Here is a 53,465-nt window from a genome sequence, read left to right on the forward strand (position 1 = left end):
CCCTGGCCCTGACCGCCGTGCGCGAGACCTTTGAGGAGACCGGCCTGATCCTGGGTCGCCCGGCCCCGCCCGCCTCCGTCGCCGGGCCGTGGCGCGAATACCGTCAGGCGGGCGCCCTGCCCGACCTGTCAGTCCTGTCCTACATCGCCCGCGCCATCACCCCGCCGGGCCGCACGCGGCGCTTCGACGCCCGCTTCTTCATGGCTCCGGTCGAGGGTCTGCGCGATCCCGACCGCATCGAGGGCTCAGGCGAACTGGACGAGATCGCCTGGCTGCCGCTGGACGAAGCCCGCGCGCTGGACCTGCCCGCCATCACCCGGTTCGTCCTGGGCGAGATGGCCGAGCGGCTGACCCACCCCAACCGTCCCCTGCCCTTCGTCCGCATGGTGCGCGGGCAGCATGTGGTCGAACACAGAGACTGACGCCTGCTTTCCCTTCTCCCCTCGGGGGAGAAGGCTCTCTCGTTCCTACTGGGCGACGGGCTTCTTCAGGTCGAACTCCACGCGGAAGTGGCGGTTCGGACGGCGCAGTTCATAAGCGAACATCTGCGCCGGATGGACTTCCATCGCCCAGGTGTTGGTGGTCGAGACCGAGGCCTTGTTGGCGTTGAACAGGTCGATGGATTCCTGGTCGACCGGGAACTCTTGCCGCTCGGCCGTGCCCGTCCCGGCCGTATCGCCGCCGTACCAGTGCAGGACGTCGGTCGTGCCGTCGTCGTGGCGGTGATCGTGCTTCAGCCTCAGGCCCGTCGCCGTGCGCGTCACAACCCAGGTGCGCGAGCGGTCGGCCCCGACCCAGAAGGGAATGCGAATCTCTTCGGCCGAACAATCGCGCACATGCATCAGCAGGCGCTGGGTGGCGAAGTCCGAATCGGCAGCGTCGGTCGTGACCACCTTCCCCTCAAACCTCTGGCCGCACAGGGCGCTCAGGTTCTTGAAGAAGGCGTCCTGAGCCGTCTCCGCGTGCGCGGCGGCGGGCAAGGCGGACAGGGACAGGGCGGCGGCCGCAAGGGCGATCGAGGTCATGGCTTTCATTCCGGCAGCCTAGCCGCTAGAAGCCAATCCTCAACGTGACATCGCGGGCGTTGACTTTGATCTCCGCCTGAGTATGTTCCGCGCCTCTCGTTTCATGCGGCTTTCGCCGTCGCAAAGGTAATTCCGATGGCCAAACCGGCTTCCATCAAGATCCGCCTGAACTCCACCGCTGACACCGGCTTCTTCTACGTCACCAAGAAGAACGCCCGTACGATGACCGAAAAGATGGTCGTCAAGAAGTACGACCCGGTCGTCCGCAAGCACGTCGAGTTCAAAGAAGGCAAGATCAAGTAAGGGCCTAACCGCCCGGAGCTGCAGCTCCCTTGATTGCAATATTCAAAACGCCCGGCTTTTCAGTCGGGCGTTTTTCGTTGTCGTATCAGCGGTTAAGCAGTTCAGGCCGCGCGGGCGACGACCTTGTTCCGGCCTGAAGCCTTGGCCTCATAGACCCCCTCGTCCGCCCGCTTCAGCAGGGCTTCGGGCGTATCCTCGACGCCGCTTGTCGCCGCCACGCCGACCGAAACGGTGATGTTCAGGTGAGCCTTTCCGTCCATGACGCGGAAGGGCGCGGCGCCGACATCGCGCCTGATCCGTTCAGCGATCCGCTGGGCGTCTTCCAGCGTCGTGCCCGGCATGACCACGACGAACTCTTCGCCGCCGAATCGGCACGGCAGATCCACGGCCCGCACATTGGTGGCCAGCCGCACCGAAAACTCGCGCAACACCTCGTCCCCGGCGTCATGGCCGAAGCCGTCGTTGACCGCCTTGAAGTGATCGATGTCCAGCACCAGCACCGCCACCGGCTCGCCGCCGCGATTGGTGCGCGCCACCAAGGCTTGCAGCTGATTGGTCATGTAGCGGCGATTGTGCAGCCCCGTCAGGGCGTCGGTGACGGCCATCTCCAGGCTGTGGTCCAGCTTTTCGCGCAGGAAGTCGCCATAGCGCTTGCGCCGCACCTGGGTCCGCACCCGCGCCGACAGCTCCTCGGGGTCCACCGGGCGGGTCAGAATGTCGCTGGCGCCCAGGTCCAGCGCCTTCAGCAGCCGGGGCCGGTCCTGCGAATCCACAAGCGCCAGAATCGGCAACCGCCGCGTCGGCTCCTTGGAGCGCGCCTGAGCGATCAGCCTCAGCCCGTCGAACCCTTCCGACGTCACATTGACGATCATCAGATCGACCGCCCCGCGCGCCACCTCCAGCGCCACGACGGGATCGGCCTCGACCAGGGGACGGTGCTCGACCGCCAGTTCCTGCGCCACCTTGGCCGCTTGCAGGGCGTTGTCGTCCACCACCAGAACGCGCCCGCCCGATCCCTTCAGCCGTGCCACACCGGCGGTGTCGACGCCGACGCGCCGCCCGCTTTCCTCGCGCTCGCGCAGCTCGTCCATGACCATCTTGAGCCGCGTCAGGCTCCTGACCCGCGCCATCAGGATCACGTCGTCCAGCGGCTTGGTCAGGAAGTCGTCGGCGCCCGCCTCAAGCCCCCGGATACGGTCATGCCGCCCGTCCAGCGCCGTCACCAGCACCACGGGGATATGCCGCGTCTTCGGCTCATCCTTGAGGCGGCGACAGGTCTCGAACCCGTCCATCCCGGGCATCATGACGTCCAGCAGAATCAGATCCGGCTGTTCCGCCATGGCCAGACTGATGGCCGTCAGCCCGTCGCCGCAGGTCAAGACGTCGTAATATTCAATCGTCAGCTTGGCTTCGAGCAGTCGGACATTGGTCTCGACGTCGTCAACGACCAGGATGCGCGCACTCATGCCGCTACCCCAGATGCTTGCGGATCGTCTCGAGGAAGGACACCACCGAGATCGGTTTGGAGATATAGGCCTCGCAGCCGCCCTGTCTGATCCGCTCTTCATCGCCCTTCATGGCGAAGGCGGTGACAGCGATGACCGGGATATGGCTAAGCTCTTCATCGTCCTTGAGCCACTTGGTCACTTCCAGGCCGGAAATCTCCGGCAGCTGAATGTCCATCAGGATCAGATCGGGACGGTGCTGGCGCGCGATCGCCAGGGCCTGCAGCCCTTCGCGGGTCTGCAAGGTCTCGTAGCCTTGAGAATCGAGCAGATCATGAAAAAGCTTCATGTTCAGCTCGTTATCCTCGACGATGAGGACTTTCTTGGACATCCGCCACCCGGCTGTTTCGCCAACAATTTGCGCACGTGCGCAGGGCTTTTCGCCTTCTTCGGATGCACTGTGGCGCGCGCAGTCTTAAGTTGAGATGAAGCTGAGGAACCGGAGTTCATTTTGAGCCTGAAGGCCGCCTGCCGCGACTGCCTGTGGACCGGCGACCGCAAGGTCGAGCGATGTCCTTCGTGCGCCTCGCGTCGGGTGATCGCCCACGATGAACTCGGCGATCTGACCATCGCCCATCTCGACTGCGACGCCTTCTACGCCTCGGTCGAGAAACGCGACCGACCGGAACTGCGCGACAAGCCGGTCATCATCGGCGGCGGCAAGCGCGGCGTGGTCTCGACCGCCTGCTACGTCGCCCGCCTGCACGGCGTCGGCTCGGCCATGCCCATGTACAAGGCGCTGAAGGCCTGTCCCGACGCGGTCGTCATCAAGCCCGACTTCCGCAAATACGTGGTCGAGAGCGAGCGCATCTTCGGCGCGGTCGGCAAGCTGACGCCCCTGGTCCAGACCCTGTCGCTGGACGAGGCCTGGATCGACCTGTCGGGCACGGAACGCCTCAACGGCGGCCCGCCCGCCTTCCAACTGATCCGGCTGCAGAAATGGATCGAGGAGGAGACCGGCCTGACCGTCTCCATCGGCCTGGCCCCCAACCGCTTCCTGGCCAAGATCGCGTCGGAACTGGACAAGCCGCGCGGCTTCTCGGTCATCGGCGCCGCAGAGGCCAAGTCCTTGCTGGCCTCGCGTCCGGTCAACATCCTCCCCGGCGTCGGCCCGGTCTTCAGCCGCACCCTGCGCTCGGACGGCTTTGCTGTCGTGGGCGATCTGGCCGCCGCCGACGTCAAGGATCTGATCCGGCGCTATGGCGAGACGGGTCTGCGTCTCTACGACCTCAGCCACGCCCGCGACGCCCGCCCGGTGCGGCCTGACCACGACCGGCGCGGCATGAGCGCCGAGACCACCTTCAACGACGATCTGACCAAGGCCGAGGATCTGGAGGCCGAGCTGTGGCCCCTGTGCGAGAAGCTGGCGTCCAAGGCGCGGCGCGACGGCGTGGCCAGCCGCGTGGTGGTGCTGAAGCTGCGCAAGGCCGACTTCAAAATCGTCACCCGCCGCATCACCCTGGCCGAGCCGGTGCAGACGGCGCGGGTGCTGTTCTCGGCGGGCCGAGACCTGCTGAAGCCCGAACTGGGCGAGCCCTATCGCCTGATCGGCATCGGCCTGGCCGAGATCGCCGAGGCGGGCGCTGCCCCCGCCGGCCTGTTCGCGACGCCTGAGACCCGCGCCCTGAAGACCGAGACCGCCATCGACGCCCTGCGCGAGAAATTCGGCGCCGCCGCCGTGGTCGCAGGCCGCGCCCTCAAGAAGCCCGGATGACGCCGCCCGTCTGGCGCGCTACACCCCGCTCAACCCTCTCAACGGAGTCTCCGACATGAGCATCCACGCCCGCATCGCCGAACTCGGCATCACCCTGCCCGAGCCCGCCAAGCCGGTCGCCAGCTACGTCTCCTACGTCCGCACCGGCAACCAGGTCCTGATCTCGGGCCAGCTGTCGAACGACGCCAATGGCGGCATCAAGGGCACCGTCGGCGTCGACGTGACCCCGGAGCAGGCCGCCGAGGCCGCCCGCCTGTGCGGCATCAACCTGCTGGCCCAGATCAACGCCGCCGTCGACGGCGACCTCGATCGCGTGGTCCGCATCGTCAAGCTGGGCGGCTTCGTCCAGGCCGGCCCGGACTTCATCGCCATCCCCGCCGTCATCAACGGCTGCTCGGACCTAATGGTCGAAGTCTTCGGCGACGCGGGCAAGCACGCCCGCTCGGCCGTCGGCGTCTACAAGCTGCCGCTCGGCTTCGCCGTGGAAATCGACGCCATCATCGAGGTGAAGTGAGTTTCACGCTTCAGGTTCACGACGGGATCGCCGACATAGGCCGGGACGCGTGGGACGCCTGCGCGACCCCGACCGGCGATCCCTTCGTCTCCTACGACTTCCTGCACGCCTGCGAGGCGTCCGGCAGCGCCGTCCCGTCCCAGGGCTGGGCGGCGCGCCACCTGTCCCTGCACGACGAAGACGGCGCCGTGATCGGCGTCATGCCCCTCTATCTGAAGGGCCACAGCCAGGGCGAATACGTCTTCGACCACAGCTGGGCCGACGCCTACCAACGCGCCGGCGGCCGCTACTATCCCAAGCTTCTGGGCGCCGTGCCTTTCACGCCCGCGACGGGGCCGCGTTTTCTGGTGAAACCCGTCACCCAGGAAAGCCTGCAAGGCTTATCCGGGGCCGCCCAAGACGCAAACGGCGGCGGCCTTGACGGTCCCGGCTCTGCGCTTCGCTCCGGCCGGGATGACGCCATCAGGGAGGCCCTACTGCAAGGCGCACTGACCCTCGTCGAGCGCCTCGGCGCCTCGTCCCTGCACGTCAACTTCCCGACCGAGCCGGAATGGCGCGCCATGACCGAGGCGGGCCTGCTGCCGCGCCGCGACATCCAGTTCATCTGGCGCAACGACGGCTATCAGACCTTTGACGACTTCCTCGCCGCCCTATCGTCCAATCGGCGCAAGACCATCCGGCGCGAACGGCGAGAGGCGCAAGCCGAGCTCGACATCCGCGTCCTGACCGGGGCCGACCTCACCGAGGCCCACTGGGACGCCTTCTTCGACTTCTACATGGACACCGGCGACCGCAAATGGGGCCGCCCCTACCTGACGCGCGACTTCTTCGCCCGCGTCGGCGCGACCATGGCCGACCGTATCGCCCTGGTCATGGCCTTCAGGGACGAGACGCCTATCGCTGGCGCCCTGAACTTCATCGGCCGCGACGCCCTCTATGGCCGTCAGTGGGGCGCGCTGGAGGAGGTGCCCTTCCTCCATTTCGAGCTCTGCTATTATCAGGCCATCGACTTCGCCATCGCGCGTGGCCTGTCGCGGGTCGAGGCGGGCGCCCAGGGCGAGCACAAGATCGCGCGCGGCTACCTGCCCTCTCCCGTCTATTCCGCCCACTGGATCGCCGACCCTGCCCTGCGCGATCCCGTCGCCCGCTACCTCGACAACGAGCGCCCGGCGGTCGAGGCTGAGATGGCGGCGATGACGGCGGACCTGTCGCCCTATCGCGCTCGCTGACAGGTCGTCGCATCGCGAAGTTCTACGGAACTTGCTGCGTCGCAATACGCTTCCCCTGTGAGTCTCCTCCTCACATCAGGAATCACCATGACCGATCAACGTATCGAAGGCGTCGCGACTGAACTTCAAGGCAAGGCCCAGAACGGCCTCGGCCGCCTGACCGGCGACAGCAAGCTGCAGGTCGAAGGCAAGCTGAACGAGGTCAAGGGCAAGGCGCTCGACGCCTATGGCCGCGTCATCGACGGCCTGGACGGCATGGTCGACAAGGCCCCTGTCGACCTGCGCGACCCGGCCCGCAAGGGTCTGGACTTCGCCCGCCGCAAACCCCTGCTGACCACCGGCATCATCGCCGGCGCGGCGATGCTCCTGGGTGCGCTGGGCCGTCGCCGCTAAAAGCCGCAGACAAAGCGAACAAAAAAGGCCCGGGCGTTATGCCCGGGCCTTCTCTTTTGGCCTGATCGAAATCAGGCCGTTTCTTCTTCCTCTTCCTTCACCGCCGCGCCCTTGGTCGGGGTGATGTCGAAGGCGATCTTGCCGTCCTTCAGCTCGACCTTGACGTGTCCGCCGCGCGTCAGGCGACCGAACAGGATGTCGTCGGCCAGCGGCTTCTTGATGTGTTCCTGAATGACGCGGGCCAGGGGCCGTGCGCCATACAGTTCGTCGAAGCCGTTCTTGGCCAGCCAGTCGGTGGCTTCGTCGGTCAGTTCGATGGTGATGTTGCGGTCCGCCAGTTGGGCGTCCAGCTGCATCATGAACTTGCCGACCACCGAACGGATCGTCTCGGCGCCCAACGGCTTGAAGGCCACGATGGCGTCCAGGCGGTTGCGGAACTCCGGCGCGAACAGGCGCTGGATGGCCTTGTCGTCCTCGCCCTCGACCTTGCCCCGGCCAAAGCCGATAGAGGCGCGGGCGTTGTCGGCGGCCCCGGCGTTGGTGGTCATGATCAGGATGACGTTCCTGAAATCGACCTTCTTGCCGATGGCGTCGGTCAGGACGCCATTGTCCATCACCTGCAACAGGATGTTGTAGACGTCGGGGTGGGCCTTCTCGATCTCGTCCAGCAACACCACCGAGTGCGGGTGCTGATCGACAGCGTCGGTCAGCAGGCCGCCCTGGTCGTGGCCGACATAGCCCGGAGGCGCGCCGATCAGGCGGCTGACCGTATGGCGCTCCATGTATTCCGACATGTCGAAGCGCTGCATCTCGATGCCAAGCGTGGCGGCAAGCTGCTTGGCCACCTCGGTCTTGCCGACGCCAGTGGGACCGCTGAACAGGAAGGCGCCGATGGGCTTGTTCGGATCACGCAGACCCGCCCGCGCCAGCTTCATCGCCGCCGACACCTGATCGATGGCCTGTTCCTGACCAAAGACCGCCCGCTTCAGATCGGTCTCCAGCTCGCGCAGGGATTCCGTGTCCGACTTCGAGACCGATTTCGGCGGGATACGGGCCATCTTGGCGATGACGGCCTCGACCTCCTTCTGGCCGATGACCTTCTTGCGCTTGGACTCGGGCAGCAGCATTTGCGACGCCCCCGCCTCGTCGATCACGTCGATGGCCTTGTCCGGCAGTTTGCGGTCGGTGATGTAGCGGGCCGACAGATCGACCGCCGTGCGGATGGCGGCGTCGGTGTAGCGCAGCTTGTGGTGGGTCTCGTAGGTCGTCTTCAGACCCTTGAGGATCTTCACCGTGTCCTCGATCGTCGGTTCGTTGACGTCGATCTTCTGGAAGCGACGCACCAAGGCGCGGTCCTTCTCGAAGTGCTGGCGGTACTCCTTGTAGGTGGTCGAACCCATGCAGCGCAGGCTGCCCGAGGCCAGAGCCGGCTTCAGCAGGTTGGAGGCGTCCATCGCCCCGCCCGACGTGGCGCCGGCGCCGATTACCGTATGGATCTCGTCGATGAACAAGACCGCATTTTCATGCGTCTCCAGTTCCTTGACGACCTGTTTCAGCCGCTCCTCGAAGTCGCCACGATAGCGGGTGCCGGCCAGCAGCGCCCCCATGTCGAGGCTGTAGATGGTGGCGTCCTTCAGAACGTCGGGCACCTCGCCATTGACGATCTTGCGGGCCAGGCCCTCGGCGATGGCCGTCTTGCCGACACCGGGGTCGCCGACCAGCAGAGGGTTGTTCTTGGTCCGGCGGCACAGGATCTGGATCGAGCGTTCGACCTCGGCATGACGGCCGATCAGGGGGTCGATCTTACCCTTGCGGGCCTTCTCGTTCAGGTCGACGCAATAGGCCTCCAGCGCTTCTCCGCCCGACTTCACGGCGGCGGCGTCCTCGGCCTCCTCGGGGGAGCCCTTGGCGGGTCGGGTCTCGGTCGCGCCCGGCTTCTTGGCGATGCCGTGGGCGATGAAGTTGACCGCGTCATAGCGCGTCATGTCCTGCTCTTGCAGGAAGTAGGCGGCGTGGCTTTCGCGCTCAGAGAAGATGGCGACCAGGACATTGGCCCCCGTCACTTCTTCGCGGCCCGACGACTGGACGTGGATGACCGCGCGCTGGATCACGCGCTGGAATCCCGCCGTCGGCTTGGCGTCGTCGCCGTCGGCCGTGGCCAAAGCGGCCAGGTCGTTGTCGACGTAGAGGGTCAGCGCGGTTTTCAGCGCCACGAGATCCACATTGCAGGCCGTCATGACCGCCGACGCATCCGTGTCGTCGATCAGGGCCAGCAGCAGGTGTTCCAGCGTGGCGTACTCGTGCCGACGCTCGTTCGCATAGCTGACCGCGCGGTGCAGGGTCTCTTCGAGAGGACGAGAAAAGGAGGGCATGGGAAGGATCCTCTCAGTCTTTTTCCATCGTGCATTGCAGAGGATGCTGGTGACGGCGCGCCGTCTCGACCACCTGGGCGACCTTGGTCTCGGCCACTTCGTAGGTGAAGACGCCGCAAACCCCGACGCCATGCTGATGCACATGCAGCATGATGCGGGTCGCGTCTTCGCGGCTCTTCTGGAAGAACCGCTCCAGCACATAGATGACGAACTCCATGGGGGTGTAGTCGTCATTCAGAATCAGCACCCGATAGAGCGAGGGCCGCTGAAGCTTCGGCTTTGTTTCGGTGACGACGGCGGCGCCTGCGCCTCCGCCTTGTTCACCTGGCCGTCTCGTAGGCATTCGTTGTCCGTACTTCGGGGAGAGTCGATGGTTCAGATAGGCAATGATGGCCTGATTTGTAGGGGCGTCCAGTCACAGGGTGCGTGAGCAGCCCAGCTAACCAAAGATTCACGGGACATCGACGGGCCGGGATCGCACCAATGGACCTCGAATTGGCCTCGATGGACGCCCCCATGACCCTGATCGCTGGACTTATCGCCGCACTGGCTCTGGCGCAGACCCCTACCGCTGCGCCCGTCATCCCGGACGAGGCGAAGCTGATGCCGATCATCGCCGAGCGCGACACAACTCTGTTCAGCACCATGTTCGACCGCTGCGATCCGGCGGCCCTGGCCGATCTGGTGACAGACGATCTGGAATTCTACCACGACCGAGGCGGGCTGACGGCGACACGGGCCGTCTTCGTCGCCGACTACGCCAAGGGTTGCGAAGCGCGAAAAGCCTCCGACGCCTGGCGCTCGCGCCGCGAACTCGTGCCCGGCTCGATGCGCGTCTTCGCCATCCCCGGCGTCGGCGCCGTCGAGGAGGCCAGTCATCTCTTCTATGAGCGTCAGGGCGACGGGCCGGAAAGCCTGGTCGGTCGCGCCCGCTTCTCGATGCTCTGGCGGCTGGAGGACGGCCACTGGCGTCTGGCCCGCGCCTTCAGCATCGACCACGCGCCAGCATCCGACGCTGCGCCCTGAGGATGCAAAAAGGCCCCGACGTTTCCGCCGGGGCCAGATTGTACGCTTACTGAGAGTCGTCAGGCTTAGCGGGCGGCCTGGAAGCTCTCGACGGTCGCGGTGACGCGCTCGTTGATCGGCTTGAAGCTGTCCTTCATCGAGGCGGTGAAGATCTCGGTCGCCTTGCCGAACTGGGCCAGATAGGCCTCGGCGGCCGACTTGGCCCACGAGGTCTGAAGTTCGACCAGTTCCTGCACCGAACGGGCCTGGCTCAGCGACTGGGCCGCGGCGACGCCGTCTTCCCAGCTCTTCTTCGAGAAGGCGAGCGTCTCTTGCGACAGGGCTTCGGCGCCCTTCTGGGCGGCGGCGGCCGACTCGACGACGGCTTCGAGGTTCTTCTTGCCGTGAGCGTTCAGCTCGGTCAGCGAGGCGACGGACTTGTCCACGCCTTCGCGGAAAGCCTTGGCGCCCGCAGCCTGGATGTTCTCTGCCTGGGCCTTGGCCTTGGCGGTGTTCTGTTCGACGGTCTTCTTAACAGTCTCGGCGGCGTCAGCCATTGGGACTCTCCTGAAGCGATAAAGGGTCTCGCAACGAACGGCGTTCATCGCGACAGGGGTCATATGGTGCATGTGCGAAGTGACTTCAAGTGAAAATTGTGCGACGCAACATATGAACGCTGATCACCCTTGACGGCCAAGCCGATCACAACTCCGTTGACGGCTTGTTTACCCTCTCGAAACCCGCAGAGCCGATGTTAGCCTTTGTAACGCGCGGTGATCAGGGTCGTCATCGCGCCACAGTGACGAGGCTAGTAGATTGACCATGAACGCCGTATTCCGCCGTCGCTTCCTAGCCGCCCTTGTGCTGGGCGGCGTGGTTCTCACGCCCGCTCTCGGCGCGCCGCCGCCGGTCGCCCAGTCCTCCGACAACTCGCGCTACGCCTCCATCGTGGTCGACGCCGCCTCGGGCGAGGTGCTGTTCTCGCGCTTCGCCGACGCCCGGCGCTACCCTGCCTCCATCACCAAGGTCATGACCCTGTACCTGGTCTTCGAGGCGCTTGAATCCGGCAAGGTCAAGCTGACCGACAATCTGACGGTTTCGCCTCGCGCCGCCTCGCAACCGCCGTCCAAGCTGGGCCTGGCCGCCGGTCAATCGATCAGCCTGGACGACGCCATGAAGGCCACGGCGGTCCGCAGCGCCAACGACATGGCCGTGGTCCTGGCCGAACACATCGGCGGCTCCGAGGCTCAGTTCACCGCCCGCATGACGGCCAAGGCCCGCGAACTGGGCATGGACCACACGCGCTTCACCACCGCCAACGGCCTGCCCGACACGCGTCAGGCGACCACGGCGCGCGACCTGTCGATCCTTAGCCGCGCGGTGATGCGCGACTACCCGCAGTACTATCGCTACCTCGGCCTGCACGACTGGTACTACAACGGTCGCGACTATCGGAACACCAACGGCCTGCTGGCCACGAACCGCGGCTACGACGGCATCAAGACCGGCTTCACCAACGCCTCGGGCTATAACCTCGCCGCCTCCTCGGTGCGCGACGGCAAACGGATCATCACCATCGTCATGGGCGGCCGCTCGACCGCCAGCCGCAACGCCCACGTCGCCGAACTGATGGACACCGGCTTCGAGGTCCAGCGCCGCCGCGGTCAGGGTGAACGCATCCAGGTGGCCCAGGCCTTCTTCGAGCAGCGCGGATACGGCATCAGCGCCGATCCCAACCCGCCGGTGGAATACGCCTCGGCCTCAAGCGAAGACGGCGAAGGCGTGGGCGCGACCGCTGTGGCCTATGTCGCCGGCCCGCCCCCCGCCAACCTGCCGACCCAGGTGACGCCGCCGCCCTCGGCCAGAGCCGCCGCAGCCCCCCGCGCCACGGCGCCGGCCCAGCGCGCGGAAGCCCCGCGCACGCCCGAAAATCTCACCGCCTCGCTCAATGGCGGTTCTTCATCGTCCACCCGCCGCACCTCTTCCGCCGCCACGCCCGCACGCACCCCGTCTCGCGAAGCCGCCCGCGCCCCCGCCGGTCGCTGGACGGTTCAGGTCGGCGCCTTCCGTGACGAGGCCGTAGCGCGCACCTGGCTGAACGATGTCAGCCGCCGCTTCCGCACCCAGTTCACAGAGGCGCAACGCGACGTTCAGAACGCCGACGGCTGGTACCGCTCGCGCTTCACCGGCATGACCCAGGCCGCCGCCGAAGCCGCCTGCGAGACCCTGGGCGAACGCCGCGTCACCTGCATGGTCATTCGCCCCAGCTAGACGCCCCTGCCCTGACCGTTGCGCCAGCTGCCCTCGGCCAGACGCCGGGCGTAGTCGGCCACATCGGCGGGCCAGGCCTCGATGGCGGCGTCAAACGCCGCCCAGTCGCCCGCGAACAGCATCCGCGTCGCCTCCTCATAGCCGGGCTGGTCGCCCGCCATGGCGGTCATGAAGCGATAGGCGGCCTCACGGCTGCGGCGCACGCGATCCGGCCCCTCGGCCTCGCGCAGGGCGCTCTCGACCAGCTTGCGTAGCGCCACAGACGCTCCGCCCGGCTGGGCCGCCAGCCATTCCCAGTGACGCGGCAGCAAGGTCACTTCGCGCGCCGTCACGCCCAGCTTGGGCCGCCCCGGTCCGCGCCTTTCGACAGGTTCGGTCGGCGCCAAACGTCCCAGAACCGTCTCCAGATCGCCGCGCAGATCGAATTCGACCGGCCGGGCGTCGACGTCATCGAACACCAGCACCGCCTCGCCCGCATCGTGCGCGGCCTTGACGGCAGCGGCGACCACGGACGGCGCACCCGAAGCGATCATGCGATCTCCGGCGAAAGCGGTGCAGGCAGCGGTGGTCATCGTCAGTTCCTTGAAGGCTGCGACGATTTATCCGGGCAAAAAATGCGCGTCAATATTACCCGGATTTATTTACCGCGAGCGTTCGCCGCTGCTGAACGCGCCGGCGACCCAGCTGACCAGTCCGGTGATGATGGCCGCGCCGATCCCGGCCCACAAGCCGTCGACCACGAACCCGCCCAGGAACCAGGCCGTCAGCCCGATCATCGCCGCGTTCACCACCAGCAGGAACAGGCCCAGCGTCACAATGGTCAGCGGCAGGGTCAGGATGACCATGATCGGCCGCACGATGGCGTTGACCAGACCCAGCAGAACCGCCGCCGCGACCAGGCTCCCGGTCGAGGTGAAGTCCACCCCCGGCACGATCTGGGCTGCCAGCCACAGGCCCAGGGCGGTGACGACGGCTTGAATGATGAAACGCAGCATGGAAGGCGATCTCCGTGAACCTTGACCATATAGTGCTTTAGACGGCGTTTCGCTCCCGTGCGAAATTCGCCCTGCCCTGCTAGCCTCGACGCGACACCTCTGACGGAGCCTCCCCATGAGCCTTCACGGCGCCTACGACCCCGACAACATCTTCGCCAAGATCCTGCGCGGCGAGATCCCCAGCGTGAGGGTGTGGGAAGACGACGACGTCCTGGCCTTCATGGATGTCTTTCCCCAGTCCGAAGGTCATGTCCTGGTGGTGTCCAAGACCTCGCAGGCGCGCAATCTGCTCGAGATCGAGCCCGAGGTTCTGACCAAGCTTACCGCCGCCGTCCAGCGCACCGCCCGTGCGGTGGAAAAGGCGCTGAAGCCAGACGGTCTCAGCCTGATGCAGTTCAACGGCGAAGCGGGCGGACAGACCGTCTTCCACCTGCATTTCCACATCATCCCGCGCTGGGCCGACCGCGCCATGAAGGGCCACGGCCACGCCCCCATGGCCGATGCCGAACAGCTCCAGGCCCTGGCCGCCCGGATCGCCGCCGAACTGGACTGACTACAGCGGGCCTTTGAAGATGAAGAAGGCCCCGCCCGCGATCAGCGAAAAGCCGACCAGATGGTTCAGGGTCAGCTTTTCGCCGAGGTAGAGCACCGAGAAGACGGCGAAGACCAGCAGGGTGATCACCTCCTGCATGGTCTTCAACTCGGCCGCCGAATAGACCTGATGGCCGATGCGGTTGGCAGGCACGGCCAGGCAGTATTCGAAGAAGGCGATACCCCAGCTCAGGATCACCACGATCCACAACGGCTTGGCCCCGAATTTCAAATGCCCGTACCAGGCGAAGGTCATGAAGACGTTGGACAGGGCCAGCAAAAGGATCGGCGTGAGATAGGGCGTCATCGGCATGCGCGGACTGTGCTTGCGTCCTGACGATTCCACCAGCATAAGGCGCCAACGGCCGGCTTAGCTCAGTTGGTAGAGCGCCAGTTTTGTAAACTGGATGTCGCGGGTTCGATTCCTGCAGCCGGCACCATCCTCTTCGGCCGCCTCCCTCCATGACCGAGACGACCAACAAGCTGGGCCACAAGATCGGGGCGCGCGGGGCGCGAACCCGTCGGGCCATCCTTGACGCGTTGCGTGGCCTTCTGAACCACAGGCATCTGGGCGAAATCCGCGCCGCCGACGTGGCCCTGGCGGCGAACGTTTCGGCCCCGACCTTCTACACCTACTTCAAGTCCGTCGAAGAAGGCCTGCTGATCCTCTGCGAAGAGGCCGGCGAGGACTTCCAGCGTCTGGCCAAGCATATTCACGCCGACTGGACCGGCGACCGCGCCTTCGAGGCGGTGCGCGCCTATGTGCTGGAAGTGCTGGCTCTGTGGGGCGACCACGGGCCGGTGCTGCGGGTCGAGCACATGCTGGCGGACAAGGGCGAGCCCGAATTCGCCGAAAGCCGCATCAGGCGGATGCGCCGACTGCACCTGGCGCTGGAACGCCGCATCGCCCAGGCCAAGGCCAACGGCATGCACCCCCAGGGCCTGAGCCCGCGCCTGACCTCCTACGAGACCGCCAATCTGGTGGAATCCGTCGCCGCCGGATTCGCCCTGATGCGTCGCGCCGACACCGCCGAGGCCATCGTCGACACGACGGCCCATATCGTGGTCAAGCTGACGACGGGACGCTGATCGAGACTTTCCTCCCCACTTCGTGGGGAGGGGGACCGCGAAGCGGTGGAGGGGGCGACACAGAGGGCTGACGTTGAGACGCCCCCTCCGTCACGCCGCTGCGCGTCGCGCCACCTCCCCACAAAGTGGGGAGGAAAGGGTTCTCCTTTAACCCCCGCCCAGCGCCACCGCCGTGTGATAGACGATGAAGGCGCCCAGGTAGGCCAGGCCGAACATGTAGCCGACCATGATCAGGGTCCACTTCATCGAGCCCGTTTCGCGACGTACGACGCCGATGGTCGGCAGACACTGGGGGGCGAAGACGTACCAGGCCAGGAAGGCCAGACCCGTGGCCAGCGACCAGTCCGCCGACAGGACCGAGGCCAGGGCGCCGACGTTCTCTTCAGCGCCGGCGACGGCGTAGACCGTGCCCAGGACCGCCACGGCGACTTCGCGCGCCGCCATGCCGGGCACCAGGGCCACCACCATCTGCCAGCTGAAGCCGATGGGGGCGAAGATGGGCTCCAGCGTCTTGCCGATCATGCCGGCGAAGGAATAGTCGATGGCCGGTCCCGTCGCGCCTTCCGGCGGATAGGGGAAGGTCGACAGGGCCCAGACGATGATCATCAAGGGCAGGATAATCTTGCCCGCGCGACGCATGAAGATCTTGGCGCGCAGCCACAGATTGAACAGCACGCTCTTGATGTCGGGGATCTTGTAGGCCGGCAGTTCCATCATGAAGGGCTCGACCGCGCCACGCCAGAAGACCTTGCGGATGACCACCGAGACCAGAAGCGCGCTGATGATGCCGGCGGCGTAGAGGCCGAACATGACCAGACCTTGCAGGCTGACGAAGCCCCAGACCGTCTCGTTCGGAATGAAGGCGGCGATGATCAGGACATAGACGGGAATCCGCGCCGAACAGGTCATCAGCGGCGCGATCAGGATGGTGGTCAGCCGGTCGCGTTTCGCCTCGATAACCCGCGTCGCCATGATGCCGGGAATAGCGCAAGCGAAGCTGGACAGCAGGGGAATGAAGGCGCGGCCATGCAGCCCTGCCCCGCCCATGATCTTGTCCATCAGGAAGGCCGCACGCGCCATGTAGCCGAAGTCTTCCAGCACGATGATGAACAGGAAGATGATCATAATCTGCGGCAGGAAGACCAGGACGCTGCCCACCCCGCCGATCAGGCCGTCGACGATCAGGCTTTGCAGCAGGCCGTCGGGCACGACCGCCGCGACCCAGCCGCCGACCAGGGCGAACAGGGCCTCGATGCCGTCCATCGCGGGCGTGGCCCAGGTGAAGACCGCCTGGAACATGACGAAAAGGACGCCCAGCAGGATCGCCAGACCCGCCACCGGGTGCAGCAGGACGCTGTCGATCTTGCCCGTCAGGGTGTCAGGCCGCTCGGGCGCGCGAACGCAGGCCTTCATGATGCGCTCGGCCTCGCGGTGGGCGGCGCGAATTTCTGTGGCGGACGGCGCATGCCATTCGCTGTGGGTCTCGCCCACGGCCAGATCAGCCTGTCCTTGCGCGGCGGCGACCAGTTCGGCGATGCCGCGCTTGCGCGTCGCCACGGTCGTGACCACCGGCGCGCCGATCTCGGCCGACAGCTTCTCGAGGTCGATACGCAGACCCTGACGCTGGGCGATGTCGTACATGTTCAGCGCCAGCACCATCGGCCGCCCGACCTGCTTCAGCTCCAGCGCCAGACGCAGGACCAGCCGCAGGTTGGTGGCGTCGGCGACGCAGACCACCACGTCCGGCGGCGTCTCGCCCGGCAGAGCGCCCAGAACGGCGTCGCGTGTGACTTCTTCGTCCAGGCTGCGCGCGCGCAGGGAATAGGTGCCGGGCAGGTCCAGCACCGACAGGGTGCGGCCGTCGGCGGCGTGGATGCGGCCTTCCTTACGCTCGACGGTCACGCCGGCGTAGTTGGCGACCTTCTGGTGGGCGCCGGTCAGGGCGTTGAACAGGGCGGTCTTGCCGCTGTTGGGATTGCCGACCAGGGCGATACGGGCGGTGCGAACGGCCATGTCCATCAGAGGCCTCCCTCTTCAAGACGAATGGTCAGACTGGCCGCCTCATGCCGACGCAGGGCCACACGCATATCGTCCACCTTGATGGCGATGGGGTCGCGACCAAACAGGCCTTCGTGCAGCAACTCGACGTGCGCGCCCTCGACAAAGCCCAGCTCCAGCAGGCGACGCTCCAGCTCGATCTCGTGATCCTGATGGTGGCAGTGCGTGCCGACCTGAACGATGACGCCGCGGTCGCCGCGGCGGGCCTGGCTGAGTTTGATGGTGTCGGTCATGGCGCTCATTACGACGGCGCCCCGCGCCGCTCACTGAATTTGACAGTGATTATCAGCTGCGAACGGTTCGCGTCCAGTAACGATAACCGGCGCCGTTGCGACTAAACGCCCATCGGCTATCAAGGACGTCTGGCCTATGGAGTCCGGCATGCGCACCACCCTGATCCTTTCCTCCGTCCTGACCGCCTCGCTGACCCTCGCCGCTTGCGGCGACAACTCGGCGCCCGCCGCCGATGCGACGCCCAAGGCCCCGCCGCCGCCCGCCTTGACCGAGGCTGAAAAGGTCGCCGTGCTGGCCGCCCTGCCCGCCCCCTACAACGCCGGCGACCTGGAGAACGGCCGTCGCGCCTTCGCCCGCTGCCGCTCCTGCCACACGATTACACCGGGCGGCCCGAACATGGCGGGCCCGAACCTCTACGGCGTCTTCGGACGGCAAGCCGGGGCTCTGGACAAGTACAGCTACTCGCACGCCCTGCGCACGGCCGGCTTCACCTGGGACGCCGAAAAGCTGGATCACTGGCTAGAGAACCCCAAGACCTTCCTGCCCGGCAACAAGATGACCTTCGCTGGCCTGCGCGACGCCACGGACCGCCGCGACGTCATCGCCTTCCTGAAGGTGGAAACTGGCTATGCCTCCGAAACGGCGAAGGCCGCCGCTGTCGCGACGGCCCCCGCTTCCTGATCGGTTAGCCTTAAGCGCCTTACCCCGGACTCATGTCCGGGGTCTTGCCCTCGGCGATTTCCTGGGCCTCCCATTCCTCGATCCTGCGCGCGGTATATTCCGGCGACCGGGTGAAGCGCGCCAGCACGCCATAGATGACCGGCACCACGAACAGGGTCAGCATGGTGGCAAACATGGCCCCGGAGAAGATGACCACGCCGATGGTCTGACGGCTGCCCGCGCCCGCGCCTTGCCACAGCACCAGCGGCAGTGCGCCGAAGGCGGTCGCGATCGAGGTCATGATGATCGGACGCAGACGCAGCGCCGACGACTCGATGATGGCCTCGCGAATCGACCGGCCCTGATCGCGCAGCTGGTTGGCGAACTCGACGATCAGGATGCCGTTCTTGGCCGCCACCCCGATCAGGATGATCAGGCCGATCTGGCTGTAGATGTTCAGGCTGGAGCCCGCCATCAACAGACCGAACAGCCCGCCCGCCGCCGCCAGCGGCACCGTCAGCATGATGACCGCCGGGGTGATCCAGCTCTCGAACTGGGCCGCCAGCACCAGGAAGACCAGCAGCAGGGCCAGGGCGAAGGCCCAGCCCACGGCGCTTCCCGCCTCCTGCTGATCGCGCGCCGCCCCGCCCCAACGGATCGTCGCCAGACCTTGCGGCTGCTTGGCGACCTCTGCGTTCAGGAAGGTGATGGCGTCGTCGATGGTCATGCCGGGATTGAGGTCGGCCTGCAACGAGATGGCCCGCTGGCGATCCAGACGACGGCGATCAGGCGTATCGCCCGAAGTCTGGGTCGTGACCACCGCCGACAACGGCACCAGTTGCCCGGCCCCGGTCGAGACATAGAGGGCCTCAAGGTCCGCAACCTCACGGCGGTTGTCGCGCTCAGTCTGCAGGATGACGTCGTATTCCTGACCGCCCTTGATGTAGGTGGTGGCGCGACGCGACCCGAACATGGTCTCCAGGGTCCGGCCGATCTGCTGCGACGACACGCCCAGAGCCGCCGCCTTCTGCGGATCGACATCGACCAGCAGACGCGGCGCGTTCGGCTCATAGTTCAGGCGCGGACGCGAGAAGCCGGGGTTCTCCTGCGCCGCCGCCAGGATCGGCTGCAGCCAGTCATAGATCGGACCATATTCGGAGCCCGTGACGATCATCTCGATCGAGTTCGAGTTGCCGCCGCCGCGCTGGAAGGCGCCGGGGGTCGAGGCGTTGACCTGAGCGTCAGTCTGACCGCGCAGCTTGCCGTTCAGTTCCTGTGCGATTTCATCAGCCGAACGCTTGCGCTCGGACCAGTCCTTCAGCGTCAGGCTGGCGTTGCCGGAGTTGTAGCTGCCGCCGCCGAATCCGGGCGCCGAAACCAGATAGGAATCGACCTCGCCGTTTTCCTTGTACTCGGCCAGGATCGGCTCCAGCCCCAGCATGATCTTGCGGGTGTAGTCATAGCCGGCGCCTTCCGGCCCCTGCACGCGGATGCCGACGCGGCCCCGGTCCTCGGGCGGCACAAGTTCATTGGGCAGGGTCAGGAAGATGCCCCCGGCGCCCGCCGCCACCAGAACGATCAGCCCGACCACGCCGCCCACGGCAGCACGACGCCCCAGCAGGGCGTTCAACGAGTTGGCGTAGGAGGTCTTCAGCGCGTCCATGGCCCGGTCGACCCGACGCGCCAGCCAGCCGCCGGTGTGTGCGGGCTTCAGGATCTTGGACGCCAGCATGGGCGACAGGCTCAGCGCCAGGAAGGCCGAGAAGGCCACGGCTGCGGCGATGGCCGCCGCCAGTTCGACGAACAGACGCCCCACATAGCCTGGCAGGAACAGCAGCGGCGCAAACACCGACAGCAGCACCACGGTCGTCGCCACGACGGCGAAGAAGACCTGACGCGCCCCGCGCTCGGCCGCGACCAGCGGCGGCTCGCCCAGGTCCAAGCGGCGCTGAATGTTCTCGACCACGACGATGGCGTCATCGACCACCAGGCCGATGGCCAGAACCAGGGCCAGCAGGGTCAGCAGGTTCAGAGAGAAACCGAGCGGCGCCAGAACGATGAAGGTCGCCAGCAGGCAGATGGGCGCCACCACCGACGGGATGATCGCCGCCCGCAGACTGCCCAGGAAGATGAAGTTGACCAGGGCCACCAGCGCCATCGAAATACCGATGGTGATCCAGACCTCGTCGATGGCGTGAGAGGTGAAGACCGAGTTATCCGAACCGATCTCCAGCGTCGTGCCGGGCGGCAGGGTCGGCTGCACCTGCGCCATCAGGGCGCGCACGCCATCGGAAATGGCCAGGTCGTTCGACTGGGCCTGACGCGTGACGGCCAGGCCGATCTGATCCAGACCATTGCCGCGGAACATGCGACGCGCCTCGGACGGCGCTTCCTCGACACGGGCGATGTCGCCCAGACGCGTGACATAGGCGGCGTTGCCCAACAGGGCGCCGGTGACGCCGTTGGTCATGGCGGTCGTCGCCCCGGCCAGGGTGCCGGAGGCCTGAGCCCCCGTGGCGGTCGAGGCCGAACCCCGCGTGCCGATGGGCAACTGGGCGAAGTCGGCGGGCCGCGCATAGGTGCGGGCGACACGGACGGTGTAGTCCTTCTGCGTCGATTCCAGCGAACCGGCCGGCAGCTCGACGTTCTGGTTGGTCAGGGCGGTTTCGACGTCGCTGACCGTCAGGCCGCGCGCGGCCATGGCGGCGGCGTCCAGCCAGATGCGCATGGCGTAGCGCTGCTCGCCATAGATCTGCACCTGGGCCACGCCCGGCACGGTGGCGAAGCGGTCCACCAGATAGCGGTCGGCGTAGTCGGTCAGCTCCAGACGGTTCATCGTCGTGGAGCGCAGGAACATGACCATGATCGGCTGGCTGTCCGAATCGGCCTTGGCCACTTCCGGCGGGTCTGCCTGGTCCGGCAGACGCCCGACCACGCGCGAGATGCGGTCGCGCACGTCGTTGGCGGCGTCGTCGATGTTGCGGTCCAGCGAGAACTCGATGTTCACATTGGAACGGCCGTCGCGGCTGGAGGAGTTGATGCGCTCGACGCCCTGGATGCCGGCGATCTGCTGCTCGATCGGCTCAGTGATCCGGCTCTCGATGACCTCGGCCGAGGCTCCGGCGTAGCTGGTGCTGACCGACACCACCGGCGGATCGACGTCCGGCAGTTCCCGAACCGGCAGGAAGAAGAAGGCCGCCAGCCCGATGACGCACAGGACGATGGCCGCCACCGCCGCAAAGACGGGGCGCCGAACCGAAAGATCAGACAGCATCATTTGCGGGCCGCCTCGGCGGTCGGCGTTCCGGCCTTCTGGCCGTTCTTGTCGCTGGCGGCGCCGACGCGGACGGGCGCGCCCGGCTGAATGCGGTTCAGGCCCGAGGCCACAACCCGATCATTGCTGTCCAGCCCCGACAGGATTTCAACATAGCCGCCCTCGACGGCGCCGGCCTGGATTTCAACGCGCTGGGCGGTCGTGCCGTTTTCGCCGCGTGCGATGCGATAGACGAAGGCGCCCTGGCCTTCATACTGAACGGCGGCCTCAGGCACCGCCAGGCTCTGGCGCCGGCCCTGCTGCACGGCGACGCGCATCATCATGCCGGGACGAATGCGACCGCCCGGATTGGCGAACTCGGCGCGCGCGATGACGGCGCGGGTCTGCTCGTTGATCCGTGTGTCCAGCAGGGCGATGCGGCCCGAGAAGCTCTCGCCCGCATAGGCGTCAGCCGAGGCGACCAGAGGCGTGCCGACCTGCAGCACGCCCAGGTAACGTTCCGGCATGGGGAAATCGACGCGAATGGCGCTGGTGTCGTCCAGGGTGGTGATGACCGACCCCGGCGAGATCAGCGTCCCCGGCGTCACCGTGGTCAGACCCAGAACCCCTGTGAAGGGCGCCCGGATGACGCGGTCGCCGCGACGGGCTTCCGCAGCAGCCACGGCGGCGCGGGCCGACTGCAAGGCCGTCTCGGCGGTCTCGGCCGTCACGCGCGGCGCGACGCCGCGTTCGGCCAGGATCTTGTAGCGATCATATTCGCGCTGCGCCTGCGTCAGCTGGGCCCGCGCCTGGATCAGGTCAGCGTCCTCTTCACGCGCCTGAAGCTCGACCAGGGGCGTCCCCGCCGCAACCCGCTGACCGTCCGTGAACATGACCCGCGTGATCAGTTGGGTCGTGTTCGAGGTGATGTTGACTGACTTGCGGCTGCGCGCCACGCCCAGGACCCGGATTTGATCGGCGAACTCGCGCGGGATCACGACCGCCTCAGCCACCACCTGACCACGTCCGCCGCCCGGACCGCCGCCGGGGCCGCCCCGACCGGGACCGCCTGCGCCGCCCTTGCTGTCGTCAGCGAGCGTGATCTTCAGAACCGCCGCCAGGACCATGAGTCCAACCAGACAGGCCGCAGCGATGATGAAAAAATGGCGTTTGAACACGCGACGCAGTCTCCCCGACGACAAGCGGTCCCGCTTAACGGGTCGCGGTCGTTACGCAAATAAAGTTCCTGTAACGTTGGCGCGTTCGGTTTCCGTCGCGGAAATCCGCGTCAAAAACGGCGCCAGACCCCGACGACGGGGCCGCCGGCCACGGGCGTTTCTCGGCCAGCGACCGCCTGACGCCATCCGGCCTGAAGGCTCCAGGGACCGAGATCCCGGACGACAGACAACTCGACTGACAGCCAGCGCGCGCCGTCCCCGTCCACCGCTCCGCCGAACCCTTGCGCCATCACCATCCAGTTCTCGCTGACGTGCGCGCCCGCCGTGACGTCCAGCCGCACCTCGTCCGGCAGGCCCTGACGCCAGCGCCGCGCGACCTGCGCCTCTACGAAACTGCGTTGCGGCATCCACTTTGCGCCCGAGCCGTCTATCGCACGTCCGGCCAGCAGCCGCGCCTCCCAGTCGCTATCGCCGGCCCCCGGCTGGGCATATCCCGCGTTGCGCCCCGCCCCGCCCTGGGCATAGCCCGCATAGACCGCCACGACATTTGCATCGTCCCGATATGCCTGCCACCGCGCGCCGATCTCGAGCGGCCCGCGCCCCTCGTAGTCGGCATAGTCGTCGCGCCCCGACTGCCAATCTCCCTTGAACTGCAGGGTCAGCCGGTCGCTCACGCCGTACTCGACAAACAGCGACGCCGCACGGTCCACGCGTTCCGCCGGCAGGTCCGTCCGACCGCCGGAGCCGAACTGTTGGTCGGCCCGCATGTCCTCGTATTTCACAATCGCCTGGCCCTGCCCCTTGGGCAGGTTCCACGCGCCGGCCCCAGCCTCAGATGCGACCGCAAGCCCCGCCAAACCGATCAGCAGCCCCCCGACTGCTCTCACACGTCGTAGCCCGGAGATTTTCGCTCCAGCTGACGCAGGGCGCCCGGCCAGGCCAGGGCCGAGATAAAGCCGATCCCTCGTCCCTGATCCCTTGTCTCGGCCTGGGCCGCGTCCGGCGCGATCAGCACCTGATCGCGTCCGCCCGACAGGGCCGCGACCTGCTGGGCGCAAGCCCGCTCCAGGAAGAAGATCCCCACCCAGGCCTGGGCCGCCGTCTCGCCCACCGCCATCGTGCCGTGGTTGCGCAGCAGCATCAGCGGCTTGTCGCCCAAGTCGGCCACCAGCCGCTCGCGCTCGTCGTGGTTCAGCGCCAGCCCTTCATAGCCGTGATAGGCGACCTGATGTTGCAACAGGCAGGCGTTCTGGCTGATCGGCAGCAGGCCGTCCTTCTGCGCCGCCACCCCCACCCCGTTCACCGTGTGCAGGTGAATGACAAACTTGGCGTCCTCGCGCGCGGCGTGGACCGCCGAATGGATGGTGAAGCCCGCCGGATTGATGAAACTGGTCGTGTCCTGAACAATGTTCCCGTCCAGATCGACCTTCACCAGAGAAGAGGCTGTAATTTCATCGAAATACCAGCCGTAGGGATTGATCAGAAAATGATGCTCCGGCCCTGGCACGCGGGCCGAGATATGGGTGAAGATCATGTCGTCCCAGCCATGCAAGGCCACCAGCCGATACAGGGCGGCCAGTTCGACCCGCGCCTGCCACTCAGCCTCTGACACCCGCGACTTCAGCGACGCCGCCGATCCGTCCGCCATGACGACCTCCCTTATCCTTGTTCGGTTGAGCCTCGCCCCGCGCCGTCGCGCCGTCAAGCGACCCGCGTTCGTCGCGGAAGGTTTTCGTTAACCCTGTTTTCACGTCATCAGGATGAGTATGCCGCGCGGCCAAGGCGGCCGTCTTTCGACACGCGGAGCCGCCAGTGTCCACAGTCGTTCCGCTAGACCCCGAAAAGCCCTCGCAGGCCGTGCCCCTGGCGGGCCTGAATCAGTTGTTGGATCTGGCCAAGACACGCTCCCCCGACGATCAGCATCGCCTGCTGATGGGGGTGGCGGGTCTCTACGAATCCGCCGCCGACCATGGCGGCGCCCCTGAAGCCCTGGCCGATATCTTCGTCGCCCTGACCCGCAGCGCCGAACGTGAAATCCGCCAGGTCCTGGCCCAGCGGCTGGCCAGGGTGGAATGGGCGCCCGTCGCCCTGGTGCGGATGCTGGCCGCCGACGAGATCCAGATCGCCCGCCCCGTGATCGCGGCCAGCCCCCTGCTGCTGGACGACGACCTGCTGCAAATTCTGACCGACTGTTCGATCGAGCATCAGATACAGATCGCCCTGCGCCCCGACCTCGGCGCCGCCGTGGCCCAGGCCATCATCGCGGGCGGCGATCCGGCGGTCATGACCGCCCTGGCCACCAACCGCAGCGCCCGGATCGAACCCGCCGCCTTCGCCGACCTGGTCGAGCGGTCGCGTCAGCTGGCGGCCCTGCGCGCGCCGCTGACCCGTCACCCGTCGCTGGACGAAGATCTGGCGCTGCGCCTGTATCAGTGGGTCGGCGAGGCCCTGCGCCAGGCCATCAGCGACCGTTTCACCATCGACCCCGCCCGTCTGGCTCAAGCCGTCCAGAGCGCGGCCCAGACCACCAGCCGCACCGCCGCCGAATGGGACCACGCCCCGCCCCCGACCGCCGACGATATCGACGCGCGACTGGTGGCCAAGCTGCACGCAGCGGGTCAGTTGCGCCCTGCCTACCTGATCCGCGCCCTGCGTGAGGAAAAGCTGGGCGTCTTCGCTCACGGCCTGGCGGTTCTGGGCCGGTTCGAGGTCTCACAGATCTATCGCGCCCTGGGCGGCGATACGGCCCGTCCTCTCTTCCTGGCCTGCATCGCCGTCGGGCTGGACCGCGCGGCCTTCCCGGCCCTGCTGACGGAAATCCGCAAGCTGAACAAAGGCTTCCCGCGGGACCCTGACAGCTCCGCCTGGCGTCTGGCCGAGCGTTCGGCGGATCAGGCCGCCTATGAGTTTCGGCTGCTGATGGCCGATATCGACGCCGCTTCCGTTTGACACAGCCCCTCGGCTCCGCTTGCCTAGCGCCGTGAACACGCCCGCCCCCCTTGCCCTGACCTTTGTCGCCAGCGACCGTCTCGAAGCCGAGGCGGCGCGCGTGCGCCTGACCGAACGCTACGGCTCCGTCCCGGTGGCCGAGGCCGACGTCATCGTGGCGCTGGGCGGCGACGGCTTCATGCTGGAGACGCTGCACAACAACCTGCAACTCCGCACGCCTGTTTACGGCATGAATCGGGGCTCGGTCGGCTTCCTGATGAACGACTATGAGGAAGACGACCTGCTGGAGCGCCTGGCCGAGGCCGACCGCACCGTCATCCATCCCCTGCAGATGGACGCCTGGGTCGAGAGCGGCGAGGTCCACAGCGGCCTGGCCATCAACGAAGTCTCCCTGCTGCGTCAGACGCGCCAGACAGCCAAGCTGCGCGTCAGCATCAACGACAAGGTGCGGCTGGAGGAACTCAGCTGCGACGGCTGCATGGTGGCCACGCCCGCCGGCTCGACCGCCTACAACCTGTCGGCGCACGGCCCCATCATTCCTCTGGACGCGCCCAGCCTGGCCCTGACGCCCATCAGCGCCTTCCGTCCCCGGCGCTGGCGCGGCGCCCTGCTGTCGCACACGGCGCGCGTCCGGTTCGAGGTTCTGGAGCCTGACAAGCGCCCCGTCAGCGCCACGGCGGACAATTTCGAAGTCCGCCGCGTCACCCGCGTCGAAGTGCGCGAACGCCGCGACATCAGCCTGACCATGTTGTTCGACGCCGGGCGCTCTTTCGAAGAACGCGTCATGGCCGAACAATTCACCAGCTGACCGTCACGGCTTTTTAAGGCTCGGCGGCGCAGACTGCGGATACGAGTTCAGGAGCCCGTCACGTGAGCAACCCTCCCCAGATCATTCGTCCCCCCAATGCGCTGCGCGCCAAGGTCGGCGGTTTCGGCGGCATCGACGCCAACGCCATCGCCAAGGCCGAGGCCGCGCTCAAGGCCATGTCGGCCCAGTTCGGCCAGTGGCTGAACGACGAGATCGTCAAGCTGGATCAGGCCCAGGCCGACATCCGCGCCAAGGGCTACACCCCCGAGACCGCCGAGGCGTTGTATTTCCGCGCCCATGACCTCAAGGGGCTGGGCGCCACCTATCAGTACCCGCTGGTAACCCGGATCGCCGGCTCCCTGTGCCGCCTGATGGACGATACCGACAAGCGGATGCAGGCGCCGCTCGCCATTCTGGACGCCCACGTCGACGCCATCCGCGCCGTGGTCCGCGACGAGATTCAGACCGACGAGCACCCGGTGGGCCGCGATCTGGCCGAAACCCTGGAAGCTCGGGTCGCCGAACATCTGGCCTGAAGGCCGCCCCATAAGAAAAGGCGCCGCCGTTGCCGGGGGCGCCTTTTTTGTTGGGTGAAAGCTGAGAATCAGGCGGCGCTGACCGCCGTTTCCTCGTCCTGGACAGAGGCCATGGGCCGGTCCAGCCGCTCCATCAGATAGGACAGGTCATCGCGCGAGGCATTGGGCCGCTGGCTGAGGAAACGTTCCAGCATCCTTTGTCTGAACGCCTCGCTGGCGACATCCCCGCCCTCGGCCTGAAGCGCCCGCCAGGTGTCGACGCCGGCGCGGAAGGCCTGGAACAGGCGCGGCGGCAGACCGGCCCGGTCATAGATGGCCTTAAGCCCCAGCGGCCCGGCGTCATGCACCATCAACCAGGCGCGATGATGCGGCGTGCCCGTCAGCTCGGCCAAGGCGTGTTCGAACAGGGCCATCTGCCCCCGCGCCAGCGCCCGCAGCAGCAGGGAGGCGTTCAGCACCTTGCGTGCGTTCAACCCGGCGACGAAGGCCGGCAGGTCGTTGCTGACCCGCGCCTGATCGACCAGATCGATCGTCACCCGTTCGCGCGTGAACTGGGCGAACTGGATGGCGGTCTCGGGGGCCACAGCGTGACGCGTCACCAGGTGCTCGCGCACCGCGTCGCTGGCCAGGGCCACCAGGCGCTCGGTCACAGAAAGCGGCAGAACCTGACGATAGGCGATGGCCGAGATGATCTCGGAGGCCTGGCCAAAGCGGTCGATGACCACGCCGAGCGCGTCTTCGGACAGATCGGCGTTGTCGTTGGCCGCCAGGGCGCGCACCGCCGAGCGGCAGCCCTCCGCCGCCAGCACCGTGGCCACGTCGCGCGGCACGCGGTCGCGCGAGGCCACCGCGTTCTGACGCACCGCCGATCCGGCGCGAACGATCTCGATCAGGTCGTCGTCGGTAAAGGCCGGTGAACAGGTGATGATCGGCAGGGCCACGCTGTCCACGTCGGCGACCAGACGACGCGCGACCTCGCGCGGCATCAGGTCCGAGGCCTTGAGCGTCACCGCCAGGGCCCGACGCACCAGTTCAGCGGCGTCATTGGCCAGAACACTGAGAATCTTTTGCGCCGCCGCGCGGTCGGCGTCGTCCAACGCCATCCGGTCAATGCTGCGACACAGCTTGTGCGCCGCCGCCGCACGCTCGTCTTCCGCATCCGACTTGATCAGACGCCTGATGTCGCTTTCCGTCAGTCGTGCGCGGTAGGCGGTCATGCGGGAGCTCGCGAGCTAGGCGGGGCGAAGAATCAATCGTCACGCTTAGCTTTACATAGTTAACGTCTCGTTAGGAGTGAGACGAAACCATGTTCTTCAGGCCGCCGTCTCAGAGGGCGGCGCGAAGGCTCCGCCAAAGCCGCTGCTCTTGCCGCCCTGACCGTCTTGGCCCAGCAGAAGAGCCAGCAGGCTCTGGTCCTGCTTCAGGCGATCCAGGCGCGCCGCCAGCATCCGGTCCTTGTCGCTCAGGTCCGGCGCGGCCTTGACCGCAGAGCCCACGCCCGCCGCCGGGGCGCCGTCGCCCGCCGTCCGTTGCAGGTTGGCATGCACCTCGGCCACCGTGGCGTGGCGGCCGTTGCGGTAGAAGATCGAGCGGTTCGCCGAGGCCGCGTCGGGGAACAGCGAGGCCGCGCTGGCGCCCGGCCGCGACTGCATGGCCTCCATCAGCTTGGCGGCGCCCGCCGGGCCGAGGAAGTGGGCGGCGTAAAGGTCGCCAGCACCCGGCTCCCGCCCCGTGCGGCCGCGCAGATAGGCGGCGTTCGACGCCGTCAGTTCCGCCGCCATGGTCGAGGCCGCCTGGGCGTCGAAGCGCAGGTCCAGCACCACGTTGCGAGCCGAGCCCTGCACGCGCCAGCGCCCGTCGTCGCCGCGATGAATCAGGTCGGCGTACTGGCCATAGCCATGCTTGGCGCCGTGCTGCTTCACTGTGGCCAGCCAGGTCTGCTCGATAAACTGGAACAGGCCTGAGGCCGAGGAGGTGCCGGCCCGCGCGGAAGGGTTCATCGCGCTCTCGCGACGCGCCGTCTTCATCAGGAAATCGAAGTCCACGCCGGTCGTGCTGGACGCACGCCGGATGGCCGCTTCAACCCCGCCAGATGATGGAATCGCTCCTACGCTCATATGGTTGACGGTCGCTAACCAAGGTTAACGAACCCCTAACGATCAAGCGCCGCAATATCGCCGCAAGCTTGGCGCGAACTTCGTTACGTGGGCGCTGGGGAGGGCCGACGACAGGAGGCGTTGAAGGCCATGATGATCAGAACCGCGGGCGGCCCCGGACTGGTGAGCCCGATAGACTTTTCCGAGCGTAAAAAGCCGATGCCGCGCTGGATGTGGGCGGCGATCGGGGTTTCGGCCCTGGTCCATGTCGGCGCCGGGGTGTGGCTGTACAATCAGCGGTTCGAGCTGGCGGATATTCCCGCCGTCGAGGACGGGCCGACCACCGTCATCGAGCTGTTTCCCATGCCCAAGCCGCCCGAGCCGACCGTCGCGCCCAAGGCCCCGCCCGCGCCGACGCCGCCTCTGCATCGCCCGGAGACGGTCATCGCGTCGCCCGTCGCACCGCTTGAGGTTCCGGTCGCGCCCGTCACCACGACGGACGCCGGCCCGGCCATCAACCTGACCGCTCCGGCCAGCGAGCCCTCGACCGGCACAACCGTCTCGGCTGAGCCCGCCCGCACGCCGCCGGTCATCACCAACCCTGACTGGGTGCGCAAGCCTTCGGGCGAGCAGATGATGCGCGCCTATCCGGCGGCGGCCGAATCGCGCGGGATCAGCGGCGTGGCCAACCTGTCTTGCCTGGTGAAGGTCGACGGGACCCTGACCGGCTGCTCGGTGTCGTCTGAAACGCCTGGCAATCAGGGCTTCGGTCGGGCCGCCATGGGCCTGACCCGCTACTTCCGCCTTAGCCCGCGCACGGTGGACGGTCAGGCCGTCGACGGCGCCCGCGTCAGCATGGCCATTCGCTTCACCCTGCCTCAGGATTGATCCTCAGGGCTAGATGAAGCGACGGGGGGCGAGGGTCGGTTCTTTCGAGGACCGGCCCTCGACTTCGTCCGCCACCACCCCCGCAACCAGCGGCCCCAGCAGCCAGCCGTTACGACGCGGCCCCAGGGCCAGGTGCAGCCCCTGCCCGACCGTCCCCGCCATCGGCAGACCGTCCGGCGTCGCCCCGCGCACGCCCGCGCGCCACTCGATCTGAAGCGGACGCTGCGTCTGGCCCAGCACGGCCCAGGCCGCCGCCAGCATCTGCGTGCAGCGATCAGGATCAGGCGTCAGCGACCGCTCCCCCGGCTCCATCGTCGCCCCGATCACGCAGCCCTCGCCCATCGGCGCAACATAGGCGCCGGGACCGCGCACGACGTGATCGGTCAGTCGCTCGTTCACCATGCCGATCTGGCCCCGGATCGGCGTGATCAGGGCCAGCAGGCGTGTCGCACCCTCGGGCAGCCCCGCCATCGCTTCTGAGGCTCCGGTCGCCAGCACGACCTGATCCGCCTCGACCGGACCCGCCGTGGTTTCAACGCGCCAGCCTCCGCCAGAGGACGACAGAGCCGTTGCGCGCGCTTCGAGGACGCGCACGTCGCGGCTCAGCGCCGCCAGCGCCTGTTCCGGCTCGACCTTCCAGTCTTCGTGCGTGGTCAGCCGCCCCGCCTCGCGGTCGAACCCATGCTCGAACCCCAGCGCCGCCAGTCGCGCCGCCAGCACCTCGACGACGCCTCCCCGCCATTCAGCCAGGTCGCGATCCAGCCTGACGCCGGTCGCCTCTGCAAAATCGGCCCACGCATCGCGAGCGCGCCGCAGCAGGGCGGCGTGCTCGGGGCTCAGGTCGTCGATGGCGCTTTCCATAGCCGGAGCGATCATGCCCGCCGCGACGCCTGAGGCGTTCAGACCGCCGGGATCGACCACGGTCACGCCATGGCCGCGCCGGGTCAGTTCCGCCGCCGTGCACAGGCCCAGAACGCCCGCGCCGATGACCAGGATGTCTTGAGAATTGAAAAGGGGCACGGTCAGTCCTTCGACCTCCCGCGCCCCGATTTCAACCCGGCTTTTGTCTTACTCGGCGGCGAGCTTGGCCGCGCGGGCCTCTTCCAGACGCTTGGCCAGGGCCGCGTGCTGGCCCCACAGGGCCTTGGGCAGGCGCTCACCGAACTTCTCGTAGAAGGCGGGGATCAGGGCCGCTTCCTCGGTCCAGACGTCGGCGTCGACGTCCAGCAGGATCTTCAGATCGGCGTCCGACATGCTCAGGCCCGACAGGTCGAGCGCATCCTTGGTCGGCACGCGACCGACCGGGGTGTCCACGGCCTCGGCCTTGCCGTCCAGACGCTCGACGATCCACTTCAACACGCGGGCGTTGTCGCCAAAGCCCGGCCAGACGAACTTGCCTTCGTCGTTCTTGCGGAACCAGTTGACGAAGAACAGGCGCGGCAGCTTCGACGCATCCGCCTTCTCGCCCAGCTTCAGCCAGTGCGCGAAATAGTCGCCCATGTTGTAGCCGCAGAAGGGCAGCATGGCGAAGGGGTCGCGGCGCAGCTCGCCGACCTTGTTCTCGGCGGCGGCGGTGCCTTCCGAGGCCACGGTCGAGCCCATGAAGACGCCGTGCTCCCAGTCGAAGGCTTCCGTCACCAGCGGCACAGCCGAGGCGCGACGGCCGCCGAACAGAATGGCGTCGATCGGCACGCCCGCCGGGTCTTCCCACTCGGGCGCGATGGCCGGGCACTGGCCGGCGGGCGCGGCGAAGCGGGCGTTGGGGTGAGCAGCAGGCTCGCCCGAGGCCGGATCATGCGGCTGGCCCTTCCAGTTCGTCAGGCCCGCAGGCGCTTCCTTGGTCAGGCCTTCCCACCAGACGTCGCCGTCAGCGGTCAGGGCGACGTTGGTGAAGATGGTGTTCTTCGCCAAGGTCTCGAGCGCGTTCAGATTGGTGTTGCGGCTGGTGCCGGGCGCCACGCCGAAGAAGCCCGCCTCCGGGTTCACGGCGTACAGACGACCGTCCTCGCCGAAGCGCATCCAGGCGATGTCGTCGCCGACCGTCTCGGCCTTCCAGCCGTCCAGCGCCGGTTGCAGCATGGCCAGGTTGGTCTTGCCGCAGGCGCTCGGGAAGGCGGCGGCCACATACTTGGACACGCCCTCGGGGCTGGTCAGCTTGAGGATCAGCATGTGCTCGGCCAGCCACCCCTCGTCGCGGGCCATGATCGAGGCGATGCGCAGGGCGTAGCACTTCTTGCCCAGCAGGGCGTTGCCGCCGTAGCCCGAGCCGTACGACCAGATTTCGCGCGTTTCGGGGAAATGGACGATCCACTTGTCGTCATTGCAGGGCCACGGCACGTCAGCCTGACCCTCGGCCAGCGGCGCGCCCAAGGTGTGGACGGCGGGCACGAAGACGCCGTCGGCGCCCAGCATGTCCAGCGCCGGCTTGCCCATGCGGGTCATGACGCCCATCGACACGGCGACATAGCCGCTGTCGGTGATCTCGACGCCCAGGGCGGAGATCTTGGAGCCCAGCGGGCCCATGCAGAACGGGACGACGTACATCGTCCGGCCCTTCATGCAGCCGTCGAACAGACCGTCCAGGCGATCCCGCATCTCGATCGGATCGGCCCAGTTGTTGGTCGGGCCGGCGTCGGCCTCGTCTTTCGAGCAGATGAAGGTGCGGCTCTCGACGCGGGCCACATCCTTGGGGTCCGAGGCGGCGTAGTAGCAGCCGGGGCGCTTGGACTGGTCCAGTTCCTTCAGCGTGCCCTTGCCGATCAGGTCGGCGACGATGGCCGACTTTTCGGCCTCAGAGCCGTCGCACCAATGCACCCGGTCCGGCCTGGTCAAGGCCGCGATCTGCGCGACCCAGGCGACCAGACCCTTGTGGTCGGTCGGCGCGGGATAGAGTCCGGGAATCGATACGTCTGCAGTCACAACATGGTCTCCTGAACCGGGCCGCCCGACGATCTGACGCCGTCGTGACGAGTCGGACGCTGATCACGTCCTGTTTCAGGCGCAATGCCATCTGAGGCGACGCAAGGTCAACCGTTGCCGCAATTCACTCCCACCGGAATAAATTTGCTGCGCCGCAGCAAGTTTTCCGGTCGCGACCGACCCTTGCCAGCGATAACAAGACCAGATGCGAACCATGGACACCCTCTCCGCCCTGCCCGACGGCGCCCTGGCCTCGCCGGCCTCGGATCGCAACGCCGAGCCCATCCTGAAGCTGCTGCGCGCCCATCTGCCTAAAAGCGGACGTGTGCTCGAGATCGCGGCGGGTTCAGGCCAGCACGCCGTCGCCTTTTCCAGCGCCCTGCCTGGCCTGAGCTGGACGCCCAGCGACCCCAGTCCCGAGGCCCGCGCCAGCATCGCCGCCTGGACGGCCGAGGCCCACCTGAACAATCTTCAGCCGCCGCTGGCGCTGAACTGTCTGGATGAGACAACCTGGCCGGACGCGCCGTTCGACGCCCTCGTCTGCATCAACATGATCCACATCAGTCCTTGGTCGGCGACTGAAGGGCTGATGACGCTGGCGGAACGCGTCCTGCGCCGGCCCGGCGGACTGCTCTATCTCTACGGCCCCTATCGCGAGGCCGAGGTTCCGCTGGCCTCTTCAAACGAAGCCTTCGACGCCAGCCTGACGGCTCGCGACCCGGCCTGGGGCCTGCGCGATCGGGACCAGGTCGTCGCCCTGGCCCGATCACACGGTCTGACGCTGACGCTGCGAACGGAAATGCCCGCCAACAACATCAGCCTTCTATTCAGACGAACCTGATCCGCGCCTTACGCGCAGACGCCCTCAAGCTCAGGCGATGGTCGCGACCACCGCCGACAGTTCGGCGCGTTCATTGATCAGCGCGACCTTGTCGCCCCGGAAGACCGCGCCCGGCGCTTCCGCCGCCACGCCGAAGGCTTCGGCCGCCAGGGCCACGCCGTCAGCAAAGGCCAGCACCGGCAGACCCTGCGTCTTGGCCAGCATCAGCAGCGATTTGACCTGAGCCACGCCCGCTTCATCCGCCTCGCCGCCTGGCACAACCACGCCCTTGACCCGTCCGCTCGTGATGTCGTCCGCCGTGGCCGTGGCCAGCACGGTCACGCCGCCGCTGACCAGACTGGCGTCGCCGGTCGAGATCGGCGCCAGCGAGACCCCGTCAATGCGCAGCGCGGTCTCCATGTCGCCAAGAGGACCGAAATCCATGCCCTTGCGCATGATCAGGCCCATGCGCAGACGCATGGGGGCGGGGCGATTGAAGCCGGGACGAGTGCGGGGGGCGGTCGAATTGTTGCGTTGAGCGGACAAGACGTCTCCTTCAAAGGTTGTCGTTCAATATTCAGTCGCCTGTTCAGAATGGATCAGACGAAAAACCCCGAACAGGAAACTGAAAACGAGAATCGCCGCGTCACGGCGCGGCCGGACGCGATCTGGATCAGTTCGTTGGGGTGACTGAACATATAGAGCCGCTGCGCTCGGGGTCAATGACAGGTCACGCCCATCTGATCTCAGCGATATTCAGCAGCGCTGCGTGAAATCTTTCTGCACGCTGTTCGCGGTACGGCTTGCCTGCCCGCCCCCCGGCCTTCTACAGAGCCGCATCCTCAAGGACGGACGCCATGGCTTTCACTCGCACCTATGACGGCTTTGAGCCTGTCCGCATCAATAAATGGCTGGGCCAGACCGGGGTCTGCTCGCGCCGCGAGGCCGAAGCCCTGATCGCCGCCGGCATGGTCACCATCGACGGCGAGAGCGTCACCGACGCGGGCCGCAAGATCGAGCCCGGCCAGACCCTGACCCTGAACGACCGGGGCGAAGCCGCCCTGGCCTCGGGCGTCACCATCCTGATCCATAAGCCGCTTGGCTATGTCTCGGGCCAGCCTGAGCCGGACAAGATCCCCGCCGTGCGCCTGCTGACCGCCGAGAACCTCGTCGGCGAAGGCACGCCTCCCGCCGAGGACGCCTCCCTGCCCCCCATCGGCCGTCTGGACGAGGATTCGCGCGGCCTCCTGATGCTGTCGTCCGACGGCGTGGTGGCCAAGGCCGTGATCGGCCCGCAGTCAAAACTGGACAAGGAATACCTGGTCCGCATCGAAGGCGACGTCACCGAGAAGAAGCTGGCCCTGCTGCGCCGCGGCCTCATGCTGGACGGACGCATCCTGAAATACGCCAGGGTCTCGCGCATGGAGCAGAACCGCCTGCGCTTCATCCTGACCGAGGGCCGCAACCGCCAGATCCGCCGCATGTGCGAGATGGTGGACCTTGAGGTCACGGACCTGCTGCGCATCCGCGTCGGCCCGATCCACCTGAACAACCTGCCCGAGGGCAGGTGGCGGATGATCACCAACGAGGAACGCGACGCCCTGATCCGCGGCCAGATGGGCTGAGGTCAGCCCAAAGCGATCCCGGCCAGCCGGGTCAGTTCCGACACATGGGCGGCGAAGGCTGCCTTGCCTTCCGGGGTCAGCGCCAGCCAGGTGCGCTGACGCCCTGCCGCCGCCGCCTTGCGGACCTTGAGATAGCCCGCGTCCTCCAGTTGTTTAACGTGCTTGGACAGGACGGAATCGGACACGGCGATGGCGTCGCGAACGGTGGCGAACTCCACCTCGTCCGCCGCCGACAGCATGGCGCAGATCTGCAGCCGGCCCGGGGCGTGAATGACAGCGTCGAAGACAGGCGCTCTCACGGCATGCTCCGAACGTCGATGCGATACAGCCGCATCCAGACGCGCATGCCGATCACGCCCAGACCGGCGGCGACGGCGCCGTTCAGGAGGGGGACCCAGATCAGGCCCTGAATGCGGCCCGCCCAGATGCTGAACAGCATAAGCCCCATGAGGATCACCCCTAGCCCGATCGCGGCCCAACGTGCGCGCTTCGGACTGTAACCATTGACCCAGACGCCGGTGCGGGCCTGCCATTTCCGCATGATGATCACCAGGATGGCGATCGCCACGGTCACACAAAGGATGCCGATCGGCGCCGGAAAACCCTGCCCGGCCACAAGCAAGGCGCAGGCAGCCGCATAGCCGGCATCATACCACCACGGCCAATATTCCATTTTTTCAAGCGCTTGCTCTCGGCCTTCGAGAACGATTGCGAGCGCCTCCTGGGGCGTCTGTTCAGCGGGCATTACGATCCTCCATCACTTTCCAAATAGGAAAATGACGCTGACTTTCCAGATCGTCAAGTCATAAGTTTCCAGTTTGGAAAACTAAGACCGCAACGCCTCGAACCACCGCTGCAACAGGGCGGCCTCGGCGCGGTGCGCAGCGGTGCGCAGCGCCGCTTCCTCGTCCACGCCCCAGCGTTCCTCGGTAAAGGCTTCGTCCAGCCGCGACAGGTCCAGAGCCGCCTCGCCCGACAAGGCTCCGCGCTGCACCGCCAGACCCAGCACCGCCGACCCCAACAGCGGGACGGCCGTCGCCAGCCCGGTCAGGCCATGGTCGTCCATCGCCAGCGCCAGGGCCTTGACCCGTTCCAGCGCCTCGGACGATTGCGCCCGGTGAACGATGCCCTCGGCGGGGTGCAGCACCACGCCCAGCTCCCGCGCCGCCCAGTCGCGCCACGGCCCCCACTCGGCCTGCTGGCGCTCGATCAGCGAGGCAGGGTGCTCGGCCAGATAGCAGATGACGTCCGACCCGGCGTAGGCGGCGATCTCGGCGGCCACCGGCTCGCGGGTCTGACTGACCCGGTCGATGGCGGTCGAGGCCAGACGGGTGGCGGGCATGGTCCCCGGAACCAGAAACTCGCCCTGCGCCGCCCATTCGTCGGCGACCAGTCCCGCGGCGGCCTCGGTCGGCAGGGTCAGGGTGTTTCCAGCCGGGGTCTTCGGTGTCCGCCCGTCCAGACGCACGGTCCAGCCGCCTTCGTCCGCCGAGACGTCAACCGCCTTCCAGAAGCGTTTGATACGCTCCTCGGACTCGCGAAACCCCTTGCGGGCGGCGACGTTGGGATCAAGCGGGGGGATGTGGGACATGGGTCGTCTCAGGCAGCCAGATTATGCAGCAAGGGCGGTCGAGGCGAAGCGCTCCAGCGCCGCCTCCAGATCAGGGCAGTCGACGGCGACGTGGCGCGCGCCCGCAGCGACCTGTTCCTCATGGGTATGAAAACCCCAGCCGACGCCCAGCGGATGCACGCCCGCGTTCAGCGCCATTCTGATGTCATGCGACGTGTCGCCGATCATCGTGGTCGAGGCCGCATCGGCCCCGCAGGCGGTCATGGCGGCGAACAGCATGGCGGGGTCAGGTTTGCCCGGACCATCCGCCGCGCAATGACTGGACAGGAAGAGATCGCTCCATTCCGGCCGCGCCAGGTTGCGCGCCACGCCACGCCGGTTTTGGCCCGTCGCCAGCGACAGCCGCCAGCCGTCGCGCTTCAACCGGCGCAGCGTCTCCATGACGCCAGGATAGAGTTCTTCCTGATGCCCCGCGTCGTACATGGCGCGGAAGCTGGCCTGAAACGCGGCGACAAAGTCGGCCAGTTCGGCGTGCGTCAGACTGGGCTCCAGCACATGCAGCGCCTTGTCCAGCGTCAGACCGACGATCTGGCGCACCCGATCATAGCTCGGCTCGGCCAGCCCCAGAGCCTGCGCCGCCTCACAGCACGCGCGATGGATCGACGCCCGGCTGTCCACCAGGGTGCCGTCGATGTCGAAAACAGCCAGGGGACGCATCACGCCGGGACCACGTCAAAGGCGATGGTCAGGCGCGTCTCGTCGCCGGTGAACGGCACGGTCCCGTGCCACATATAGGATGGAAACAGCACCAACTTGCCCGGCTCCGGCTTCTCGAAATACTCCGGCGGCGTAGGTACAGCACAGGCGAACGGCGGCGCGCCGAAGCCGATCCAGCCCTCTCGCCCGCCCGCATCAACCACCGCCGGCAGGTCAATATAGCAGGCCGAGGACAGCCAGCCCTCGGGATGGACATGCGGCGCGTGATAGCCGTTGGGGGCCAGTTGCACCGACCAGCATCCGGCGATGCGATAGGCGCCTGTATTGCGGCGACGCAGCGGATCATCCCCGGCGCCCAGCCGCTCCAGATACCGCTTGATCGGTCCATCAATGGCGACAAAGAAGGCTCGAATGACGGGATCGTCGCTGGCGCGCAGATCGACGTGGGTCTGGGTGCCGTGCCGCAGGCTCTGCCCGACCGGATGAGTGCGGAAGGTGTGCAGTCGACGCAGCGCCGCCGCGAGATCGCTCAGATAGGCGTTCAGGTCCGACCAAGCCTCGGGCGTATCAATTACCCCGCCCTGCACGACAGCCTCATAGTCATTCAGCGCCGGGCCGTCCGGCGCGCCCGACAGCCGTTCGAGCGTCGCCTTCAGCGACAGCCAGTTCTGATCCTCGGCTGGAATATTCGTCTCAGCCAGCAAGGCCGAGGCATGATCCAGCTCCCCCCGCGCCAGCCGAACCTCAGCCAGCTTCAAGGCCAAAAGCGGATGCCCCGGCGCGCCGGCCACAGCCGCCAGCGCATGATCCAGCGCCAGATCCCGGTCGAACGCCAGGGCGACGTTGGCGGCGGCCAGATCAATCGCCGGGTCCCGACGCGCCCCGCCTTCGGCCAATGCGCTCCACACCTCGCGCGGCGTCGAACCCGTGTAGTCCATCAACAGCCCCAGCAGACCGTGCAGCCCGCTGTCGCCGGGCGCGCGATCCAGCGCCTCGCGAACCGGCGCCAGAGCCCGCGCCGCATCGGCCGTCCGCATCCAGATCAACTGCGCCAGTTCGCGCAGAGCCTCGACATAGGCCGGTCGCCGCGCCGCCGCCTGACGATAGGCCTTCTCGGCTTCGTCGTGCTTCTCCTGCCCCGACAGAGCCCGCGCCAGCACCAGCCAAGTTTCCGGCGCGTCTCCGCCCTTGGCGAAGGCGCGACGAACCGCCGCCTCGGCCTCGGCGTATCGCCGCATATCGCCCAGAAGCGCCGCCAGATTATGCTCCGACACGCTGCTCGTCGGCCTAGCCTTCACCTGGGCCTCGCGCAGAGCCAGAGCGTCGTCCAGCCGCCCCAGCCGCTTGAGCAGATCAGCCTGCAAGGGCCAGGTCGCCGCCGCATTGGCCGCCCCTTGCAACACCGCCAGCGCCTCCTCCACGCGACCGGCGGCAATCAGCCGGTCAACGGCGGCGCGCTCGGGACTGGGGCGACCGTCGTGGCTCATCGCTGGCGCTTGACCCCTTCGAACGGATCGACGTCGCTTTCATCCTCGGAGAAGCCGAAGTGGGCGAAGCCGGCCTTGATCTCGGGGCTCAACGGAGCCTCGACGACCAGGGTGCCGCCGCCGGGGTGGTCCAGCTCGATGCGGCGGGCGTGCAGTTGCAGCTTCAGCACGCCGCTCAGCTCCCGCGACTTGTCGTCGCCGTACTTGTGGTCGCCCAGAATGGGGTGGCCGATGGCCGCCATGTGGGCGCGTAGCTGGTGCGTCCGCCCGGTAAACGGCCGCAGCGCCATCCACGAGGCCCGGTGCGCGGCGCGGCTGATGGTGGCGAAGGCGGTTTCGGCGGGCTCGCCCTTGGGGTCCTTCGGCTCGGCCGGGCGCATCATCTCATAGTCGTTGATGCCGGTCTTCTTCAGGGCCAGGTCGATCTGACCATGGGTGGGCTTCGGGTTGCCGATGACGATGGCCCAATAGGTCTTCTTGGCCTGACGACGGGCAAAGGCGCCGGCCAGGCGTTTGGCCGCCTCCGGCCCCTTGCCGAGCAACAGCACGCCCGAGGTGTCGCGGTCCAGACGGTGAACCAGACGCGGACGATCCATCCCCTCGCCCCAGGCCGACAGCAGGCGGTCGACGTGTTTGGTCGTCTTGGTGCCGCCCTGCACGGCCAGGCCATGCGGCTTGTTCAGGGCGATGACCATGTGGTCTTCGTACAGGACCAGCGACTTGGCGTAGGCCACGTCGCGCTCGGTCAGTTCATGCAGGTCGCCGGGCTTGCGCGGATTGTCATCAGGCAGCGGCGGCACGCGCACGGCCGCCCCGGCGGTCAGGCGATCCTGCGGCTTGACCCGCGAGCCGTCGACGCGGATCTGGCCGCTACGCGCCATCTTCTCGACCTGGATATGGGTCAGGTGCGGCCAGCGGCGCTTGAACCAACGATCCAGACGGATGTCATGTTCGTCCTCGGCGACATAGAGGGTCTGGACTTCGCGGCTCATGCGCCCACTCCGGTAAACAGTTTGCGCGCGATCATCAGGCCGACGAACAGGGCGGCGATGGAAAGGACCACCGAACCCACCGCATAGACGAAAGCCGTGGCCAGTTCACGGCGTTCGATCATCAAAGCGGCTTCCAGCGAAAAAGCCGAAAAGGTGGTGAAGCCGCCCAGCAGGCCGACGGCGGCGAACAGGCGGATGCTCTCCTGCCCCGCGCCCGACTTAAGCGCCAGCCAGCCGGCCAGCAGCCCCATCAGCAGACCGCCCGTGACGTTGGCGGTGAACGTACCCCATGGCCAAGATTGGGGCCAAGCCGCGCCCGGCGCCAGGCGCCCCACCGTCAGGCCCAGCCCATAGCGGGCCATGGCCCCCAGGGCGCCGCCCACCGCGACAAGAAGAAATTGCATCATGCCGGGCTTCTACACCGACACGACGGGAATGACAGCGGTCGGCGGACTACAGCCGGTTGCGGATCGCGTCCTGAACCCGGCGCGCGTCATAGGCGTCGGGGCGGTCCGGCTTGGCGCCGCGTCCCATGACGATCTCCAGCGTGGTCGAGGTCGGCTGCGGCCCGCTGAGATCAAGCCCCAGACCGACGCCGACGCCCGAGGCGCGATAGCCGCCGTAACGGCTAGACCCCGCGCCGATCGAAACGCTGGGGCGAACGCCCCCGGCGCTGTCGGGACGACCGTCGATCCAGCGCTGCGTGACCTCGAACCAGTCGTAGCCCTGATCCACGGTCAGTTGCGCCGCGCGGAACAGGGCGCGATCCGCCACCGGCCCGACGGCGCCGACACCGTTGTAGGTGACGCGAAAACGGTCGGACTCGATGCGCTGCTCATTGAAACCCTGGCCGCCCGCCGACTGCTGCGGACCATAGGGGGCCAGGCTGGCGCAGGCGCTCAGAGCCAGGGCCGAAACCGCGATCAGGCTGAATGTCAGGCGTTTCATGCGAAATCTCCTGCCCGATTAGCGCCGAGCAAGGCCCGATGTTCCGCCGCGAAGCTGAACAGAAGCTGAACCGCCTACAGCCCCGCCGCCGCCTGCAGCGCCGCAAAGTCCTCGGGCGGGGCTGCCTCCAGCGTCACCCGCTCGCCGCCCTCGGGGTGGGGGAAGGACAGCCTGGCCGCGTGCAGCATCAACCGCGACGCCCCGCGACCGGCGAATGTCAGCGCCCCGCCGTAGCGCACGTCGCCGACCAGAGGCCGTCCGATCGAGGCCATATGGACCCGCAGTTGGTGCATCCGCCCCGTCTCGGGCGACAGCTCGACCAGAGCCCCGTCCTCGCTGGCCGCCAGGGTGCGATAGCCGCTGACGGCGCCTTGCGCGCCCGGCGCGTCGAACTCGACCACCCGCATATAGCTCTCGCGCCCGATCTCCTCGCGGCGCAGGGCGGCGGTGATGCGGCCCGACTTCGGCTCGGGCGCAGCGGACACCAAGGCCAGATAGGTCTTCTGGAACCGGCGCATCTGCATGGCCTTGCCGAGGAAACCCGCCGCCGGCTTGGTCTTGGCCGCCAGGATGACGCCCGAAGTGTCGCGGTCCAGCCGGTGCACCAGTTCGGGTCGCTTTCCGTTCGAGCGCGCAAAGGCCCACAGCAGGTCGTCCAGGGTATGGGCCTGGATGCGACCGCCCTGGCTCGACAGGCCGGACGGCTTGTTGAAGGCGATGATGTGCGCGTCCTCGTGGATGACCCACGAACGGACGGCGGCGATATCTTCTTCGGTCAGGGAAGCGGGCTGGCGGGTTTTCACCCGCCGAGCCTTTAGCGGAGGACCGCCCTCTTCGCCATGGCCGAGGCGTACCAGAGCAAGAGGGCGGCGATCCCGACGATGACGTAGGGCATCCACTCCATCATGGCCAACTGCGGCGGCAGGGCCGGCGGCGGGTTGATGAACTTCGAATAGACCAGGCTGACCACCGCCCCCAGCAACGACAGGGCGAAGGCGTGCACCGCCCAGCGGCTGCGCGTCAGCAGCAGGATCGACCCGATCACCGCGCCCCAGACGCCCAGCGTCCACGGCACATACATCCACGTCGGCATGGCGTTGAAATAGGCGATCATCTCGTCGCCGAAACCGGATTCGCGCATATAGGCTTCGCCGCGCGTCGTGGTCTGGATGAAGTCGTATCCGCCATAGCCGCTCCACAGCAGCGACAGCAGGCCCACAAGCCACAGATGCCAGGGCGTCGCTTGACGCCTCGCTATATCGATCATCATTCCCTCCCCAGGTTGCGATCAGCGAGAGGCTAAGCCCGAACGGCCATGCTTAACAATGAACGGTGATCAGGTGGCTTTTCTCCTCCCCATTTCATGGGGAGGGGGACCGCGAAGCGGTGGAGGGGGCGGCGCAGACGTCCGATGTCGAGTCACCCCCTCCGTCACCTCGCCTTCGGCGACGCGCCACCTCCCCATTTCATGGGGAGGAAAGGGCTCAACCGTCCTTCTGCGTCCGCGCCCGCATCACCGCCCAGCGCTCCAATCGCGCCTTGACCTTCTCCTCATGGCCCTCGCCCTTGGGCTTGTAGAAGGTGCGGCGCTCCATCTCGTCGGGGAAGAAGTTGGCGCCGGAGAAGCCCTCGGGCGTGTCGGGGTCGTACTGATAGCCCTTGCCGTAGCCGAGCGACTTCATCAGCTTGGTCGGCGCATTGCGGATATGGGCGGGCGGCATCAGCGAGCCGGTCTCATGCGCCGCCTTCTTCGCCGCCTTGAAGGCCTCATAGACCCCGACCGACTTGGGCGCGGTGGCCAGATGGACGACGGCCTGCGCCAGAGCCAGCTCCCCCTCGGGCGATCCCAGGAAGTCGTAGGTGTCCTTGGCCGCATTGGCGACCATGATGGATAGGGGGTCGGCCTGGCCGATGTCCTCAACCGCCATCCGCACGATCCGCCGCGCCAGATACAAGGGGTCCTCGCCCCCGTTCAGCATCCGCGCCAGCCAGTAGAGCGCCGCGTCCGGGTCCGACCCGCGCACCGATTTATGCAGGGCCGATATGAGGTTATAGTGCTCTTCTCTCGACTTGTCGTAAGCGGGCGCCCGCTTCTGAAGCACCCCCGCCAGCGCCTGAACGTCCAGCAGGTCGCCTTCGGGAAGATCGAACAGAACCTCCGACATGGTCAGCAGATACCGCCCGTCGCCGTCGGCTAGGGCCAACATGGCGTGGCGCGCCTCCGGCGTCAGCGGCAGGGGCCGCTCCATCAGCGCCGCCGCCCGATCCAGCAGTTGATCCAGCGCCGCGTCGTCCAGACGCTTCAGCACATAGACCTGGCTGCGCGACAGCAGCGCCCCGTTCAACTCGAACGACGGGTTCTCGGTCGTAGCCCCGACCAGGGTGACGACCCCCTCCTCGACGAAGGGCAGGAAGCCGTCCTGCTGGGCGCGGTTGAAGCGGTGGATCTCATCCACGAACAACAGGGTCTGCTGTCCGGCGGCCCGGCGCATCCTCGCCGCCTCGAACGCCTTCTTCAGGTCGGCGACGCCGGAAAAGACCGCGCTAATCGATTGATATTCATAGCCCGCAGCCTTGGCCAGCAGCCGGGCGATGGTGGTCTTGCCGGTGCCGGGCGGTCCCCACAGGATCATGGAGCCCAGACGGCCAGCCTCGATCATGCGGCGGATCGGCCCGCCCTCGCCCAGCAGGTGGTCCTGACCCACGACCTCTTCCAGCGTCTGAGGGCGCAGACGGTCGGCAAGCGGCGCGTTGGGGGGATGGATGCCGGAGGCTTCGAACAGATCACTCATGGAACAGCAGAGATAGGCGTTCGTTCAGCCGATTACACGCACTACTATCGGCCCGAACGGAGGAACCATGTCCGACCCCCAGCCGAACCAGGGCCCGACCGGCGGCCTCACGCCCCATCTGACCATTCCCTCAAAGGGCGGCTTGGCGGCCATCGAATTCTACGGCCGGGCCTTCGGCGCCGAAGAGATCATGCGGATGCCCGCCGAGGACGGCGAGCGGCTGATGCACGCCCACCTCAGGATCAACGGCGCCAGCCTCATGCTGGCCGATGAATTCCCCGAATGGACCGGCGAGGCCGACATCGAGCCCAAGGGCGTGACCCTGCATCTCCAGGTCGACGATCCCGACGAGTGGTGGACCCGCGCCCTGGTGGCCGGCGCCGTGCCCGTCATGCCGCTGGAAGACCAGTTCTGGGGCGACCGCTACGGCCAGGTCCGCGACCCCTTCGGCCACACCTGGTCCATCGGCGGCCCGAAAAAGGCCTGAAAGACCTCTCCTCCCCACGGGTGGGCAGAAGAGGTCAGCCGGCTCCCCCCTACGGCAACCGCCCCGTCAGCTTGCGACCGCCGCGCACGATCACCAGTTCGGACCCCCGCTGCGCCCGGCCAAGGGCCGCGACCGAGGTCGCCGGGCGGCCGTCCACCTGAACGATCAGGTCATTGGGCCTCAGGCCGATACGGGCCGGAATGCTGTTGCGTTGCAGGCCCGTGACCACCACGCCGCTGGTGAAGGGATCGCCGCCCAGACGGTCAGCCAGCGCCGGGCTCAGCGCCACGCCCTGAAGACCGGCCAGCGCGCCCTGCCCCACGGTCGTGCCCTGACCGGGATCGGCCACGCCCGGCAGGGCCGAAACCCGCGCGTTCACCGTCTGGGTCTTGCCGTCACGCAGTATGGTCACGGCCACCGTGTCATTGGGCGCGCGCGTGCCGACGCGGAAGTTCAGCCCGCCCTGGTCGTTGATCTCGGCCCCGTCGATGGCGGTGATGACGTCGCCTTCCTCCAGACCGGCGCGCGCGCCTGGCCCCTGCGGATAGACCTCGGTGATGATCAGGCCCTGCGGCCGCGACAGGCCCAGGCTGCGGGCGATGTCGGCGCTGACGGTGTCGCCCTTCACGCCCAGCCACGGCCGCACCACGGCCTTGGCCCCGCCGATGGCCGAATCCACCACCCGCTTGACCATGGTCGCCGGCACCGCAAAGCCCACCCCGGTCGACGACCCGGTGCGCGAGAAGATGGCGGTGTTGATGCCGATCAGATCGCCGTCCATGTCCACCAAGGCCCCGCCCGAGTTGCCGGGGTTGATGGCCGCATCGGTCTGGATGAAGGAGCCCGAGTCCGAAATCCCCGTCTCGGTCCGGTTCAGCGCCGAGATGATCCCCGTCGTCACCGTCTGACCGACGCCGAACGGGTTGCCGATGGCCAGGACCAGATCGCCGATCTGCTGCTCTTCCTGATCGTCGATGCGCAACACCGGCAGACTGCCCTCGACGCCCTCCAGCTGCAGCACGGCGATATCGGAGCGTGAGTCGGCCAGCAGAACCCTGGCGGCGTATTCGCGCCGGTCGTTCAGGGTGACGCGGATCTGCTGCATGTTCTCGATGACGTGGTTGTTCGTCACCACCACCCCGTCCGCGCGCACGATGACGCCCGAGCCGATCGAGCCGGTCACGCGCGACTGCGGACCGCCGCCGAACATCTCGAAGAAGGGATCACGCACCTGCTGCACGCCGCGCGCCGAGATGTTGACCACGGCGGGCGCCGCCTCGCGCACCACGGGCGCAAAGCTGGACTTCATCGCCCCGGCGTCGCGCGGGGCCACGCGCGGCTGCTCGGCGAACACGCCTTCCTGCGCCTTGGACGGTTGCGGTTGGCCGCAGGCGGACAGCATCAGGGCGGCGGCGAGGGCCAGTCGGGAAGTCTTCATGTCGTCAGGGTCTCGTTCGGAAGGCTTTGCCGCATTGCGCAATGGTTTTGGGACGGGATCAAGGCCAATGGCCAAGCCTGGCGTCCGCCGCGATCAAACGACCGTGACCTCGTCCCGTTCCGCCCGACGCGCCGTGATCCAGCCGATCAGCGCCGCCAGCGCCAGAACCCCCGCCGCCAGATAGAAGGCCAGCCCCGGATTGGGCGCCCACATCCCCTGCTCCACCGATTCCGAATAGACCCAGCCGAAGAACAACGGCGAGGCCACCCCGGCGATGGAGGCGACGCTCATGTTGGCGCCCTGAAGCTGCCCTTGCTCGCTCTCGCTGACCCGCCGGGTCATCAGGGATTGCAAGGTCGGCATGGCCAGCCCCCACAGGGCGTTGGGCAGCATGGCGAGGATGAAGGCGACGCCCGTCGGCGCCCAGCCCATCAGGGCGATGCCGATGGTGCCGCCGCACAGCCCCAGGATCATCGTCATCCGGTCGCCCAGCTTCTTCGCGACCGGCCCCACCAGAACCCCCTGAACAATCATGTCCAGCACCCCGACCATGGCCAACAGCATCCCCACCTGCCATGGCCCCCAGCCGTACCTCAGCCCCGCATACAGGACGAAGACCGCCGAAAAGACGTGGTGGGCGAAATAGAGCAGGAAGTTCACGATCGCGAGGCCCGCCAGCTCGGCATGACGCCGCAGCAGCATCATGGCCCCGACGGGATTGGCGCGCCGCCAGCTGAAGGGCATCCGATTCTCGGGGGCCAGGCTCTCGGGCAGGATGAACAGGCCATAGAGGAAGGCCACGCCCGACAGACCGCCCGCCACCCAGAAGGGAACGCGCGGCCCGAACTCGCCCAGAAAACCGCCCAGCACCGGCCCCAAAACAAAGCCGCCCGAGAAGGCCGCACCAATCAGGCCATAGGCCCGCGCGCGTTTTTCCGGCTCGGTGATATCGGCCATATAGGCGTAGATGGTCGTGAAACTGGACGAGGTGATCCCCGCGATCAGCCGCCCGACCGCCAGCCACCACAGGTTCGGCGCCAGCGCCATCAGCGCATAGTCCGCCGCCAGACCGGCGCAGCTGATCAGGATGACAGGTCGGCGCCCATACTGGTCCGACAACGAACCGATCACCGGCGAGGCCAGGAACTGCATCCCCGCCCACAGCGCCACAAAGACGCCATTCAGCAAGCCCGCCCGCGCGTTCGAACCGACGAACTCCTCGATCAGATGCGGCAGCACGGGGATGACGATCCCCATGGCCACGATGTCGAGCACCGCCGTGACAAAGATGAAGGCCATCGCCGCGCGGCGGACCTTGGGGTGATGCAGAGACATGAGGGCCGATCTGTTGGACAGGTCTTTTAGGCCTCGCCCTCTTCCGCGTCATCCCGGAAGCCCGCAGGGCTATCCGGGACCGCAGGAGGCAGCGCGTTTAAGGGAAGTCAGCGCGTCGTCACCGCCAGCGTATCTTCCGCCCGCCCGTCCCCGCGCGGCGCATCGACGCCCAGCAGACGCGCCAGGAAGGGCTGAACATCCACACTGTCCAGATCGTTCAACCGCCGCCCCTGAACCACGCCCGGTCCATGGGCGATGAAGATCGCCGCCATCTCCGGCGAGAAATTGTCATAGCCGTGGGCCCCGCCCGGCTTGGTCATGGGCCGCGCCCTGGTCGTGAAGGTCCAGCCGGGCTCGGAGGCGCAGACGATAGCCGAGACGCGCGGGTTGGAACCCAGGACGAACCGCGCCGGGATCTCGCTCTTCCTCCAGCAGTCGAGATGCGGACGCGAGCCCAGCAGCGCCGCCTCGACCTCGGCCTCGCGACCCACTACCGGGTTCAGGAAGGTCACAGCCCCGGAATAGACGATCTGGATCGCCGCCGGATCAATCAGGTCGTCGATCCACGTCACCCGCTCGGGCGAGGTCGCGGCCATGCCGTGATCCGACACCACCACCAGCACCGTGCGCTCATAGAGGCCCCGCGCCTTCAGTCCCTCGACCAGTCGACCGACGGAGGCGTCCACCGAGCGGATCGCTTCGGCCGTCTGGGGCGCGTCGGGGCCATGGTGGTGGCCCTGGGTGTCGACGATGTCGAAATAGAGGGTGGTCAGCTGCGGCCGCTGATCCGCCGGCAGGTCCATCCACTCCAGCACGCGATCCACGCGCGCATCGCCCGGCATGCCCTGATCGAACTCGGTCCAGTAGGACGGGCGCACGCCATGGATTTCAGCCTCGGAGCCCGGCCAGAACATGGTGCCGGTCTTGATCCCCGCCTTTTCCGCCGAGACCCAGATCGGCTCGCCCTGGTCCCACCAGCGGCGGTCCGTCACGGCCTGCTTGTTGCCCAGCGAGAACCGGCCCAGCTCGGCGTCGATCATGTTGTTGCCGACAATGCCGTGGTGATCGGGGTGCAGCCCCGTCACCAGCGTATAGTGGTTGGGGAATGTCACGCTGGGGAAGGACGGCCGCATCGGCCCCGTCGCCCCCTCGCCCGCCAGTCGCGACAGGTTCGGCGTGATCCCCCGATCCAGATAGTCGGCGCGGAAACCGTCGATGGAGACCAGCATGACCAAAGGCCGTTCGGCGGCCAGCGCGGCTTGCGGCTCAGCCTGTTGAACAGGGGTGCTGGCGCAGGCGGTCAGCAACAGGGCCAGACACAGGCCCGCGACGCGAGAAAACATGGACACTCCGAAGCGACTTCGGGGAGATTGCCTAAGCTTAATCTGCGACAGCAAGAAGACGCCTTGTCGGCTTATCCCCATCAGGCCAAGCTCGAGCGCATGACCGCTGTGATCGAAACGACCGGCCTGACCAAGACCTATGGCGCCGTGCGCGCCCTGGACGGGCTCAGCCTGAGCATCCCGCGCGGCGGGGTTTACGGCGTGCTGGGGCCCAACGGGGCCGGCAAGTCCACCCTGTTCCGCATCCTGCTGGGTCTGATCCGGCCCACGGCGGGCGAGGTCCGGGTTCTGGGCCAGCACGCGGGCGACCCCGCCGTCATGCGCCGCATCGGCTCCATGATCGAGACGCCGCGCTTCCCGCCCTACATGACCGCGCGTCAGGTGCTGGAATGGCTGGCGCTGGCGCACGGCGCCAAGGACGCCGCCATCGACGCTTGGCTGGACCGCGTCGGCCTGACCGAAGCCGCCAACCGCCGCGTGCGCGGCTTCTCGGTCGGCATGTTGCAGCGCCTCGGCGTCGCCGCCGCCCTGATGACCAAGCCGGATCTCGTCATTCTCGATGAACCGACCAGCGGCATGGACCCGCCCGGCATCCAGGAAATGCGCGCCCTGATCCGGAGCCTGGCCGACGACGACGGCGTGACCATCATCCTGGCCAGCCACCAGCTGCTTGAGGTCCAGCGCGTCTGCGACCGCGTGGCTATCTTCAATCGCGGCACCCTGGCCGCTGAGGGCAAGGTCAGCGAACTGACCGCCGCTGGCGAACGCCTGCGCCTGACCGCCACGCCTCTGGCCAGGATCATGGGCGTGCTGGGCGACAAGGCGACGCTGGACGGCGACGCCGTCCTGGCCGCCATCCCCCGCGCCGAAGGCCCTGCCCTGCTGCGCGCCCTGATCGAACAGGGCGTGGACATCGACGAGGCCCGCTGGGTCGGCGCCGATCTGGAAAGCGTCTTCATGGCCGAGACCGGCCCCGCACGCACCGATGCTCAGGTCCGGGAGGCCCTCCATGCTGGCTGACGCCATCCGCTCCGAATCCTGGCGCCTGCTCAAGAACCGCACGGTCCTGTCGTGGAGCCTAATCTTCGTGCCGCTGATATGGCTGGCCGTCCTGATCGGCGGCGCCGTGATCGACGCCAAGGTCGACCGCATGGCCGACCAGTTGCCGCCGCAGCTGACCTCGGCTCGCGCCGCCCTTGATCTGGGCGACACCCTGCTGTCCGCCGCCGGCCAGTTGGCCAACCCTGCCCTATTGGCCTTCCTGCTGATCGGCGCGGCGACCGTCTTTTCCAGCGACTACCGCTGGGAGACCTGGCGCCTGATCACCGCGCGCAACAGTCGCCCCAACCTGATCATGGGCAAGGTCGGCGCGGTCAAGCTGATGACCCTGGCGGGCCTGGTCCTGTTCCTGGCGGCCGCCCTGCTCGGAGCCGCTATCAAGGGCGTCGTCCTCGACAAGGATCTCGTGTTCCGCTTCGGCGGCGAGCAAGCCCTGACCTTCGGCCTCCTCTTCCTTCTGGCCTTTGTCCGGGTCGTCCAGTTTCTAATGCTCAGCCTGCTGACGGCCGTCCTGACGCGCTCTCAGCTGGCGGCCCTGTTCGTGCCTCTGGTCGTCGGCGTCGCTCAGGCCTTCCTCGTCACCCTCGCCCCCATCCTGGGATGGAGCGCCGCCGACTGGCAGACCCTGCTGCTGTTTCCCGGCGCCGCCTATGAGGCATTGAAGACGGTCATCCTGGGCGGCGTCCCGACGGCTGTCCTGCAAGACGGCGTCGTGCTGCGCGCCGTCGCCAGCCTGGCCCTGTGGTCCCTCGTCCCGTTCAGCCTGGCCCTGTGGTGGTTCAGCCGTCAGGACCTGTCAAAGGAATAGCCGAAGCGCCGCGCCGCTACAGCCGCTTCTCCATCCAGACGTCTGCCCGCGCATAGGGCGTCGGCTGCGGCGGCAGGTGCACGAAACCGAACCGGGCATAGAGAGCCAGCGCCGGCCCCAGCGTCGAACTCGTCTCCAGATAGAGGCGGTGCGCGCCCGCATCCCGCGCCGTCGCCTCACAGGCCTCCAGCAGGCGCAAGGCCAGGCCCCCGCCCCGCGCCTCCGGCCGCACCGTCATCTTTGTGACTTCGAACCCGCCGTCCGCCATGGCGATCAGGCCGCAGCAGCCGACGCTAACGCCATCCCGCTCGGCAAAGAAGATATGGCCGCCCCTGGAGAGAATCTGCCCCTCGGGGTCGTCCAGGGTCAGATGATCCTTGGCTTCCAGGACGAAGCCGCCTTCCACAAGCCAGTCGGTGTTCAGCCGTTTCCAGGCGTCCGCATGGACGGTGGTATAGGCGACGATGCGATCTTCAACCGTACTCATGCCGCTCTATCGCCCGCTCGCCGAGAGGCGACAAGCGTGCAGACAAACGAAAAGGGCGGCCGGATCGCTCCAGCCGCCCCTTCAATGTCTCAAGCCGATGAAGCGATTAAGCTTCGTCGTCGCCTTCGATCGCATAGACCGGACCCGAGTCCAGGCCCTTGGCGGCGGCGTCGCGATCGACGAACTCGATCACGGCCATCGCGGCGTTGTCGCCGTGACGGAAGCCGGCCTTCATGATGCGGATGTAACCGCCCGAACGTTCGGCGTAGCGCGGGCCGATCGTTTCGAACAGCTTGCCGACTTGCGGCACGTCGCGGACGGCGCTGATGGCCTGACGACGAGCGTGCAGGTCGCCCTTTTTAGCCAGCGTGACCAGCTTCTCAACGAAGGGACGCAGTTCCTTCGCCTTCGGCAGGGTGGTCGTGATCTGCTCGTGCTTGATCAGCGAGGCGGCCATGTTGGCGAACATGGCTTGGCGGTGGCTGACCGTACGGCCGAGCTTGCGGTAAGCGGCGCCGTGGCGCATCGGGGTCTCTCCTACTCAACCCTGGTTTCCGGCCTAACTAAAGGGGCGGGACCTGGGGCCTTGTTCATTCTAACCGCCCCATCCGCGCCCCGAAGGGCGCTGGGCGGAGGGTTGATGATCAGATCTGGTCGTCGAACTTTTTGGCCAGATCTTCGATGTTTTCGGGCGGCCAGTTCGGCACGTCCATGCCGAGCGACAGGCCCATCGTCGCGAGAACTTCCTTGATCTCGTTCAGCGACTTGCGGCCGAAGTTCGGGGTGCGAAGCATTTCGCCCTCGGTCTTCTGGATCAGGTCGCCGATGTAGACGATGTTGTCGTTCTTCAGGCAGTTGGCCGAGCGGACCGACAGCTCCAGTTCGTCGACCTTCTTGAGCAGGGCCGGGTTGAAGGGCAGGTCGGGCTTGCCGTCCGCCGCCTCAACAGCCTTGGTCGGCTCGTCGAAGGTGATGAAGATCTGCAGCTGGTCTTGCAGGATGCGGGCGGCGTAGGCCACCGCGTCAACCGGCGAGACGGCGCCGTTGGTTTCAACTTCCAGGATCAGCTTGTCGTAATCCATCGACTGGCCCTGACGGGTCGGCTCGACGCGATAGGCGACGCGCTTGACCGGCGAGTACAGGGCGTCGACGGCGATCAGGCCGATCGGCGCATCTTCCGGGCGGTTCAGTTCGGCGGCGACGTAGCCCTTGCCGTTCTGGACCGTCAGTTCCATGCGGACCGAAGCGCCGTCGTCCAGCGTGCAGATGACGTGATCGGGGTTCAGAACCTCGATGTCCGCCGGCGCTTCAATCTGAGCCGCCGTGACGACGCCGGGACCCGTGGCGCGCAGTGTCATGCGCTTGGGGCCTTCGGCGTGCATGCGCAGCGCCAGTTGCTTGATGTTCAGGACGATGTCGACCACGTCTTCCCGCACGCCTTCCAGCGACGAGAACTCGTGAACAACGCCGTCGATCTGGATGGCCGTGACAGCCGCGCCTTGCAGCGAGGACAGCAGAACGCGACGAAGCGCGTTGCCGAGCGTCACACCGAAACCACGCTCGAGAGGCTCAGCGACCAGACGCGCCTTGCGCAGCGGGTCGGAACCGCCCTCGACTTGCGGCTTCTCGGGACGGATCAGCTCTTGCCAGTTTCTTTCGATCATAGAGTCCCTCGAACGGGTTTCGCCGGTTCCACGCTCTCACGTTCAGAGCAGAAGGAACCGGCGGGAAAAGGGGTAGTCGGTCGCTTAGACGCGGCGGCGCTTGGGCGGACGGCAACCATTGTGCGGCATCGGCGTGACGTCGCGGATGGTCGTGATCGTCAGACCCACCGACTGCAGAGCGCGAAGCGCCGACTCACGGCCGGAACCCGGACCCGAGACGTTGACTTCCAGCGTCTTCACGCCGTGCTCTTGCGCCTTCTTGCCAGCGTCTTCAGCAGCCATCTGGGCGGCGTAAGGGGTCGACTTACGCGAACCCTTGAAGCCCATGTGACCGGCCGAAGACCAGGAAATCGCGTTCCCCTGGGCGTCCGTGATCGTGATCATGGTGTTGTTGAAGGAGGCGTTCACGTGGGCGACGCCCGACGTGATGTTCTTGCGCTCGCGCTTCTTTACGCGACCCGGTTCCTTGGCCATCGATCAGCCCTCTCTTACTTCTTCTTGCCGGCGATCGGCTTGGCCGGACCCTTGCGGGTACGTGCGTTGGTGTGCGTGCGCTGACCGCGGACCGGCAGGCCCTTGCGGTGACGCAGGCCGCGGTAGCAGGCCAGGTCCATCAGACGCTTGATGTTCATCGACGTCTCACGGCGCAGGTCGCCTTCGACGGTGTGGTCCTTGTCGATCGTTTCACGGATCTGCAGAACTTCAGCGTCGGTCAGCTGGTTCACGCGGCGGGCCGGCTCAATGCCGACCTTAGCGGTGATTTCCTTGGCGGCGTGTGCGCCGATGCCATGGATGTACTGAAGCGCGATTTCGACGCGCTTGTTGGTCGGAATGTTGACGCCAGCGATACGGGCCACGAGAATCTCCAGATACGCTTAAACAGACGCGGAAACCGCTCCGGTCAACAGACCAGGAGCGTGTGCGCCCTTCGCGGAAGCCGCCCTTATACAGGGGATTCGAATGGCGTCAACGGGCGCACCGCTCCAGCGGCGCATCACGGCATGAACTCCACACCCACAGTGATCTCGCGTCCTTCAACAGGGCGACCGTCCCGCGTCGGGGGACGAAAGCGGAAATAGCCGGAGGCCGCAAGGGCCGCCTCGCCGAATCCCCGACCCGGCGGCGCCTCGTCCACAACCCGGCAATTCTCCAGTCGGCTGTCCAGCCGGATGCGGCAGGCGATCCGCGCGCTGCCGTTCAGGCGCTGACGGAAGGCCTCACGCGGATGCAGTCGCCTCAGTTGATCCTTGGTCGGTCCCTGGATCAGGCGCGGCGGGCCGTCGCCTGCCCCCGGCCCCGATCCGGCCC

The 53,465-nt window shown here is 67.1% G+C and carries 60 protein-coding genes and 1 tRNA gene; 21 read left to right on the top strand and 40 right to left on the bottom strand.

The window, feature by feature from the left end; all coding sequences use genetic code 11:
- Positions 1-422: NUDIX domain-containing protein (locus HX774_RS08845; protein WP_178826085.1), on the top strand; the 422-nt coding region annotated here is incomplete at its 5' end.
- Between the two features lie 45 nt (positions 423-467).
- Here the strand turns inward: HX774_RS08845 and HX774_RS08850 are convergent.
- Positions 468-1,025 carry a hypothetical protein gene (locus HX774_RS08850; RefSeq protein WP_370523407.1) on the bottom strand — a complete coding sequence of 186 codons (558 nt, stop codon included), beginning with the start codon at positions 1,023-1,025 and terminating at the stop codon, positions 468-470.
- Between the two features lie 135 nt (positions 1,026-1,160).
- Between HX774_RS08850 and rpmG the strand changes: the two genes are divergently transcribed.
- Positions 1,161-1,328, top strand: a complete 168-nt coding sequence (rpmG, locus tag HX774_RS08855; RefSeq protein WP_003164451.1) for a 50S ribosomal protein L33 — start codon at positions 1,161-1,163, stop codon at positions 1,326-1,328.
- A 101-nt stretch (positions 1,329-1,429) separates the two neighbouring features.
- Here the strand turns inward: rpmG and HX774_RS08860 are convergent, their stop codons facing one another.
- Positions 1,430-2,794 (bottom strand): PleD family two-component system response regulator, encoded by a 1,365-nt coding sequence (locus HX774_RS08860; protein ID WP_178826089.1) that lies wholly within the window; start codon positions 2,792-2,794, stop codon positions 1,430-1,432.
- A gap of 4 nt (positions 2,795-2,798) precedes the next feature.
- Complete coding sequence (locus tag HX774_RS08865) at positions 2,799-3,164, bottom strand: response regulator (protein WP_114816429.1); 366 nt, start codon at positions 3,162-3,164, stop codon at positions 2,799-2,801.
- A 126-nt stretch (positions 3,165-3,290) separates the two neighbouring features.
- On the opposite strand from HX774_RS08865, the gene HX774_RS08870 reads away from it, so the two are divergent.
- From HX774_RS08870 to HX774_RS08885, 4 genes are all read left to right on the top strand, one after another.
- Positions 3,291-4,547 (top strand): DNA polymerase IV, encoded by a 1,257-nt coding sequence (locus HX774_RS08870; protein WP_370523432.1) that lies wholly within the window; start codon positions 3,291-3,293, stop codon positions 4,545-4,547.
- 55 nt (positions 4,548-4,602) lie between these two features.
- A complete protein-coding gene (locus HX774_RS08875; RefSeq protein WP_105564768.1) occupies positions 4,603-5,061 on the top strand; it encodes a RidA family protein in 459 nt (152 codons plus the stop codon).
- Positions 5,058-6,290 carry a GNAT family N-acetyltransferase gene (locus HX774_RS08880; RefSeq protein ID WP_178826093.1) on the top strand — a complete coding sequence of 411 codons (1,233 nt, stop codon included), beginning with the start codon at positions 5,058-5,060 and terminating at the stop codon, positions 6,288-6,290. Before HX774_RS08875 ends, HX774_RS08880 begins: the two co-directional genes overlap by 4 nt.
- Positions 6,291-6,377: 87 nt before the next feature.
- On the top strand, positions 6,378-6,683 hold the full coding sequence (locus tag HX774_RS08885; protein ID WP_178826095.1) for a CsbD family protein: 306 nt from the start codon (positions 6,378-6,380) through the stop codon (positions 6,681-6,683).
- Positions 6,684-6,754: 71 nt separating this feature from the next.
- Here the strand turns inward: HX774_RS08885 and clpA are convergent, their stop codons facing one another.
- Both clpA and clpS read right to left on the bottom strand, forming a co-directional pair.
- Entirely contained in the window at positions 6,755-9,055 is a 2,301-nt protein-coding gene (gene clpA, locus HX774_RS08890; RefSeq protein ID WP_178826098.1) for an ATP-dependent Clp protease ATP-binding subunit ClpA, read from the bottom strand.
- Positions 9,056-9,068: 13 nt separating this feature from the next.
- Positions 9,069-9,398 (bottom strand): ATP-dependent Clp protease adapter ClpS, encoded by a 330-nt coding sequence (gene clpS / locus HX774_RS08895; protein ID WP_105564763.1) that lies wholly within the window; start codon positions 9,396-9,398, stop codon positions 9,069-9,071.
- A 140-nt stretch (positions 9,399-9,538) separates the two neighbouring features.
- Here clpS and HX774_RS08900 point away from each other — a divergent pair, with 140 nt between their 5' ends.
- Positions 9,539-10,081 carry a nuclear transport factor 2 family protein gene (locus HX774_RS08900; protein WP_255500273.1) on the top strand — a complete coding sequence of 181 codons (543 nt, stop codon included), beginning with the start codon at positions 9,539-9,541 and terminating at the stop codon, positions 10,079-10,081.
- Between the two features lie 65 nt (positions 10,082-10,146).
- On the opposite strand, the gene HX774_RS08905 is transcribed toward HX774_RS08900, so the two are convergent.
- On the bottom strand, positions 10,147-10,617 hold the full coding sequence (locus tag HX774_RS08905) for a phasin family protein (protein ID WP_114816435.1): 471 nt from the start codon (positions 10,615-10,617) through the stop codon (positions 10,147-10,149).
- 265 nt (positions 10,618-10,882) lie between these two features.
- Here HX774_RS08905 and HX774_RS08910 point away from each other — a divergent pair, with 265 nt between their 5' ends.
- Complete coding sequence (locus HX774_RS08910; protein ID WP_178826100.1) at positions 10,883-12,331, top strand: D-alanyl-D-alanine carboxypeptidase; 1,449 nt, start codon at positions 10,883-10,885, stop codon at positions 12,329-12,331.
- Here the strand turns inward: HX774_RS08910 and HX774_RS08915 are convergent.
- Together HX774_RS08915 and HX774_RS08920 are read right to left on the bottom strand one after the other, a co-directional pair.
- Positions 12,328-12,903 (bottom strand): DUF2239 family protein, encoded by a 576-nt coding sequence (locus HX774_RS08915; RefSeq protein ID WP_178826102.1) that lies wholly within the window; start codon positions 12,901-12,903, stop codon positions 12,328-12,330. The two genes, HX774_RS08910 and HX774_RS08915, sit on opposite strands and share 4 nt — an antisense overlap.
- Before the next feature lie 69 nt (positions 12,904-12,972).
- Positions 12,973-13,326 carry a phage holin family protein gene (locus HX774_RS08920; RefSeq protein ID WP_114816438.1) on the bottom strand — a complete coding sequence of 118 codons (354 nt, stop codon included), beginning with the start codon at positions 13,324-13,326 and terminating at the stop codon, positions 12,973-12,975.
- 115 nt (positions 13,327-13,441) lie between these two features.
- Here HX774_RS08920 and HX774_RS08925 point away from each other — a divergent pair, with 115 nt between their 5' ends.
- Positions 13,442-13,879: an HIT family protein gene (locus tag HX774_RS08925; protein ID WP_178826104.1), complete on the top strand. Its 438-nt coding sequence runs from the start codon at positions 13,442-13,444 to the stop codon at positions 13,877-13,879.
- Here the strand turns inward: HX774_RS08925 and HX774_RS08930 are convergent, their stop codons facing one another.
- Positions 13,880-14,230, bottom strand: coding sequence for a DMT family protein (locus HX774_RS08930; RefSeq protein WP_105564781.1), 351 nt, complete (start codon positions 14,228-14,230; stop codon positions 13,880-13,882).
- 51 nt (positions 14,231-14,281) lie between these two features.
- Between HX774_RS08930 and HX774_RS08935 the strand changes: the two genes are divergently transcribed.
- A tRNA-Thr gene (locus HX774_RS08935) sits at positions 14,282-14,357 on the top strand.
- A 22-nt stretch (positions 14,358-14,379) separates the two neighbouring features.
- Complete coding sequence (locus HX774_RS08940) at positions 14,380-15,006, top strand: TetR/AcrR family transcriptional regulator (protein ID WP_178826106.1); 627 nt, start codon at positions 14,380-14,382, stop codon at positions 15,004-15,006.
- Between the two features lie 147 nt (positions 15,007-15,153).
- On the opposite strand, the gene HX774_RS08945 is transcribed toward HX774_RS08940, so the two are convergent.
- Both HX774_RS08945 and HX774_RS08950 read right to left on the bottom strand, forming a co-directional pair.
- Complete coding sequence (locus HX774_RS08945; RefSeq protein ID WP_178826108.1) at positions 15,154-17,025, bottom strand: ferrous iron transporter B; 1,872 nt, start codon at positions 17,023-17,025, stop codon at positions 15,154-15,156.
- Entirely contained in the window at positions 17,025-17,297 is a 273-nt protein-coding gene (locus HX774_RS08950; protein ID WP_178826110.1) for a FeoA family protein, read from the bottom strand. Before HX774_RS08950 ends, HX774_RS08945 begins: the two co-directional genes overlap by 1 nt.
- 148 nt (positions 17,298-17,445) lie before the next feature.
- On the opposite strand from HX774_RS08950, the gene HX774_RS08955 reads away from it, so the two are divergent.
- Positions 17,446-17,979: a cytochrome c family protein gene (locus tag HX774_RS08955; RefSeq protein WP_178826112.1), complete on the top strand. Its 534-nt coding sequence runs from the start codon at positions 17,446-17,448 to the stop codon at positions 17,977-17,979.
- A 19-nt stretch (positions 17,980-17,998) separates the two neighbouring features.
- Here HX774_RS08955 and HX774_RS08960 read toward each other — a convergent pair whose 3' ends face one another.
- The 4 genes from HX774_RS08960 to HX774_RS08975 all read right to left on the bottom strand — a co-directional run bounded on the left by HX774_RS08960 (position 17,999) and on the right by HX774_RS08975 (position 24,037).
- Complete coding sequence (locus HX774_RS08960) at positions 17,999-21,232, bottom strand: efflux RND transporter permease subunit (protein ID WP_218650352.1); 3,234 nt, start codon at positions 21,230-21,232, stop codon at positions 17,999-18,001.
- Positions 21,232-22,389 carry an efflux RND transporter periplasmic adaptor subunit gene (locus HX774_RS08965; protein ID WP_114816443.1) on the bottom strand — a complete coding sequence of 386 codons (1,158 nt, stop codon included), beginning with the start codon at positions 22,387-22,389 and terminating at the stop codon, positions 21,232-21,234. Before HX774_RS08965 ends, HX774_RS08960 begins: the two co-directional genes overlap by 1 nt.
- A 110-nt stretch (positions 22,390-22,499) precedes the next feature.
- On the bottom strand, positions 22,500-23,276 hold the full coding sequence (locus HX774_RS08970; RefSeq protein ID WP_370523415.1) for a hypothetical protein: 777 nt from the start codon (positions 23,274-23,276) through the stop codon (positions 22,500-22,502).
- Positions 23,273-24,037 carry a class II aldolase/adducin family protein gene (locus tag HX774_RS08975; RefSeq protein ID WP_178826115.1) on the bottom strand — a complete coding sequence of 255 codons (765 nt, stop codon included), beginning with the start codon at positions 24,035-24,037 and terminating at the stop codon, positions 23,273-23,275. Before HX774_RS08975 ends, HX774_RS08970 begins: the two co-directional genes overlap by 4 nt.
- 164 nt (positions 24,038-24,201) lie before the next feature.
- Between HX774_RS08975 and HX774_RS08980 the strand changes: the two genes are divergently transcribed.
- The 3 genes from HX774_RS08980 to HX774_RS08990 all read left to right on the top strand — a co-directional run bounded on the left by HX774_RS08980 (position 24,202) and on the right by HX774_RS08990 (position 26,682).
- Positions 24,202-25,338 (top strand): DUF2336 domain-containing protein, encoded by a 1,137-nt coding sequence (locus HX774_RS08980; protein ID WP_370523417.1) that lies wholly within the window; start codon positions 24,202-24,204, stop codon positions 25,336-25,338.
- Between the two features lie 31 nt (positions 25,339-25,369).
- Positions 25,370-26,146, top strand: coding sequence for an NAD kinase (locus HX774_RS08985; RefSeq protein ID WP_114816445.1), 777 nt, complete (start codon positions 25,370-25,372; stop codon positions 26,144-26,146).
- Between the two features lie 62 nt (positions 26,147-26,208).
- Positions 26,209-26,682, top strand: a complete 474-nt coding sequence (locus HX774_RS08990; RefSeq protein WP_114816446.1) for an Hpt domain-containing protein — start codon at positions 26,209-26,211, stop codon at positions 26,680-26,682.
- Positions 26,683-26,750: 68 nt separating this feature from the next.
- Here HX774_RS08990 and HX774_RS08995 read toward each other — a convergent pair whose 3' ends face one another.
- Entirely contained in the window at positions 26,751-27,899 is a 1,149-nt protein-coding gene (locus tag HX774_RS08995) for a DUF2336 domain-containing protein (RefSeq protein ID WP_178826117.1), read from the bottom strand.
- A gap of 96 nt (positions 27,900-27,995) precedes the next feature.
- Positions 27,996-28,799: a transglycosylase SLT domain-containing protein gene (locus HX774_RS09000; protein ID WP_114816448.1), complete on the bottom strand. Its 804-nt coding sequence runs from the start codon at positions 28,797-28,799 to the stop codon at positions 27,996-27,998.
- 129 nt (positions 28,800-28,928) lie between these two features.
- Here HX774_RS09000 and HX774_RS09005 point away from each other — a divergent pair, with 129 nt between their 5' ends.
- Positions 28,929-29,666, top strand: a complete 738-nt coding sequence (locus HX774_RS09005) for a TonB family protein (RefSeq protein ID WP_178826119.1) — start codon at positions 28,929-28,931, stop codon at positions 29,664-29,666.
- Positions 29,667-29,675: 9 nt separating this feature from the next.
- On the opposite strand, the gene HX774_RS09010 is transcribed toward HX774_RS09005, so the two are convergent.
- Entirely contained in the window at positions 29,676-30,686 is a 1,011-nt protein-coding gene (locus tag HX774_RS09010) for an NAD(P)/FAD-dependent oxidoreductase (protein WP_370523419.1), read from the bottom strand.
- A gap of 48 nt (positions 30,687-30,734) precedes the next feature.
- Positions 30,735-32,585, bottom strand: coding sequence for a phosphoenolpyruvate carboxykinase (GTP) (locus tag HX774_RS09015; RefSeq protein WP_178826121.1), 1,851 nt, complete (start codon positions 32,583-32,585; stop codon positions 30,735-30,737).
- A 214-nt stretch (positions 32,586-32,799) separates the two neighbouring features.
- Between HX774_RS09015 and HX774_RS09020 the strand changes: the two genes are divergently transcribed.
- On the top strand, positions 32,800-33,426 hold the full coding sequence (locus HX774_RS09020) for a DUF938 domain-containing protein (RefSeq protein WP_255500277.1): 627 nt from the start codon (positions 32,800-32,802) through the stop codon (positions 33,424-33,426).
- A 30-nt stretch (positions 33,427-33,456) separates the two neighbouring features.
- Here the strand turns inward: HX774_RS09020 and HX774_RS09025 are convergent, their stop codons facing one another.
- A complete protein-coding gene (locus HX774_RS09025; RefSeq protein ID WP_255500279.1) occupies positions 33,457-33,951 on the bottom strand; it encodes a hypothetical protein in 495 nt (164 codons plus the stop codon).
- Between the two features lie 311 nt (positions 33,952-34,262).
- Between HX774_RS09025 and HX774_RS09030 the strand changes: the two genes are divergently transcribed.
- Positions 34,263-35,030: a pseudouridine synthase gene (locus tag HX774_RS09030; protein ID WP_178826125.1), complete on the top strand. Its 768-nt coding sequence runs from the start codon at positions 34,263-34,265 to the stop codon at positions 35,028-35,030.
- Between the two features lie 2 nt (positions 35,031-35,032).
- Here HX774_RS09030 and HX774_RS20050 read toward each other — a convergent pair whose 3' ends face one another.
- The 11 genes from HX774_RS20050 to HX774_RS09080 all read right to left on the bottom strand — a co-directional run bounded on the left by HX774_RS20050 (position 35,033) and on the right by HX774_RS09080 (position 43,536).
- Complete coding sequence (locus HX774_RS20050; protein ID WP_370523422.1) at positions 35,033-35,329, bottom strand: transcriptional regulator; 297 nt, start codon at positions 35,327-35,329, stop codon at positions 35,033-35,035.
- A complete protein-coding gene (locus tag HX774_RS20055) occupies positions 35,326-35,775 on the bottom strand; it encodes a hypothetical protein (RefSeq protein ID WP_255500281.1) in 450 nt (149 codons plus the stop codon). Before HX774_RS20055 ends, HX774_RS20050 begins: the two co-directional genes overlap by 4 nt.
- Before the next feature lie 81 nt (positions 35,776-35,856).
- Positions 35,857-36,621 carry an ATP12 family chaperone protein gene (locus HX774_RS09040; RefSeq protein ID WP_178826129.1) on the bottom strand — a complete coding sequence of 255 codons (765 nt, stop codon included), beginning with the start codon at positions 36,619-36,621 and terminating at the stop codon, positions 35,857-35,859.
- 21 nt (positions 36,622-36,642) lie between these two features.
- Complete coding sequence (locus HX774_RS09045; RefSeq protein ID WP_178826168.1) at positions 36,643-37,317, bottom strand: HAD-IA family hydrolase; 675 nt, start codon at positions 37,315-37,317, stop codon at positions 36,643-36,645.
- Positions 37,317-38,804 (bottom strand): putative 2OG-Fe(II) oxygenase, encoded by a 1,488-nt coding sequence (locus HX774_RS09050; protein ID WP_178826132.1) that lies wholly within the window; start codon positions 38,802-38,804, stop codon positions 37,317-37,319. Before HX774_RS09050 ends, HX774_RS09045 begins: the two co-directional genes overlap by 1 nt.
- Complete coding sequence (locus HX774_RS09055) at positions 38,801-39,796, bottom strand: RluA family pseudouridine synthase (RefSeq protein WP_178826134.1); 996 nt, start codon at positions 39,794-39,796, stop codon at positions 38,801-38,803. The genes HX774_RS09050 and HX774_RS09055 overlap by 4 nt, the downstream gene beginning before the upstream one ends.
- On the bottom strand, positions 39,793-40,203 hold the full coding sequence (gene crcB, locus HX774_RS09060; RefSeq protein WP_178826136.1) for a fluoride efflux transporter CrcB: 411 nt from the start codon (positions 40,201-40,203) through the stop codon (positions 39,793-39,795). The genes HX774_RS09055 and crcB overlap by 4 nt, the downstream gene beginning before the upstream one ends.
- 46 nt (positions 40,204-40,249) lie before the next feature.
- A complete protein-coding gene (locus tag HX774_RS09065; RefSeq protein WP_178826138.1) occupies positions 40,250-40,744 on the bottom strand; it encodes a hypothetical protein in 495 nt (164 codons plus the stop codon).
- A 74-nt stretch (positions 40,745-40,818) separates the two neighbouring features.
- Entirely contained in the window at positions 40,819-41,547 is a 729-nt protein-coding gene (locus HX774_RS09070; protein WP_114816459.1) for an RluA family pseudouridine synthase, read from the bottom strand.
- Positions 41,548-41,558: 11 nt separating this feature from the next.
- Positions 41,559-42,014, bottom strand: a complete 456-nt coding sequence (locus HX774_RS09075; RefSeq protein ID WP_218650351.1) for a hypothetical protein — start codon at positions 42,012-42,014, stop codon at positions 41,559-41,561.
- 214 nt (positions 42,015-42,228) lie between these two features.
- Complete coding sequence (locus HX774_RS09080; protein ID WP_178826142.1) at positions 42,229-43,536, bottom strand: replication-associated recombination protein A; 1,308 nt, start codon at positions 43,534-43,536, stop codon at positions 42,229-42,231.
- Between the two features lie 67 nt (positions 43,537-43,603).
- Between HX774_RS09080 and HX774_RS09085 the strand changes: the two genes are divergently transcribed.
- The gene (locus HX774_RS09085; protein ID WP_178826144.1) at positions 43,604-44,023 is read left to right on the top strand and encodes a VOC family protein; all 420 of its coding nucleotides are present in this window, start codon (positions 43,604-43,606) and stop codon (positions 44,021-44,023) included.
- 49 nt (positions 44,024-44,072) lie between these two features.
- Here HX774_RS09085 and HX774_RS09090 read toward each other — a convergent pair whose 3' ends face one another.
- The 3 genes from HX774_RS09090 to HX774_RS09100 all read right to left on the bottom strand — a co-directional run bounded on the left by HX774_RS09090 (position 44,073) and on the right by HX774_RS09100 (position 48,139).
- On the bottom strand, positions 44,073-45,461 hold the full coding sequence (locus tag HX774_RS09090) for a trypsin-like peptidase domain-containing protein (protein WP_114816463.1): 1,389 nt from the start codon (positions 45,459-45,461) through the stop codon (positions 44,073-44,075).
- Between the two features lie 93 nt (positions 45,462-45,554).
- Complete coding sequence (locus HX774_RS09095; protein WP_178826146.1) at positions 45,555-46,796, bottom strand: TCR/Tet family MFS transporter; 1,242 nt, start codon at positions 46,794-46,796, stop codon at positions 45,555-45,557.
- Positions 46,797-46,903: 107 nt separating this feature from the next.
- Positions 46,904-48,139, bottom strand: coding sequence for an ectonucleotide pyrophosphatase/phosphodiesterase (locus HX774_RS09100; protein WP_178826148.1), 1,236 nt, complete (start codon positions 48,137-48,139; stop codon positions 46,904-46,906).
- Positions 48,140-48,238: 99 nt separating this feature from the next.
- On the opposite strand from HX774_RS09100, the gene HX774_RS09105 reads away from it, so the two are divergent.
- Entirely contained in the window at positions 48,239-49,159 is a 921-nt protein-coding gene (locus HX774_RS09105; RefSeq protein WP_178826170.1) for an ABC transporter ATP-binding protein, read from the top strand.
- Positions 49,149-50,006, top strand: a complete 858-nt coding sequence (locus HX774_RS09110) for an ABC transporter permease subunit (protein ID WP_178826150.1) — start codon at positions 49,149-49,151, stop codon at positions 50,004-50,006. Before HX774_RS09105 ends, HX774_RS09110 begins: the two co-directional genes overlap by 11 nt.
- 16 nt (positions 50,007-50,022) lie before the next feature.
- On the opposite strand, the gene HX774_RS09115 is transcribed toward HX774_RS09110, so the two are convergent.
- The 6 genes from HX774_RS09115 to HX774_RS09140 all read right to left on the bottom strand — a co-directional run.
- Positions 50,023-50,493 (bottom strand): GNAT family N-acetyltransferase, encoded by a 471-nt coding sequence (locus HX774_RS09115; protein ID WP_178826152.1) that lies wholly within the window; start codon positions 50,491-50,493, stop codon positions 50,023-50,025.
- 106 nt (positions 50,494-50,599) lie between these two features.
- Positions 50,600-51,019, bottom strand: a complete 420-nt coding sequence (gene rplQ / locus HX774_RS09120; RefSeq protein ID WP_114816468.1) for a 50S ribosomal protein L17 — start codon at positions 51,017-51,019, stop codon at positions 50,600-50,602.
- A 118-nt stretch (positions 51,020-51,137) separates the two neighbouring features.
- Positions 51,138-52,157, bottom strand: coding sequence for a DNA-directed RNA polymerase subunit alpha (locus tag HX774_RS09125; RefSeq protein WP_178826154.1), 1,020 nt, complete (start codon positions 52,155-52,157; stop codon positions 51,138-51,140).
- Positions 52,158-52,241: 84 nt separating this feature from the next.
- Positions 52,242-52,631: a 30S ribosomal protein S11 gene (gene rpsK, locus HX774_RS09130; RefSeq protein ID WP_013268944.1), complete on the bottom strand. Its 390-nt coding sequence runs from the start codon at positions 52,629-52,631 to the stop codon at positions 52,242-52,244.
- Between the two features lie 14 nt (positions 52,632-52,645).
- A complete protein-coding gene (gene rpsM / locus HX774_RS09135; protein WP_114816471.1) occupies positions 52,646-53,014 on the bottom strand; it encodes a 30S ribosomal protein S13 in 369 nt (122 codons plus the stop codon).
- A gap of 137 nt (positions 53,015-53,151) precedes the next feature.
- On the bottom strand, positions 53,152-53,465 hold a 314-nt coding region (locus tag HX774_RS09140), incomplete at its 5' end, for a TonB family protein (RefSeq protein ID WP_178826156.1).

This window comes from Brevundimonas sp. P7753, assembly GCF_013386595.1.
GTDB classification, from domain to species: domain Bacteria; phylum Pseudomonadota; class Alphaproteobacteria; order Caulobacterales; family Caulobacteraceae; genus Brevundimonas; species Brevundimonas bullata.

Coding starts and splice junctions, on each gene's coding strand:
- HX774_RS08875 (WP_105564768.1), top strand. CDS start 4,603: ATGAGCATCCACGCCCGCATCGCCGAACTCGGCATCACCCTGCCCGAG.
- HX774_RS08925 (WP_178826104.1), top strand. CDS start 13,442: ATGAGCCTTCACGGCGCCTACGACCCCGACAACATCTTCGCCAAGATC.
- crcB (WP_178826136.1), bottom strand. CDS start 40,203: ATGATGCAATTTCTTCTTGTCGCGGTGGGCGGCGCCCTGGGGGCCATG.
- HX774_RS08920 (WP_114816438.1), bottom strand. CDS start 13,326: ATGCTGCGTTTCATCATTCAAGCCGTCGTCACCGCCCTGGGCCTGTGG.
- HX774_RS08905 (WP_114816435.1), bottom strand. CDS start 10,617: ATGGCTGACGCCGCCGAGACTGTTAAGAAGACCGTCGAACAGAACACC.
- HX774_RS08960 (WP_218650352.1), bottom strand. CDS start 21,232: ATGCTGTCTGATCTTTCGGTTCGGCGCCCCGTCTTTGCGGCGGTGGCG.
- HX774_RS09090 (WP_114816463.1), bottom strand. CDS start 45,461: ATGAAGACTTCCCGACTGGCCCTCGCCGCCGCCCTGATGCTGTCCGCC.
- clpS (WP_105564763.1), bottom strand. CDS start 9,398: ATGCCTACGAGACGGCCAGGTGAACAAGGCGGAGGCGCAGGCGCCGCC.
- HX774_RS09000 (WP_114816448.1), bottom strand. CDS start 28,799: ATGAGCGTAGGAGCGATTCCATCATCTGGCGGGGTTGAAGCGGCCATC.
- HX774_RS09085 (WP_178826144.1), top strand. CDS start 43,604: ATGTCCGACCCCCAGCCGAACCAGGGCCCGACCGGCGGCCTCACGCCC.
- HX774_RS09020 (WP_255500277.1), top strand. CDS start 32,800: ATGGACACCCTCTCCGCCCTGCCCGACGGCGCCCTGGCCTCGCCGGCC.
- HX774_RS09005 (WP_178826119.1), top strand. CDS start 28,929: ATGATGATCAGAACCGCGGGCGGCCCCGGACTGGTGAGCCCGATAGAC.
- HX774_RS08940 (WP_178826106.1), top strand. CDS start 14,380: ATGACCGAGACGACCAACAAGCTGGGCCACAAGATCGGGGCGCGCGGG.
- HX774_RS20055 (WP_255500281.1), bottom strand. CDS start 35,775: ATGCCCGCTGAACAGACGCCCCAGGAGGCGCTCGCAATCGTTCTCGAA.
- HX774_RS09065 (WP_178826138.1), bottom strand. CDS start 40,744: ATGAAACGCCTGACATTCAGCCTGATCGCGGTTTCGGCCCTGGCTCTG.
- HX774_RS09110 (WP_178826150.1), top strand. CDS start 49,149: ATGCTGGCTGACGCCATCCGCTCCGAATCCTGGCGCCTGCTCAAGAAC.
- HX774_RS08865 (WP_114816429.1), bottom strand. CDS start 3,164: ATGTCCAAGAAAGTCCTCATCGTCGAGGATAACGAGCTGAACATGAAG.
- HX774_RS08915 (WP_178826102.1), bottom strand. CDS start 12,903: ATGACCACCGCTGCCTGCACCGCTTTCGCCGGAGATCGCATGATCGCT.
- HX774_RS08930 (WP_105564781.1), bottom strand. CDS start 14,230: ATGCCGATGACGCCCTATCTCACGCCGATCCTTTTGCTGGCCCTGTCC.
- HX774_RS09100 (WP_178826148.1), bottom strand. CDS start 48,139: ATGTTTTCTCGCGTCGCGGGCCTGTGTCTGGCCCTGTTGCTGACCGCC.
- HX774_RS08950 (WP_178826110.1), bottom strand. CDS start 17,297: ATGACCGACACCATCAAACTCAGCCAGGCCCGCCGCGGCGACCGCGGC.
- HX774_RS09105 (WP_178826170.1), top strand. CDS start 48,239: ATGACCGCTGTGATCGAAACGACCGGCCTGACCAAGACCTATGGCGCC.
- HX774_RS08860 (WP_178826089.1), bottom strand. CDS start 2,794: ATGAGTGCGCGCATCCTGGTCGTTGACGACGTCGAGACCAATGTCCGA.
- HX774_RS09030 (WP_178826125.1), top strand. CDS start 34,263: ATGGCTTTCACTCGCACCTATGACGGCTTTGAGCCTGTCCGCATCAAT.
- rplQ (WP_114816468.1), bottom strand. CDS start 51,019: ATGCGCCACGGCGCCGCTTACCGCAAGCTCGGCCGTACGGTCAGCCAC.
- rpsK (WP_013268944.1), bottom strand. CDS start 52,631: ATGGCCAAGGAACCGGGTCGCGTAAAGAAGCGCGAGCGCAAGAACATC.
- HX774_RS09095 (WP_178826146.1), bottom strand. CDS start 46,796: ATGTCTCTGCATCACCCCAAGGTCCGCCGCGCGGCGATGGCCTTCATC.
- HX774_RS08885 (WP_178826095.1), top strand. CDS start 6,378: ATGACCGATCAACGTATCGAAGGCGTCGCGACTGAACTTCAAGGCAAG.
- HX774_RS09045 (WP_178826168.1), bottom strand. CDS start 37,317: ATGCGTCCCCTGGCTGTTTTCGACATCGACGGCACCCTGGTGGACAGC.
- HX774_RS09080 (WP_178826142.1), bottom strand. CDS start 43,536: ATGAGTGATCTGTTCGAAGCCTCCGGCATCCATCCCCCCAACGCGCCG.
- HX774_RS09055 (WP_178826134.1), bottom strand. CDS start 39,796: ATGAGCCGCGAAGTCCAGACCCTCTATGTCGCCGAGGACGAACATGAC.
- HX774_RS08945 (WP_178826108.1), bottom strand. CDS start 17,025: ATGGACATGGCCGTTCGCACCGCCCGTATCGCCCTGGTCGGCAATCCC.
- HX774_RS09115 (WP_178826152.1), bottom strand. CDS start 50,493: ATGAGTACGGTTGAAGATCGCATCGTCGCCTATACCACCGTCCATGCG.
- HX774_RS08955 (WP_178826112.1), top strand. CDS start 17,446: ATGCGCACCACCCTGATCCTTTCCTCCGTCCTGACCGCCTCGCTGACC.
- rpmG (WP_003164451.1), top strand. CDS start 1,161: ATGGCCAAACCGGCTTCCATCAAGATCCGCCTGAACTCCACCGCTGAC.
- HX774_RS09125 (WP_178826154.1), bottom strand. CDS start 52,157: ATGATCGAAAGAAACTGGCAAGAGCTGATCCGTCCCGAGAAGCCGCAA.
- HX774_RS08850 (WP_370523407.1), bottom strand. CDS start 1,025: ATGACCTCGATCGCCCTTGCGGCCGCCGCCCTGTCCCTGTCCGCCTTG.
- HX774_RS08910 (WP_178826100.1), top strand. CDS start 10,883: ATGAACGCCGTATTCCGCCGTCGCTTCCTAGCCGCCCTTGTGCTGGGC.
- HX774_RS08975 (WP_178826115.1), bottom strand. CDS start 24,037: ATGGCGGACGGATCGGCGGCGTCGCTGAAGTCGCGGGTGTCAGAGGCT.
- HX774_RS08900 (WP_255500273.1), top strand. CDS start 9,539: ATGGACCTCGAATTGGCCTCGATGGACGCCCCCATGACCCTGATCGCT.
- clpA (WP_178826098.1), bottom strand. CDS start 9,055: ATGCCCTCCTTTTCTCGTCCTCTCGAAGAGACCCTGCACCGCGCGGTC.
- HX774_RS09075 (WP_218650351.1), bottom strand. CDS start 42,014: ATGATGATCGATATAGCGAGGCGTCAAGCGACGCCCTGGCATCTGTGG.
- HX774_RS08995 (WP_178826117.1), bottom strand. CDS start 27,899: ATGACCGCCTACCGCGCACGACTGACGGAAAGCGACATCAGGCGTCTG.
- HX774_RS09050 (WP_178826132.1), bottom strand. CDS start 38,804: ATGAGCCACGACGGTCGCCCCAGTCCCGAGCGCGCCGCCGTTGACCGG.
- HX774_RS09040 (WP_178826129.1), bottom strand. CDS start 36,621: ATGTCCCACATCCCCCCGCTTGATCCCAACGTCGCCGCCCGCAAGGGG.